General features: G+C 71.4%; 42 protein-coding genes and 1 pseudogene (1 of these 43 running past the window's edge). 24 read left to right on the top strand and 19 right to left on the bottom strand.

Annotation, left to right across the window (positions count from 1 at the left end):
• The 4 genes and pseudogenes from ACLZOT_RS47610 to ACLZOT_RS47595 all read right to left on the bottom strand — a co-directional run.
• Nucleotides 1–109, bottom strand: a pseudogene (locus ACLZOT_RS47610) (hypothetical protein) (its annotated part extends 731 nt beyond the left edge of the window); the annotation flags it as partial.
• A gap of 177 nt (nucleotides 110–286) precedes the next feature.
• Nucleotides 287–979: an LAETG motif-containing sortase-dependent surface protein gene (locus ACLZOT_RS47605; protein WP_416975549.1), complete on the bottom strand. Its 693-nt coding sequence runs from the start codon at nucleotides 977–979 to the stop codon at nucleotides 287–289.
• Nucleotides 980–1,143: 164 nt separating this feature from the next.
• On the bottom strand, nucleotides 1,144–2,034 hold the full coding sequence (locus ACLZOT_RS47600) for a hypothetical protein (RefSeq protein ID WP_416975548.1): 891 nt from the start codon (nucleotides 2,032–2,034) through the stop codon (nucleotides 1,144–1,146).
• 119 nt (nucleotides 2,035–2,153) lie between these two features.
• Nucleotides 2,154–3,311 carry a serine hydrolase domain-containing protein gene (locus ACLZOT_RS47595; protein WP_416975547.1) on the bottom strand — a complete coding sequence of 386 codons (1,158 nt, stop codon included), beginning with the start codon at nucleotides 3,309–3,311 and terminating at the stop codon, nucleotides 2,154–2,156.
• 332 nt (nucleotides 3,312–3,643) lie between these two features.
• On the opposite strand from ACLZOT_RS47595, the gene ACLZOT_RS47590 reads away from it, so the two are divergent.
• Nucleotides 3,644–5,344 carry an RNA polymerase sigma factor gene (locus ACLZOT_RS47590; RefSeq protein WP_416975551.1) on the top strand — a complete coding sequence of 567 codons (1,701 nt, stop codon included), beginning with the start codon at nucleotides 3,644–3,646 and terminating at the stop codon, nucleotides 5,342–5,344.
• Nucleotides 5,345–5,478: 134 nt separating this feature from the next.
• On the opposite strand, the gene ACLZOT_RS47585 is transcribed toward ACLZOT_RS47590, so the two are convergent.
• On the bottom strand, nucleotides 5,479–6,165 hold the full coding sequence (locus ACLZOT_RS47585) for a glycerophosphodiester phosphodiesterase (protein ID WP_416975546.1): 687 nt from the start codon (nucleotides 6,163–6,165) through the stop codon (nucleotides 5,479–5,481).
• A gap of 82 nt (nucleotides 6,166–6,247) precedes the next feature.
• Nucleotides 6,248–7,300, bottom strand: coding sequence for an adenosine deaminase (locus tag ACLZOT_RS47580; RefSeq protein ID WP_416975545.1), 1,053 nt, complete (start codon nucleotides 7,298–7,300; stop codon nucleotides 6,248–6,250).
• A 140-nt stretch (nucleotides 7,301–7,440) separates the two neighbouring features.
• On the opposite strand from ACLZOT_RS47580, the gene ACLZOT_RS47575 reads away from it, so the two are divergent.
• Entirely contained in the window at nucleotides 7,441–8,700 is a 1,260-nt protein-coding gene (locus ACLZOT_RS47575; protein ID WP_416975544.1) for a hypothetical protein, read from the top strand.
• Between the two features lie 95 nt (nucleotides 8,701–8,795).
• Here the strand turns inward: ACLZOT_RS47575 and ACLZOT_RS47570 are convergent, their stop codons facing one another.
• Nucleotides 8,796–9,386, bottom strand: coding sequence for an NADAR family protein (locus tag ACLZOT_RS47570; RefSeq protein WP_416975543.1), 591 nt, complete (start codon nucleotides 9,384–9,386; stop codon nucleotides 8,796–8,798).
• A 212-nt stretch (nucleotides 9,387–9,598) separates the two neighbouring features.
• Between ACLZOT_RS47570 and ACLZOT_RS47565 the strand changes: the two genes are divergently transcribed.
• The 6 genes from ACLZOT_RS47565 to ACLZOT_RS47540 all read left to right on the top strand — a co-directional run bounded on the left by ACLZOT_RS47565 (nucleotide 9,599) and on the right by ACLZOT_RS47540 (nucleotide 15,967).
• Complete coding sequence (locus ACLZOT_RS47565; protein WP_416975542.1) at nucleotides 9,599–11,116, top strand: gamma-aminobutyraldehyde dehydrogenase; 1,518 nt, start codon at nucleotides 9,599–9,601, stop codon at nucleotides 11,114–11,116.
• Nucleotides 11,117–11,131: 15 nt separating this feature from the next.
• Entirely contained in the window at nucleotides 11,132–12,382 is a 1,251-nt protein-coding gene (locus ACLZOT_RS47560; RefSeq protein ID WP_416975541.1) for a polyamine ABC transporter substrate-binding protein, read from the top strand.
• Nucleotides 12,383–12,387: 5 nt separating this feature from the next.
• The gene (locus ACLZOT_RS47555) at nucleotides 12,388–13,518 is read left to right on the top strand and encodes an ABC transporter ATP-binding protein (protein WP_416975550.1); all 1,131 of its coding nucleotides are present in this window, start codon (nucleotides 12,388–12,390) and stop codon (nucleotides 13,516–13,518) included.
• Nucleotides 13,518–14,432 (top strand): ABC transporter permease, encoded by a 915-nt coding sequence (locus ACLZOT_RS47550; protein WP_416975540.1) that lies wholly within the window; start codon nucleotides 13,518–13,520, stop codon nucleotides 14,430–14,432. Before ACLZOT_RS47555 ends, ACLZOT_RS47550 begins: the two co-directional genes overlap by 1 nt.
• Nucleotides 14,433–15,224, top strand: coding sequence for an ABC transporter permease (locus tag ACLZOT_RS47545; RefSeq protein ID WP_416975539.1), 792 nt, complete (start codon nucleotides 14,433–14,435; stop codon nucleotides 15,222–15,224). It abuts the gene before it with no gap.
• Nucleotides 15,225–15,514: 290 nt separating this feature from the next.
• Complete coding sequence (locus tag ACLZOT_RS47540; RefSeq protein WP_416975538.1) at nucleotides 15,515–15,967, top strand: hypothetical protein; 453 nt, start codon at nucleotides 15,515–15,517, stop codon at nucleotides 15,965–15,967.
• Nucleotides 15,968–16,090: 123 nt separating this feature from the next.
• On the opposite strand, the gene ACLZOT_RS47535 is transcribed toward ACLZOT_RS47540, so the two are convergent.
• From ACLZOT_RS47535 to ACLZOT_RS47505, 7 genes are all read right to left on the bottom strand, one after another.
• Nucleotides 16,091–17,689 (bottom strand): PucR family transcriptional regulator, encoded by a 1,599-nt coding sequence (locus ACLZOT_RS47535; protein WP_416975537.1) that lies wholly within the window; start codon nucleotides 17,687–17,689, stop codon nucleotides 16,091–16,093.
• A gap of 46 nt (nucleotides 17,690–17,735) precedes the next feature.
• Nucleotides 17,736–18,587: a class I SAM-dependent methyltransferase gene (locus ACLZOT_RS47530; RefSeq protein ID WP_416975536.1), complete on the bottom strand. Its 852-nt coding sequence runs from the start codon at nucleotides 18,585–18,587 to the stop codon at nucleotides 17,736–17,738.
• The gene (locus ACLZOT_RS47525) at nucleotides 18,584–20,182 is read right to left on the bottom strand and encodes an AMP-binding protein (protein WP_416975535.1); all 1,599 of its coding nucleotides are present in this window, start codon (nucleotides 20,180–20,182) and stop codon (nucleotides 18,584–18,586) included. Before ACLZOT_RS47525 ends, ACLZOT_RS47530 begins: the two co-directional genes overlap by 4 nt.
• Entirely contained in the window at nucleotides 20,179–20,448 is a 270-nt protein-coding gene (locus ACLZOT_RS47520) for an acyl carrier protein (protein WP_416975534.1), read from the bottom strand. The genes ACLZOT_RS47525 and ACLZOT_RS47520 overlap by 4 nt, the downstream gene beginning before the upstream one ends.
• Before the next feature lie 30 nt (nucleotides 20,449–20,478).
• A complete protein-coding gene (locus ACLZOT_RS47515; protein ID WP_416975533.1) occupies nucleotides 20,479–21,672 on the bottom strand; it encodes a ferritin-like domain-containing protein in 1,194 nt (397 codons plus the stop codon).
• Between the two features lie 32 nt (nucleotides 21,673–21,704).
• Nucleotides 21,705–23,744: a cytochrome P450 gene (locus tag ACLZOT_RS47510; RefSeq protein WP_416975532.1), complete on the bottom strand. Its 2,040-nt coding sequence runs from the start codon at nucleotides 23,742–23,744 to the stop codon at nucleotides 21,705–21,707.
• Nucleotides 23,745–23,831: 87 nt separating this feature from the next.
• The gene (locus ACLZOT_RS47505) at nucleotides 23,832–26,387 is read right to left on the bottom strand and encodes an ATP/GTP-binding protein (protein WP_416975531.1); all 2,556 of its coding nucleotides are present in this window, start codon (nucleotides 26,385–26,387) and stop codon (nucleotides 23,832–23,834) included.
• Between the two features lie 276 nt (nucleotides 26,388–26,663).
• Here ACLZOT_RS47505 and gabT point away from each other — a divergent pair, with 276 nt between their 5' ends.
• The 4 genes from gabT (at nucleotide 26,664) to ACLZOT_RS47485 (ending at nucleotide 31,440) form a co-directional block, all read left to right on the top strand.
• Nucleotides 26,664–27,998: a 4-aminobutyrate--2-oxoglutarate transaminase gene (gene gabT / locus ACLZOT_RS47500; protein ID WP_416975530.1), complete on the top strand. Its 1,335-nt coding sequence runs from the start codon at nucleotides 26,664–26,666 to the stop codon at nucleotides 27,996–27,998.
• A gap of 417 nt (nucleotides 27,999–28,415) precedes the next feature.
• The gene (locus tag ACLZOT_RS47495) at nucleotides 28,416–29,264 is read left to right on the top strand and encodes an alpha/beta fold hydrolase (protein WP_416975529.1); all 849 of its coding nucleotides are present in this window, start codon (nucleotides 28,416–28,418) and stop codon (nucleotides 29,262–29,264) included.
• A 13-nt stretch (nucleotides 29,265–29,277) separates the two neighbouring features.
• Entirely contained in the window at nucleotides 29,278–29,922 is a 645-nt protein-coding gene (locus ACLZOT_RS47490) for a phosphatase PAP2 family protein (protein ID WP_416975528.1), read from the top strand.
• Between the two features lie 72 nt (nucleotides 29,923–29,994).
• Complete coding sequence (locus ACLZOT_RS47485) at nucleotides 29,995–31,440, top strand: aldehyde dehydrogenase family protein (protein WP_416975527.1); 1,446 nt, start codon at nucleotides 29,995–29,997, stop codon at nucleotides 31,438–31,440.
• A gap of 52 nt (nucleotides 31,441–31,492) precedes the next feature.
• On the opposite strand, the gene ACLZOT_RS47480 is transcribed toward ACLZOT_RS47485, so the two are convergent.
• Nucleotides 31,493–32,116 carry a hypothetical protein gene (locus tag ACLZOT_RS47480; RefSeq protein WP_416975526.1) on the bottom strand — a complete coding sequence of 208 codons (624 nt, stop codon included), beginning with the start codon at nucleotides 32,114–32,116 and terminating at the stop codon, nucleotides 31,493–31,495.
• A gap of 34 nt (nucleotides 32,117–32,150) precedes the next feature.
• Nucleotides 32,151–35,006, bottom strand: coding sequence for a glycoside hydrolase family 3 C-terminal domain-containing protein (locus ACLZOT_RS47475; RefSeq protein WP_416975525.1), 2,856 nt, complete (start codon nucleotides 35,004–35,006; stop codon nucleotides 32,151–32,153).
• A gap of 336 nt (nucleotides 35,007–35,342) precedes the next feature.
• Between ACLZOT_RS47475 and ACLZOT_RS47470 the strand changes: the two genes are divergently transcribed.
• The 8 genes from ACLZOT_RS47470 (at nucleotide 35,343) to ACLZOT_RS47435 (ending at nucleotide 47,338) form a co-directional block, all read left to right on the top strand.
• Nucleotides 35,343–37,034 (top strand): extracellular solute-binding protein, encoded by a 1,692-nt coding sequence (locus tag ACLZOT_RS47470; RefSeq protein ID WP_416975524.1) that lies wholly within the window; start codon nucleotides 35,343–35,345, stop codon nucleotides 37,032–37,034.
• 21 nt (nucleotides 37,035–37,055) lie between these two features.
• A complete protein-coding gene (locus tag ACLZOT_RS47465) occupies nucleotides 37,056–38,111 on the top strand; it encodes an ABC transporter permease (protein WP_416975523.1) in 1,056 nt (351 codons plus the stop codon).
• Nucleotides 38,108–39,043 carry a carbohydrate ABC transporter permease gene (locus tag ACLZOT_RS47460; RefSeq protein WP_416975522.1) on the top strand — a complete coding sequence of 312 codons (936 nt, stop codon included), beginning with the start codon at nucleotides 38,108–38,110 and terminating at the stop codon, nucleotides 39,041–39,043. Before ACLZOT_RS47465 ends, ACLZOT_RS47460 begins: the two co-directional genes overlap by 4 nt.
• 453 nt (nucleotides 39,044–39,496) lie before the next feature.
• Nucleotides 39,497–41,686 carry a 1,4-beta-glucanase gene (locus ACLZOT_RS47455; RefSeq protein WP_416975521.1) on the top strand — a complete coding sequence of 730 codons (2,190 nt, stop codon included), beginning with the start codon at nucleotides 39,497–39,499 and terminating at the stop codon, nucleotides 41,684–41,686.
• Nucleotides 41,683–43,689, top strand: a complete 2,007-nt coding sequence (locus ACLZOT_RS47450) for a beta-galactosidase (RefSeq protein ID WP_416975520.1) — start codon at nucleotides 41,683–41,685, stop codon at nucleotides 43,687–43,689. The genes ACLZOT_RS47455 and ACLZOT_RS47450 overlap by 4 nt, the downstream gene beginning before the upstream one ends.
• A complete protein-coding gene (locus ACLZOT_RS47445) occupies nucleotides 43,686–45,902 on the top strand; it encodes a glycosyl hydrolase family 95 catalytic domain-containing protein (RefSeq protein WP_416975519.1) in 2,217 nt (738 codons plus the stop codon). The genes ACLZOT_RS47450 and ACLZOT_RS47445 overlap by 4 nt, the downstream gene beginning before the upstream one ends.
• A 46-nt stretch (nucleotides 45,903–45,948) precedes the next feature.
• Nucleotides 45,949–46,662, top strand: a complete 714-nt coding sequence (locus ACLZOT_RS47440; protein ID WP_416975518.1) for a glycoside hydrolase family 12 protein — start codon at nucleotides 45,949–45,951, stop codon at nucleotides 46,660–46,662.
• A 34-nt stretch (nucleotides 46,663–46,696) separates the two neighbouring features.
• Nucleotides 46,697–47,338: a chorismate mutase gene (locus tag ACLZOT_RS47435; RefSeq protein WP_416975517.1), complete on the top strand. Its 642-nt coding sequence runs from the start codon at nucleotides 46,697–46,699 to the stop codon at nucleotides 47,336–47,338.
• A 59-nt stretch (nucleotides 47,339–47,397) separates the two neighbouring features.
• On the opposite strand, the gene ACLZOT_RS47430 is transcribed toward ACLZOT_RS47435, so the two are convergent.
• Together ACLZOT_RS47430 and ACLZOT_RS47425 are read right to left on the bottom strand one after the other, a co-directional pair.
• Nucleotides 47,398–49,443, bottom strand: a complete 2,046-nt coding sequence (locus tag ACLZOT_RS47430) for a TIM-barrel domain-containing protein (RefSeq protein WP_416975516.1) — start codon at nucleotides 49,441–49,443, stop codon at nucleotides 47,398–47,400.
• Between the two features lie 99 nt (nucleotides 49,444–49,542).
• Entirely contained in the window at nucleotides 49,543–50,550 is a 1,008-nt protein-coding gene (locus tag ACLZOT_RS47425; RefSeq protein WP_416975515.1) for a LacI family DNA-binding transcriptional regulator, read from the bottom strand.
• 251 nt (nucleotides 50,551–50,801) lie between these two features.
• Here ACLZOT_RS47425 and ACLZOT_RS47420 point away from each other — a divergent pair, with 251 nt between their 5' ends.
• Nucleotides 50,802–52,742, top strand: coding sequence for an acyl-CoA dehydrogenase family protein (locus ACLZOT_RS47420; RefSeq protein WP_416975514.1), 1,941 nt, complete (start codon nucleotides 50,802–50,804; stop codon nucleotides 52,740–52,742).
• A gap of 50 nt (nucleotides 52,743–52,792) precedes the next feature.
• Here the strand turns inward: ACLZOT_RS47420 and ACLZOT_RS47415 are convergent, their stop codons facing one another.
• Complete coding sequence (locus tag ACLZOT_RS47415) at nucleotides 52,793–53,245, bottom strand: lamin tail domain-containing protein (protein ID WP_416975513.1); 453 nt, start codon at nucleotides 53,243–53,245, stop codon at nucleotides 52,793–52,795.
• A 141-nt stretch (nucleotides 53,246–53,386) separates the two neighbouring features.
• Between ACLZOT_RS47415 and dxr the strand changes: the two genes are divergently transcribed.
• The 3 genes from dxr to ispG all read left to right on the top strand — a co-directional run bounded on the left by dxr (nucleotide 53,387) and on the right by ispG (nucleotide 57,264).
• Complete coding sequence (dxr, locus tag ACLZOT_RS47410; protein ID WP_416975512.1) at nucleotides 53,387–54,634, top strand: 1-deoxy-D-xylulose-5-phosphate reductoisomerase; 1,248 nt, start codon at nucleotides 53,387–53,389, stop codon at nucleotides 54,632–54,634.
• The gene (locus tag ACLZOT_RS47405) at nucleotides 54,631–55,935 is read left to right on the top strand and encodes a M50 family metallopeptidase (protein WP_416975511.1); all 1,305 of its coding nucleotides are present in this window, start codon (nucleotides 54,631–54,633) and stop codon (nucleotides 55,933–55,935) included. The genes dxr and ACLZOT_RS47405 overlap by 4 nt, the downstream gene beginning before the upstream one ends.
• Nucleotides 55,936–56,106: 171 nt before the next feature.
• Complete coding sequence (gene ispG / locus ACLZOT_RS47400; protein WP_416975510.1) at nucleotides 56,107–57,264, top strand: flavodoxin-dependent (E)-4-hydroxy-3-methylbut-2-enyl-diphosphate synthase; 1,158 nt, start codon at nucleotides 56,107–56,109, stop codon at nucleotides 57,262–57,264.
• Nucleotides 57,265–57,671 lie beyond the last annotated feature (407 nt).

Here is a 57,671-nt window from a genome sequence, read left to right as displayed (position 1 = left end):
CGTCGCCGTAGTCGTACCCGGCCGCCGCGCTCAGCCCGGCGCCCGCCGCGACGAGCACCGCGTCCGCCTCGGCCAGCCAGCCGTGGAAGGTGTCCCGGAGAGTGTCCATCGCCGATGCTTCCTCGTTCCCGTGTGGTTCCCGAGCCCAGGAGGCTCCCGTTCCAACGTAGGGGGACGGGCCGGGAACGTCCCGGTGCACTTCGGACCGCCGCTGGTCAAAAACCGCCGGGAACGCGTGAAGGCCCGCAGGGAGCTGCGGGCCTTCTCCGTGCGGGTGCGGCGGGGGTCAGCCGGCGTTCGCCTTGCGGCGGCGCAGCGCGAAGACCGTGCCCGCGCCGACGACGATCATGCCCACGGCGATCCCGGCGGCCGGCGCGGTGTAGTCGCTCGCACCGGTCTCGGCGAGGTGGGTGGAACCGCCGGCCGGGGTGGGGGCGTTGCCCGCGGGGGCGGCCGGGGTGGAGGCGGAGGTGCTGGGCTCCGGGGAGGGCGAGGCCGCCTTCGAGGGAGCGGGCGAGGGCGAGTCCGACGCCGACGGGGTGGGGCTCGGCGACGGGTACCAGGCCGGGCACGCCTTCGACGGGGTCACCAGCGCCGGCGTGATGTCCTCGTCGACGAACCCGCCCGCCTTGACGTGGATCCGGTACGTCCACTCCGGCGTCCAGTCGACCGGGATGTCGACGCTCGCGCCCTGCGCGGAGGAGTGCTCGATCGTCCTGCTGCCGATGTCGCGGTACTGGTCGTCCGGCATCGACAGCTTGACCTGCACCGAGACGGTGGCCGGGGTGCCGGTCGGGTCCACGTCGGTGACGCGGATGAAGCCGTGGCCGTCCGCGCCGCACTCGGCCGAGGCGGAGAAGTCACGGATGTCGCACGCCGACGCGCTGCCCGCGACGGCCAGACACAGGGCCGCCGCAGCGGCCGGAACACCTATGAGACGTGTCGCGCGCAGCACGCGGACACGGGGAGAAAGGGACACGATCGTCCTTAGGAAAGACCTGTGGAAGAGCCTGACCCCCACGTCCTACAAGCCTGTCGAATCCCCTGTCAATCTACTGTCGTCGCAGGTCAGGAGGGGTTCAATGGCTCCCCATGGGTGGCCCGTCGCCCCCTCAAGCACCGGTCAAGACGGCCATGGCGCGGTCATCCGTGGGAGTGCTGGTCCGTACCTGCCGTGAACGCCGCCGTGCGCACCTTCCCGTCCACCTTGAAGTCCAGGAACAAGCGGTACGTCCCCGTGCTGGGGACGTCCGCCGTGAACGTCACCCCCGTCGCGCCGCTCTCGTCGTCGTGCGGATGCACATGCAGGTACGCGAGGTCCCCGGCCCGCAGCGCGACGAGGTGTCCGTTCGCCCCGAGGTACGGCTCCAGCTTCACCGGCCGCCCCTCCTCGCTGACCGCGAACCGCAGCTCGCTCTCCTTGCCGGCCGCGAGCTCACCCTCCAGCGCGACCGTGTACCCGTCGACGGTCACCTCGCTCGTCTGCGCCGGAACCTTCCGTGCCGCGTACTCCCCGCCGACCGTCAGATCCGACCCCAGCGTCAGGTTCTCCTTCCCCTCGCCCGGTGTGAAGTCCGCGAACACCCGGTAGCTCCCCGGCTCTGTCAGCGTCACCGGCGTGCTCCACGTCCCGTCCGCCGCCCGGGTCGGGTGCAGGTGCCGGTACTCGGTCAGGTCCCGCGAGGCCACGATCAGGTGCAGCTCCTTCTCGTGCTCGACCTTGTACGTCGTGACCGGCCTGCCGTCCGCCCCCTGTACGGCGAACCGGATCACCCCGGCCCGGCCCGCCTCCAGTGCCCCGCTCTCCAGGTCCAGCGTGTACCCGCCCTCGCTGACCTGGAGCCCGGCGGGGACGGGTGCGGCGCTCTGTCCACCGGACTCCTCGTGCGAGCCGCCCTCGTGGGAGTCGCTCTGGTGCGCGGCCTTCTCCGTGCCGCTGTCGAACGGGCCGGCCAGCGCACCCACTCCGTACGCGGCCCCGAACGACACGGCGAGCGCGGCTCCGAAAGCGCCGATCTTCTGGAGGGGGTTCATGGCGGGCTCCCTGTTCTGCCTCTCCGGTGATATACCCCAGGGGGGTACGGGGGTCTGACTCTATACCCCGGTGGGGTATAGGGAAAGCCGGGGTGCTCCGGAAGACGGGGCCTCGTGGTTCACCGCACCGCCGCCCGCACGACCCGCTCGGCCACCGCGTTCATGTCCTTCCCCTTCGCGTCGGTCGCGGTGATCGAGTAGACCAGCGTGCGGGAGAGGTCCCGGGTGGCTCCGGCTATCGCGTTGTAGCCGGGGCGGGAGCCGGTCTTGAGCCAGAAGACCTTGCCGTCGATCTCCCCGCGCTGGAGTCCGGCGGAGAAGGTGGCGCCCGGGATGCCCGCCGGAACCGTGAACATCTCCTCCAGCTGGGGCCGCGGGACGATACGGCCCCGGAACAGGGACGTGATCAGGCGCTCCAGGTCGGCGGCCGTGGAGATCATGTCGCCGGCCGCCGCGCGGTCCGCCTGGTTCCACTCCGTGACGTCCACCAGCTCCGTCGTGCCGTCGGCCTTCTTCACCGCCTGGTAGCCGCGGTTGTGCGGGCCGGCGATGCGCGGATCGGTGCCGGGGAAGTACGTGTCACGCATCCCGGCGGGGGCCAGGACCAGGCGGGTGGCCTCGGCGGCGTACGGGCGGCCGGTGACCTTCTCGATCAGCAGGGCCAGGATCGTGTAACCGATGTTGGAGTAGTGCTGCCCCGTGCCCGGATCGAACTCGGGCCCCTTCGCCACCGCCGAGGCCACGACCTGCCGGAGCGTCAGCGTGTCGTAGCGGTGGGCGTACTGCTCCTCGAACGTGTTCCCCAGCCCGTCCCCCGGCTGGATCCCCGAGGTGTGGTCGAGCAACTGCCGGACCGTGACCGGCTTGAACTCCCGGCTCAGCAGCCCCGGCAGATACCGCTGCACCGGCGTCCCCAGCCCCACCTTCCCCTCCGCCGCGAGCCGCAGCACCGTCGCCGCCGTCACCACCTTCGTCACCGAGCCGGCCCGGAACCGCGCGTCCGGATCGGCCGGGGCCCCGCTCACCACATCGCGCACCCCCGAACTGCCCCGCCACGCCCCGCCCGTCCCTCCGACCCGGACCAGCGCGGACGTCGCGTCGGCGTCCGGCAGCCCCGCTATCGCCGCGCGCAGCGCCTCCGCGTCCGGGGGCGAGGCGTGCCGGACGCCGGCCGACGTGCCCGCCGGCCTCGCGAAGACCGGCGCCGCGAGCGGACCGGCGGCCAGCGCGAGGGCGAGCGAGGCCGCGAGGACGGTCGTACGGCGACGAAGGCGCATGAACACTCCCGAGGGTGAGGTGACGAACGCGACGTGTTCATCGTCCGGCGTCGAGGGGTCCCTCCGTATCGGCCGAACGGCCGGTCCCGACCCGCACGGGACCCGGACCCGGCGGCCCCGGAAACCCGGTGTCCTCCTCGGGGATCGCCCCTGGGGTCCGGCCGGACAGGCCGCCGCACACCCGAACGAGCTAGGTCAAAAGGGCGAGAGCGAGGACGGCCGCCCCCGCTCAGCGCAAAAAGTGTTATCGCCGCAGCCCCCACCCCGTCCCCACCTGTGATCCCCGACATTGCCAACAGCCCGCCCCCGGCTGAAAAGGTGCTGGTATGAGAATGGAAGCGGACGGCCGAGCCCGGAGCGGCGGTACGGCCGGGCGGGCCGGCGGTGACTGGTCCGCCGTGATCGCCGCCGCGCAGGCCGGTGACCGGCGGGCGCTGGACGAGCTGGTCCAGGGCTGGCTGCCGCTCGTCTACAACATCGTCGGCAGGGCGCTGAACGGCCACGCGGACGTCGACGACGTCGTCCAGGAGACGATGCTCAGGGCCGTCGGCAACCTGGGCGCCCTGCGCGACCCGGACAGCTTCCGCTCCTGGCTCGTCGCGATCGCCATGCGCCAGATCCGCGACCGCGCCCGCCGCCGTGCCCCGTCCCAGCGCCTCGACGAGAACGACCCGCACGACAGCGCCGACTTCGCGGAACTCACCGTCCTCAGACTCCAGTTGGCGGGCCAGCGCAAGGAAGTCGCCGAGGCCGTCCCCTGGTTGGACCCCGAGGACCGCCAACTCCTGTCCCTGTGGTGGCTGGAGGTCTCAGGCGAACTCACCCGGCGCGAACTCGCCACCGCCGTCGGCATCAGCCGCCAGCACGCCGCCGTCCGCGTCCAGCGCGTCAAGGAGCGGCTGGAGGTCTCCCGGGGAATCGTCCGGGCGCTGGCCGGCGCCTGCCCCGACCTCCGTGATCTGACGGCCCGTTGGCACGGCCGCCCCGACTCCGTCTGGCGCAAGCGCCTCGCCCGGCACATCCGAGGCTGCGCCTACTGCGGCGACACCCGCGAACCCGTCGTCCCCGCCGAACGCCTCCTCGTCGGCATCGCCCTCGTCCCCGTCCCGGCCGCCTTCACCCTCTCCCTCGCCCTCGGCGGCAAGACGGCCGCCGCCGCGACCGGCGTCGGCTGGTCCGCGAAGGTCGTCGGCGCGCTCACCAAACCGGCCGTCGCGATGACAGCGGGCGCGACGCTGGTCGCGGGCGGCGCGTACGTCGTCGTCCAGCCCCCCGACGACCCGCCGAAGCGGACCGTCGTCCTCCCCACGGCCGACACCACCCCCGCCACCCCCACCCCGACCGCCCTCAACTCCCCTTCCCCGTCACCGAGTCCGAGCGCCACCCCCACGAAGAAGCCGGCGGTGTACGGCAGTGTCGTGGACGCCGTCGATACCGCCCCCGATCCCAACACCCCGCCGGGAAGCCTCCCCCGACGCCCGGCACCCGGCGTCACCAGCAGTGGTGGCGCCAAGGCCGTCATGCAACACCGGGGCGACCATGTGGACCTGACCGGTCAGGGGTACGTCCTCGTGCGCTGGCAGATCTCGCCCAAGTCCCGTCCGGGCGGCCTGGTCATGCCCGGTTGGACCGGCCTCGAAGGCAAGCTCTTCCACGTGGCCTCGGCCGGCGGACGCCGCATGGACGACGCGATGGCGGGCGCCCCGAACGGCTACGCGACCGGCATGGGCGGCCCCACCATCGGCTACGCCGTCCTGCCCGACGGCACCCAACAGATGTGGCAGAACGAGTACTTCTACCTCGACGGCTCCGTCACCCTCACCGTCAACGAACGCGGCGCCGACTACGGCCTCATCGTCTTCCCCTCGACCCGCGAGGACATCGAGAAGGACCTCGCGTACGGCCCGCCGCAGGGCGCCATCCGCTACGGCATCGTCCGCGACACCGGAGCCGACGACACCCCCGTCCCCCAATACGCCACCCGCACCACGCCAGTTGACCCGGCGACGGTCCCCCAGCGCTCCGCCCTGTAAGGCCGCTCACACGCCGAGGGCGTCAGTTCGTACGCGCCGGTGTCCTCGCCGGGCCCGGCCTCGCGTCGACGGCCTCGGGCGGCCCGCCCGTCGCCGTACCGGACCGCCAAGTCGCCACCCCCACCCGTGACTTGCTACTCCCCGCCCCTCAACCCGTGCAGTACGTCGATCCTGTTGGTGGTGATCGAGTCCACCCCCAGGTCGATCAGGCGGCGCAGGGAGCGGGGTGTGTCGGGGGTCCAGACCGAGAGGAGGTGGCCGTCCCGGTGGACGCGTTCCGCCAGGGAGCGATCGACCAGCGAGAAACGGTAGTTGAGCCAGCGGGGGCGGATCGCGGCGAGGAGGGTCGGGCGGATCGGGGCGAGGGAGGTGTGCGTGAGGGCGATCTCGGCGGACGCGTCGGCGCCGCGTACCGCGAGCATCGCGCGGGCGTCGGCACAGTAGTAGACGCGTTCGGCGGCACCCGCCTCACGCACGGCGTCCACGATCCGCCGGGCGACCCGCACATCCCGCGTACCCGGCAGATCGACCATCACCCGCGCGCCGTCCGTCGCGGCGAGCGCCTCCACCAGCGTCGGCACACCGCCCTCCGTCATGCCCCGCACCTCCGCCGCCGACAGCGACCCCAGCGGCCGGTCGATCTCCCAGAGCCGTTTCAGCGTCTCGTCGTGCAACAGGACCGGCACGCCGTCCCTGGTCAGCCGCACATCGATCTCGACCGCGTCCGCGCCACGGGTGAGCGCGGAACGCAACGAGTCGAGGGTGTTCTCCCGGAAGCGGTAGGGATCGCCGCGGTGGGCCACGGCCGTCAGGGTCTGCATACGGCCATTGTCACGGCAGACGGGGACGCGCGGCGCGCGGGAACGTTCCCGAGCCCGTTCACGGCACCGCTCACGTGAACGTTCACGGCGCCAGCCACTCCGCCGTGTACGTGTCGATCTCGTCCTTGATCAGCGACTTGCCGGCATCGTCGAGGAACGACGCGTCGACCGCGTTCTTCGCGAGGGCCGCGAGGCCGTGCTCGTCGAGGTCGAGGAGGCGGGCGGCGACGGCGTACTCGTTGTTGAGGTCGGTGCCGAACATCGGCGGGTCGTCCGAGTTGATCGTGACCAGGACGCCCGCGCGGACGAACTCCTTGACCGGGTGCTCGTCGAGGTTCGCGACCGCGCGCGTCGCGATGTTCGAGGTCGGGCAGACCTCCAGCGGGATCCGCTCGGCGGCGAGGTGGGCGAGGAGTTTCTCGTCCTGGGCGGAACTCGTGCCGTGGCCGATGCGTTCAGCACGCAGATAGGTCAGGGCGTCCCAGACCGTGCCCGGCCCGGTCGTCTCCCCGGCGTGCGGCACCGAGCGCAGGCCCGCGGCGATCGCGCGGTCGAAGTACGGCTTGAACTGCGGCCGGGGCACCCCGATCTCCGGCCCCCCGAGGCCGAACGAGACGAGGCCCTCCGGGCGCAGCCGGTCGTCCGTCGCGAGCCGTACGGTCTCCTCGGCCGATTCGAGCCCCGCCTCGCCCGGGATGTCGAAGCACCAGCGCAGGACGGTGCCGAGTTCCTTCTCCGCGGCCTTGCGGGCGTCCTCGATCGCGTCCATGAACGCCTTCGCGTCGATGCCGCGCCGGGTCGAGGAGTACGGCGTGATCGTCAGCTCCGCGTACCGCACCTGCTGGCGGGCCAGCTCCCGGGCGACCTCGTACGTCAGCAGGCGGACGTCCTCCGGGGTGCGGATGACGTCCACGACCGACAGGTACACCTCCACGAAGTGCGCGAAGTCAGTGAAGGTGAAGTAGTCGGCGAGCGCTTCCGGGTCCGTCGGCACCTTCGCGTCCGGGTGCCGCGCCGCCAGCTCCGCGACGATCCTCGGCGACGCGGACCCCACGTGGTGCACGTGGAGTTCGGCCTTCGGCAGGCCCGCGATGTAGGCGCGCAGGTCGTGGGGTGCGGGTACGGCGTTGCTCATGGGTCCCTCCGGGACAGCGCCTCCGGGGGCGGCCCCGGGCGCGGGTGATCGACTGATCGGTTCCGGATCATCCTAAGGCGGGGAGAGTGGGTGAGGAGGGTGGATCTAGCATGGGCGGGACGGGAAAGAGGGGCGGGCACATGACGGAGAACACGCAGGAAGGACCGGACGGTGGGGGGTCTTCGGCGGCGCGGACAGGGGATGCCGGGGCGCGCGGGGACGGGGCCCGTCCGGATGCGGTGAGCGGGGGCGGCGCGGCTGCGGACGGGACGCCGGAGGACGCGGTGCCTGCGGGGGCGGCCGGCGGGGACGTGGTGCCTGAGGACGCGGTGCCGGAGCGTGGGCCCGAGGACCAGCGGGCGGCGGGCGTGGACTCCGGTGAGCCGCCGGAGGCTGGGCCCGAGGGCCGGGGGACCTCAGGTGGGGTTCCCGAGGAGGGTGGGGTTCAGGACAGGGTGTCGGTGCTTGGCCCGTGGGCGCCTCCGGTGGTGGCCACGCGGACTTCGGGGGGTGGCACGGAGGTGGCTGCGGCCAAGGCGGACGGTGCGAAGACGGACGCCGGGGTGCCGGACGCCGTGGCGTCCTGGGTGAAGCCCGCCGACCCGAACACCGCGACGCCGGACGTGCCGACCGCGGAGCCGAACGGCTTCGCGCCCCCTGCGTACGGCGTTCCGACGGCCCCTGCGTACGGTGCGCCCGCGCCCCTTTCTCACGATGCCCCCGCGCGTCCTGGCCACGATGCGACGACGACTCCGCCCGCCACCCAGAGCCCGGCACCGTACTCCTCCCCGGCGCCCGCGACCCCCCAGTCCTGGCCCGACCCCTTCGCGGCCCCGCACCCCAGCACACCACCCCGAGCACCGGGCCCCTACCCGCCCCCCAACCTCTACGCCCCACCCGCACCGCAGCCCTTCCCCGGCCACATCCCCCCACCCCCCATCGCCCCGGACGGCCCCGGCCAGCCCCTCTACGGCTACTCGCCGGCGTACGCCCATCCCCTGCCCCCCGCCCCCGGTATGCCGGGCTACGGCCCTCAGGGCCCAGGGATGCCCTTCCCCGGAGCCCCGGCCCCTGGAGCGCCGGGCCCCGGCATGCCCACCCCCGGAACACCCGGCCCCGGCATACCGGCCCCCGCCTACTACGGCTGGCCCCCCACACCCCCCAGCAACGGCTTCGGCACCTCCGCGATGATCACCGGCATCCTCGCGGCCCTGGGCTTCTGCCTCTGGCCGGTCGCGTTCGTGCTCGGCGTCCTGGGGGTCGTCTTCGGCATCCTGGGCCGCCGCAAGGCCACGCGGGGCGAGGCGACGAACGGCGGCCATGCCCTGGCCGGCATCATCTGCGGCGTCGCGGGGATCCTGCTGTCGGCGGGCGTCGGGGTACTGATGATCACGACCTGAGGACACCGGGAAGGCCCCTGCTCACGCGCCGGAGAACGAACGCACCCGCCCCCCCGAGCCTCCCGACGCAGACCCCAGCGCCACCCTCCACCCCCTCACCCCTCCCGAACCCTCCCCCGAGCCTCCATCAACGCGAACCCCAGCAGGTTCGACCCCCGCCACCGCTCAGGATCCCCCGCGTCCCGAGCCACCACCCCGACCCCCCACACCCGGTCCACAGGACTGGCCTCCACGAGCACCCGCTCCCCCGTACCGACCAGGAACTCCCGCAACCCGGCGTCGGAGCGGAACTTGTGCACGCTCCCCTCGACGACGATCCGGAACCGCTCCCGCGCCCACACGCCCTCGTCGAACCCCCTGACAAGCCGGCCCGCCTTCTTGGCGACGGAGGGATGGCCGGCGGTGAGGACGGCGGCCTCGGCGTCGGTGTCCCCGAAGAGCCGCGCCTTCTCGGCCATCATCCAGTGCTCGGCGGTCGGGTAGCGCACGCCGGCCACGGTGAACGGAGACTCCCACCACTGGCTGAGACACTCGGCCCCGATCCGCCCGTCGGCGCGGGGCTGATGCCCCCAGAAGGCCAGGTACTTGACCTTCACCCCCGCCCGAACGGCCCGCACGAGCGCCTCCCGCGAATCGATCTTCCCCACGCCCGCCGCCCCCTCCACACCCGCCCCCTCGATCTCCATGCCCCCCAGCATCGCAGCCACCACCGACAATCCGCCCCCCTTTCCCCCCACCCCCAACCCCCAGCTCGACAGATTCCGTCGCGTAACCAAAAGGCAACAACGGAATCACTTGTTGGAGTACCACTCCTCTGCCAGGATCGGCACTCAAATCCGACCAGAGCCACGCCCGCCCGGCGAACGCCGAGAGCGGGGCGGATACGGAGGAGTACGGCATGCGCGACAACCTCCCCGAGGTGGAACGTTTCGCCCAGGGCGCGCAGGGTGCCCAGTACATCGCGGGCCGGCTCACCCCAGGCACCTCGCAGGACACCCACACGATCATCGACCCGGCGACGAACACGCCCGTCCTGACGTACACCCTGGCCTCGACGAAGGACGTGGACGAGGCCGTGGCCGCGGCCCGAGCCGCCCTCCCCGCCTGGGCCGGTGCCACGCCGGGCGACCGCGCGGACGCCCTGCACCGCCTCGCGGAGACCCTCGCCGACCAGGCGGAGCCCCTCGCGCGCACGGAGTCCCTCCAGTGCGGCAAGCCCCTGAGGCTGACGCGCCAGTTCGACGTACCCGGCACGATCGACAACACGGCGTACTTCGCCGGCGCGGCCCGCCAGCTTCAGGGCCGGTCCGCGGGGGAGTACTCGGCGGACCACACCTCGTACGTACGGCGCGAGCCGATCGGCGTGGTCGGCTCGATCGCCCCCTGGAACTACCCGCTCCAGATGGCCGCGTGGAAGATCCTCCCGGCCATCGCGGCGGGCAACACGATCGTGCTGAAGCCCTCGGAGCTGACGCCCCTGACGGCGCTGATGTTCGCGCGGGCGGCGACGGACGCGGGCATCCCGGACGGCGTCGTGAACGTCGTCAGCGGCACGGGCGCGGAGGCGGGGGAGCACCTCGTCGCACACCCGGACGTGGCGATGACGTCGTTCACGGGCTCCACGGCCGTGGGCAAGCACATCGCGCGGGTCGCGTCGGAGACGGTCAAGCGCGTGCACCTGGAACTCGGCGGGAAGGCCCCGTTCCTGGTGCACGACGACGCCGACCTGGAGGCCGCCGCGCAGGGCGCCGTCGCGGGCGCGCTGATCAACGGCGGCCAGGACTGCACGGCGGCCACGCGCGCGTACGTACAGAGGCCGCTGTACGAGGCGTTCGTGGCGCGGACGGCCGCCCTGATGGAGAGTGTCCGCCTCGGTGACCCCTTCGTGGACGGCACCGACCTCGGCCCGCTGATCACGCACGCGCACCGCGACCGGGTCGCGGGTTTCGTCGACCGCGCGCGTGCGTACGCGCGGGTGGTCACCGGAGGGGCCTGCCCGAAGGACAGGGACGGCGCGTACTATCTCCCCACCCTGATCGCGGACGCCCCGCAGGACAGCGAGATCGTCCGGTCCGAGATCTTCGGCCCCGTCCTGGTGGCCCTGCCCTTCGACGGCGACGACGAGGGCATCCGGCTCGCCAACGACACCCCGTACGGCCTCGCGGCGTCCGTGTGGACCCGGGACGTGTTCCGGGCGAACCGGGCGACGAGGGAGCTGCGCGCGGGGTGCGTGTGGGTCAACGACCACATCCCGATCGTCAGCGAGATGCCCCACGGGGGGTACGGGCAGTCCGGCTACGGCAAGGACATGTCACCGTACTCGTTCGAGGAGTACACCCAGATCAAGCACGTCATGTTCGACAACACGGCAGCCGTCCGCAAACCCTGGCACCGCACGGTGTTCACCGGCAACTGAAGGGGCAGCACGCGCATGGAGCAGTACGAGCCCGACGACCGCCTGTCACCGGCCCAGCTCGCGGCCATGAGGCGCAGCCTGCGCACCGGCCGGGCCGCGCTGACCCGGCGTTCGCTGCTGCGCGCCTCGACGGGCGGCGCGCTGGCGCTGGGCGGCCTCGGGGCGCTGAGCGCCTGCGGCATCCCGGCCGCGGGCAAGACCGAGGGCGGCACGTCCGCCGACGACCGCTCGGCGAAGGAGAAGACGGTGAACTTCTCCAACTGGACCGAGTACATGGACGTCGACGACAGCGGGAAACGCCATCCCACCCTCGACGCGTTCACCAAGCGGACCGGGATATCCGTCCGGTACACCGAGGACATCAACGACAACAGCGAGTTCTTCGGCAAGATCAAGCCGCAGCTCGCCGCGGGCCAGGACACCGGCCGCGACCTGATCGTCCTCACCGACTGGCTCGCCGGGCGCCTGATCCGCCTGGGCTGGGTGCAGAAGCTGGACGCGTCGAACCTGCCGCACGCCTTCGCCAACCTCTCCGGGCAGTTCCGCAGCCCCGACTGGGACCCGGGACGGGCGTACTCCTACCCCTGGCAGGGCATCTCGACGGTCATCGCGTTCAACAAGAAGGCGCTCGACGGCGCCGAGGTGAGGTCGGTGTCCGACCTCCTCGACAACCGCAAGCTCAAGGGCAAGGTCGGCTTCCTCACGGAGATGCGCGACAGCGTCGGCATGACCCTCCTCGACATGGGCAAGGACCCGGCGAAGTTCACCGCCGACGACTACGACGCGGCGATCGCGCGCCTCCAGAAGGGCGCCGACAACGGCCAGATCCGCCGCTTCACCGGCAACGACTACACCGCCGACCTCGCCAAGGGAGACCTCGCCGCCTGCATCGCCTGGGCGGGGGACGTCGTCCAGCTCAAGGCGGACAGCCCGGACATCGACTTCGTCATCCCCGACAGCGGCTACATGACGTCCAGCGACAACCTGCTGATCCCCAACAAGGCGCGGCACAAGACGAACGCGGAACGGCTCATCGACTACTACTACGAGCCCGAGCCGGCCGCCGAGCTCGCCGCCTACATCAACTACGTCTGTCCGGTGGACGGCGTGAAGGAAGCGCTGGCGAAGATCGACCCGGACGCGGCGGACAACCCGCTGATCATTCCCGACAAGGCGATGCAGGCCAAGTCGCACTCCTTCCGCTCGCTCAGCGCGAGCGAGGAGACCTCATTCGAAGCGAAGTTCGCGAAGCTCACCGGGGCGTGACGACGATGACAGACAACAGCGGCGACGTCCGCCTGCGCGGCATAGGCAAGACCTACGGCTCGTTCACCGCCGTGCACCCGCTCGACCTGACCGTCCCGCAGGGCTCGTTCTTCGCGCTCCTCGGGGCGTCCGGCTGCGGCAAGACGACGACCCTCAGGATGATCGCGGGCCTGGAGGAGCCGACCAGCGGCACCGTCCACCTCGGCGACCAGGACGTCACCCGGCTGCCGCCCTACAAGCGGCCCGTGAACACGGTCTTCCAGTCGTACGCCCTCTTCCCGCACCTCGACATCCACGAGAACGTCGCGTTCGGCCTCAGACGGCGCGGCATCAAGAGCGTGAGACAACAGGTCGACGACATGCTGGAACTCGTCCAGCTGGGCGAGCAGGCCCGTAAACGGCCCCACCAGCTCTCCGGCGGCCAGCAGCAGCGCGTCGCCGTCGCCCGCGCGCTCATCAACCACCCCAAGGTGCTCCTCCTCGACGAGCCCCTCGGCGCCCTGGACCTGAAGCTGCGCCGCCAGATGCAGCTGGAGCTCAAGCGCATCCAGACCGAGGTCGGCATCACCTTCGTGCACGTCACGCACGACCAGGAGGAGGCCATGACGATGGCCGACACGGTCGCCGTGATGAACGCGGGCCGCGTCGAGCAGCTCGGCGCCCCGGCCGACCTGTACGAGAACCCGCGCACGACGTTCGTCGCGAACTTCCTCGGCACCTCCAACCTCATCGAGGCCCAGGTCGCGAGCCGCAGCGGCGGCGAGGTCGTCCTCAAGGCCGGCGACGGCCGGATCGCCCTCCCCGAGGACCGCTGTCCGACGGGCGGCAAGGTCCTGATCGGCGTCCGCCCCGAAAAGGTCGCCCTCGCGCACGCGCACGAGGCGTCCACCGTCCCGGAGGGCCGCAACCGCCTGACAGGGACGATCGCCGACGCCAGCTTCATCGGCGTGTCGACGCAGTACGTGATCCGTACGGCCGTCTGCCCCGAGTTCGCGGTGTACGTCCAGAACGTCGACCGGGACGCACGCCTGATACCCGGCGCCGAGGTCGTCCTGCACTGGTCCCCGGCACACACCTTCGGCTTCGACGCGTCCCAGGACATCGACGCGGGCACCCAGGAAGAGGCGGCCGTCTGATGGCAGCCACCCTGACGGAACCCGAGAACGAGGCTCCCGCGCGCGGGCGCAGACGCGGCCGCTGGACGCCGTACTGGCTGCTGCTGCCCGGCATCCTGTGGCTGGTCGTGTTCTTCGCGCTGCCGATGATCTACCAGGCGTCGACGTCCGTGCAGACCGGCTCCCTCGAAGAGGGCTACAAGGTCACCTGGCACTTCGCGACCTACTGGGACGCCTTCCAGGAGTACTGGCCGCAGTTCCTGCGCTCGGTCCTGTACGCCGCCGCCGCGACCGTCCTGTGCCTGGTCCTCGGCTATCCGCTGGCCTACCTGATCGCGTTCCGCGCGGGACGCTGGCGCAACCTGATCATGGTCCTGGTGATCGCGCCGTTCTTCACCAGCTTCCTCATCCGCACCCTCGCCTGGAAGACGATCCTCGCGGACGGCGGCCCGGTCGTCGGCGCCCTCGACACCCTGCACGTCCTGGACGTCACGAACTGGCTCGGCTGGACGGCCGGCGACCGGGTCCTCGCGACGCCCCTCGCGGTGGTGTGCGGGCTGACGTACAACTTCCTGCCGTTCATGATCCTGCCGCTGTACACGTCCCTGGAGCGCATCGACGGGCGCCTCCACGAGGCCGCCGGGGATCTGTACGCGCGCCCGTGGACGACGTTCCGGAAGGTCACCTTCCCCTTGTCGATGCCGGGGGTCGTCTCCGGGACGCTCCTGACGTTCATCCCGGCGTCCGGTGACTACGTCAACGCCGAACTCCTCGGCTCGACCGACACCCGCATGATCGGGAACGTCATCCAGACGCAGTTCCTGCGCGTCCTGGACTATCCGACGGCCGCCGCGCTGAGTTTCCTCCTCATGGCCGCGATCCTGTTCATGGTCACGTTCTACATTCGCCGTTCCGGGACGGAGGACCTGGTCTAGATGTCCTGGCTCAAACGTCATCTCGTCGTCATCGCCGGATTGTGCACCCTCGCCTATCTGCTGCTGCCGAACGTCGTCGTCACGGTCTTCTCCTTCAACAAACCCAAAGGCCGCTTCAATTACGAGTGGCAGAACTTCTCCCTCGACGCGTGGAAAGACCCCTGCGGCGTCGCCGGAATGTGCGGATCACTCTCCACCAGCCTCCAGATCGCGTTCTGGGCGACCCTCGGCGCGACCGCGCTCGGCACGATGATCGCGTTCGCGCTGGTCCGCTACCGCTTCCGCGCCCGGGGCGCCGTCAACTCGCTGATCTTCCTGCCGATGGCGATGCCCGAGGTCGTCATGGCGGCCTCGCTCCTCACCCTTTTCCTCAACCTGGGCGCCCAGCTCGGTTTCTGGACGATTCTCATCGCGCACATCATGTTCTGCCTGAGTTTCGTCGTCACGGCCGTCAAAGCGCGCGTCATGTCGATGGACCCGCGCCTCGAAGAAGCCGCCCGCGATCTCTACGCCGGACCGGTCCAGACATTCCTGCGCGTCACCCTCCCCATCGCCGCCCCCGGAATCGCCGCGGGCGCGCTGCTCGCCTTCGCGCTCTCCTTCGACGATTTCATCATCACGAATTTCAACGCCGGTTCGACCGTCACGTTCCCCATGTTCGTCTGGGGCTCCGCACAGCGCGGCACACCCGTGCAGATCAACGTCATCGGCACCGCGATGTTCCTCGTCGCCGTCCTCCTCGTCCTGGTCTCCATGGCCGTCGGCAGACGCCGTAGCAGGCACCGGGTTTGACGTCCACGCGGTCCGGGTACAGCCTTTGCCGCTTCTGCGCCGACTGAGGTACGACCCACCCCGCGCGCGTGACGTACGGCGCCGGAACCGGCGGGTCCGTGCCCGGCCCTCCCGCCAGGGAGCGCGCCGAACAGGCCGGGGCCGTGCCCACCGGCGCGCGCGGGAGCGGAGAGCGGCGTGTGATCCGCTTCACTCAGGACGGCCCCCGAACTCGCGTAATGCTCACCGGAAAACCTCCCTCTCTTCCTCGTGACGCGACCGCGTCGACGACAGAAAGGGAGGTCTTCTCGATGACTGGGGCCAAGACAGCGGTCGAATGGCTGGCATCCGTCGCGCCCGACCCCGACGCCTGCCGGTGGGAATGGGAGCGCAACCCCCTCGGGGTCGCGCTGCTGCCCGCCGGACGCGCCTGGGACGTGCTCATCCTGCCGGGTGACCTCGGCCGTCCGACCCTCGACATCCTCACCCGCATCCTCGACCGGCCCGGCCCGGTCCTGGTCGACTTCGGCGACAACCGCATGGGCTTCTTCGTGCCGCCGGGCACCGCCGCGCGCTGGCTCGGCACCGGGATCCGCAGCGCCGGCAACGGCACCTGGATCGTCGTCCCGTACCCGGGCCGCTCCACCGGAAACGTCCGCTGGCTCGTGCCGCCGGACGGCACCGGCACGCTCAACGACCCGGCGCTCCTCGAACTCGCCATGCACGAGGCCGCCGCCGGGATCGCGGCCGGGGAGGACGGGTGATCACCGGCTGACCCGCCCGCGCGCACACCTCCGCGTCCCCCATTCCGGGGAGGGTGCCCGCACAGGAACGCACACGTCGGCCGCCCGTGCGGCCGACACGTCCGTACGGCTGGGTCCGTACGGCTACGAGGTGCTCGTCGCCTTGAGCGCGAGCCACAGCTCCATCCGCACGTCCGGGTCGTCCAGGGAGCGGCCCAGGATCTCCTCCACGCGGCGCATCCGGTAGCGCAGCGTGTGCCGGTGCACTCCGAGATCGGCGGCGGCCGCGTCCCACTGGCCGTGCCGGGAGAGCCACGCGCGCAGCGAGGCCACCAGGTCCCCCCGGCCCGTCGCGTCGTGCTCGTGCAGCGCCCGCAGGAGACCGTCCGAGAACGCCCGCACCGCGTCGTCCGCCAGGAGCGGCAGCACCGAGCCGGACGCCAGCTGGTCGTGCTCCACGAAGACCCTGCCCCGGCGCCGGGCCACCGACAGGGACTGCTCGGCCTGCGTGCGGCCGGTCGCGGCCGTACTGGGGCCCGCCGGGCCCGACAGGCCGATCACCAGGTCGTTCCCCTGAGCCGACCCGTCCGCCTCCACCTCCGCCGCGTACTCCACCGTCTCCGCCAGCGCCGCGCCGCCGTCCACCGCCACGGCCACCAGCCGCTCGCCCTCCGGGACCACCAGGACCGGTTCGCCCGCGCGGGCCGCCGCCGACTCCAGGACCTCCGCGAACTCCTCCAACGGGCCCTCGTCGTCCCCCGCGCGCACGCGCGAGGGCGCCGCCTCGGGGGCGGGCACCCGCGCGCCGGGACCCCGCTGCGCGACGACCACCCGGAACGGCGCGTCCAGCAGACCGGCGTACAGATCGCCCGCCACCGCGCGCGCGTGGTCCGGTTCGCCCGCCAGGAGCATCCGCAGGACCGCCGCGCCGATGCGCTGCTCGGCCGCGCGCAGGGAGCGGGAGCGTTCCGTCGTCAGGGTGAGGAGGGCGATCGCCGAGTGGACGGCGTACCGCTCGGCCGTGCCCGGGGCGGCGGCCGTGCCGACGGCGAGCGCCGCGCGCGGGCGGCGGCCCGTGCCCAGGGAGTGCAGCTCCACCCGGTCCTCGCCGTCGATCACCGAGGACGCCGGGGCGGGGCGCTCGCGCAGGCGCGCGACGTCCACCGTGAGGCGGGCCGCCCGGCGCCACGCCCACTCCGGGGCCGCCGCGACGACCGCGCCCGCCGCGTCGTACAGCGCCGCCCAGCCGTCCACCTGGGCCGCCAGCGCCGTCAGCAGGCCCTCCGGGCCCGCGGCGAGGGTCTGGCGGGTCAGCTCCCGCTGGGCCGCGAAGCCGTCCGTCACCGCGCGGTACTGGTCCGCCGCGATCGCCGCGGACACGGCCTTGCTGATCGCGATGAACGGCGTCCTGCGCGGCACCTCCAGCAGCGGCAGCCCCTCGTCGCGGGCCGCCTGGACGAGCGCCTCCGGGACGTCCTCGTAGTTGACGCCCACCGCGAACCCCAGCCCCACCACGCCCGCCTCCGCCAGCCGCCGCACGTACCGGCGCATCGCCGCCGGATCCTCCGCGTCCAGCTTCAGGGCCGTCACCAGCAGGAGTTCCCCGCCCTCCAGGTACTCCACCGGGTCCGGCAGCTCGCTCACATGCGCCCACCGCACCTGCACCCCGAGCTTGTCCTCCCCGGCGCGCACGACGAGCTTCAGCGCCGAGTGGTGGACGAGGGAGGCGAGGGTGGGGGGCATGGCGCCTTCACGGGGACGGGGAGGGGGTGGCAGTGCCGATTGTGCCTCAGCGGCACACCCTCCCGGCGCCGCGAGGCCGGACGTGGGCCCCGTACTGCGTCGGCCCGCTGACCCGCACCCCGCCCGCCAGGACGAGGTCCGTCAGGCGCCGCGGCAGGGCGTCGTCGAAGCGGATGCCGTCCGGCACCGGGACTCCGGCGGCCCGCAGCGGCCACTCGATCTCGCGGCAGGTGGTGGCGAGCCAGTCGAGGACCGCCGCCGAGCCGCCCCGGCCCGCCACCGGCACCCAGGTGGCCACCTCCGGCTCCGGGAGGCCCGCGTCGAGGAACGTCCGGGCGAGGCGGGGGCCGAAGTCGGGGACCGCGCCGCTCGCCAGGAACGGCCCGGGCCACAGCGCGTAGTACCGGTCCCACTCCGCCAGCGGCGGATCGGACGGCGCCGTGTTGGTGAAGTCCATCTCGTGCAGGACGACGACACCGCCCGGCTCCAGCAGCGAGGCCAGCCGGCGCAGCGCCGCCGCCGGATCGGGCAGGTACATGAGGATGTACCGGCCGACCACGACGTCGAACCTCTCCGGCCAGGTGAAGTCGCCGACGTCCGCGACCTCGTACCGCACCGACTCCGCGAACCCCGCCTCCCGCGCGCGCACGCGTGCGGCGCGCACGCTCCCCGGGTCGCGCTCGATCCCCACCACACGCCCGCCGGGCCCGACCAGACCGGCCGCCAGCAGAGCGACGTCGCCCGGCCCGGAGCCGAGGTCCAGGACGCTCATCCCGGGCCGCACCCCGGCCACGCGCAGGGTCCGTTCCGTGAACGGCGAGACCGCCGCGTCCTGGAGGGCGAGCCGCCGCCGCTCGCTCTGCGAGTGGCCCAGCAGATAGGCGCCGCCGCCTGTCACGAGGTGGCTCCCAGCCCGGTGCGGCGGCGTATCGCCTTGCCGCTCGACGTACGGGCGATACCGCCCCGCCGGACGAACACGATCTCGTCCGGCGTAATACCCAGCTCGGCCATCACGCGCGCGCGGATACGGCCGGACGCGGCCCGGCGGCCCTCCGCGTCACGCCGCGTCGTCTCGACGACGAGCCCGAGCCTGCCGCCGTCCTCGCTCCAGATCTGCTCGGCCAGCACCCCGTGCACCGGCAGTCCGGGCGTGTCCCGTACGACGGTCTCGATGTCGCTCGCCCAGTGGTTCGCGCCGAACACGATGATCACCTCCTTCGTACGCCCCACGACATACAGCTCACCGTCGTGCCACAGCCCCAGGTCACCGGTCGCCACCCAGCCGCCCGGCAGCAGAAGCCGGCGGCTCTCCCGCGGGTCCCGGTCGTACCCGCTGCCCGTGACGGACGCCCCCCGGACCTCGATGTCCCCGACCTCGCCGTCCGCGGCGGTGACCCGGACCTCGGTCCGCGCCACCGGCCGCCCCACGCTGACCAGTTCGCGGTACGGCCCGCCGCCGGGCGCCACCGGCACGTACCGCCCCCGGTTCAGCTCGTCCCGGTCCGCGCGCAGCACCTTCGTCGGCCGGCCGGCCGGCGGGAAGGCGACGGCCAAGGTCGCCTCCGCCAGCCCGTACGCCGGCAGGAAGACGTCCCGCGCCAGTCCGGCCGGCGCGAACCGCGCCACGAAGGCGTCCTGGAGCCGCCGGTCGACCGGCTCGGCGCCGTTCACCGCGATCCGCCACCGGGACAGGTCGAGCCCGGCCGACGGCCCCGTGCCGCGCCGCAGGACGTACCGGTAACCGGAGTCCGGGGCCATCGTGAACGTCGCCCCCAGCCGCCCCATCGCCTCGATCCACCCCCGCGGATCCCGCAAGTAGTCCTCGGGCGTCAGCAGATGGACGGCCACGTCGTGCAGCAGCGGCGTCAGGAAGGAACCGATCAGCCCCATGTCGTGGAAGAGCGGCAGCCAGGTGCAGCCCACGTCGTCCGAGGTGAGCCGGGTCCCCCGGGCGATGGCCTCCACCCCGGCCGCCACGTTCCCGTGACTGAGCACGACCCCCCGCGGCTCACTGCTGGTCCCCGACGTGTACTGCACCACCGCCGGATCGGACGCCTCCCGTACGACGTACGCCGTCCCCGCCTCGGCCACCTCCGGCACCAGCAGGACGTCGGCGTCCACGCCGAGCGCCGGGCGCGTCGCCGGAGCCGCCAGCACCGTCCGCACCCGCGAACGGCGCAGCGCCGCCGCCGTACGCCGCAGATAGGCGTCGGACGACCCGAACGGCGTCGGACCCGGCAGCGGCACCGCGACCGCGCCCGCCGCCAGCACCCCGAAGAACGCGCGCGCGAAGTCCACCGACGTCGGCAGGACGAGCCCGACCCGCTCACCCGGCTCCACCCCGCGCGCCAGCAGCCCCGCCGCCACCCGCCCCGCCTCGGTGAAGAGGTCGGCGTACGACAGGGACTCGCCGTCCCGGCCCCGGCGCAGCACGTGCAGCCCCCGCCCGGACCGCCGCGCGGCGACCTCGCCGAGCGCCGCGAACAGGGTCACGAGAGCGGGCCCGCTTCCGTGATCAGCCCGGAGACCGCGCCCACGAACTCCCGCACGGTGTTCGTCTCGAAGACGACGTGGTCCTCCACCTCGATGCCGTAGTGCTGCTCGATCTCCAGCACGATCTGCAGGGCGTGGATCGAGTCGAAACGGGGCAGGGAGCGCAGGTCGGCGTCCACGTCCACCTCCTCGACCGGGACGCGCAGTTGCTCGGCGACGATGCGGCTGACGGTGTGCTCGATGTCGGGGACAGGCAGCGGTGACATGGCGTGGAGGGTCCTGTTCTGTGGGCGGGGTCAGCGGGTCAGGTCGCGCAGCTTGGCCTTGATGTCGCGCGGCGCCTCCAGCGAGTCGTCGTCCGCCAGGAGCCGCACGATCGACATCACCTTGGCGTCCGCCGAGTCCACCGAGTCGCGCTGGATCGTCTCGATACGGCGGATGCCCGCCGAGGACGTGGAGTGCGGGTAGAACAGGCCCGCCGGATGCTTGACGCCCCCGCGCCGGTCCGCCAGCCAGATGTACGCCATGCGCAGCGCGGCCGTCCGGTGCGCCGGGTCGCCGTCGCACAGCTCCCGCAGGAACACCGAGAACGCCCGGCAGTGCCGGGCCTCGTCCCGCGCCAGCAGCCGCCAGATCTTCCGGATCACCGGCTCCGGCGCATGGGCCGCGAGCGCCTTGTACAGGGCGGACGCCCGCGACTCCGAGATCACGTTCATCATCAGGGTCGCCGAGCGCACATCGCCCTGCGGGTACGGCTCCCGCTTGTACAGCGCGTGCTTCGACCGCAGCTTCACCCCGATCCGGTCCAGGTAGCGGGCCTGGACCAGCGAGTGCCGGGACTCCTCCGCACCCCACTGCAACGCCCACGACGAGAAACTCGCCTCGCCCTGCCACTCCCGCAGGAAGTTGTGGGCGCCGGGCAGGGTGCCGAACTCGATCACGGCCGCCTCGGTGAGGAAGTCCACGGTCCGCTCGTCCAGCAGGCCGTGCTCGATCCGGTCCAGGTCGACCTCGGTCCAGTCCCAGCGGGTCGTCTCGAACCAGTCGAAGATCCGGTTGAACGTCATGTCGAGGTAGTAGTCGGTGTACAGGTCGTCCGTCATCAGCGCGCGGTGCGCCCGCAGCGCCAGTTCGGCCGAGGCGGTGAGCCCGGCGGGCGCCACCGCGGCGGACGGCACGATGTCCTCGACGTCCAGCGCCTCCGCCCAGGCCGGCACCGGGCCCGCCTGGACGGCCCCGACGACGTACACGCGGGTCCGGTCGAACCGCGCGTGCGCGCGTAAGGCCCGTACGGCGGGCAGCGGCTCGGCGTCCGCGTCGATCCACACCGCCGCGAGGTCGGCGGCCGGGTCGAACTCGTGCAGGTAGCGCTGCCAGCCGGCGTGCGCGGGCCGGTCCACGGCGACCTCGCCGAACGCGGGGACGGCCAGCGCCTCGGCGGGAGAGGCGGCCGCGGTGGGGGAGAGCAGGGCGATTCTGGACGTGGTCACGAGGAGCGGTCCTCTCTGGTGGGTCTGCCGCGTCAGCGCGTCCCCGTACTCGCGGCGGGGCCGAGGAGTACGGGCAGTTCCTCGACGCTGTTGCTGACGAACGAGGGCACGGGCCGGGCGGTCCACGTGCCGTCCTGTGCCGGCCGTACCCCGGGGAACCGGGTGAAGAACCCGGCCAGCGCCGTTTCGAGCTGGAGCCGCGCCAGGTGGATCCCGACGCAGAAGTGCGGGCCGTGCCCGAAGCCGAGGTGACCGGCCTGCCTGCGGCGTACGTCGAACCGGTCCGCGTCCGCCCCGTGGTGCGCCGGGTCGCGGCCCGCCGAACCGAACGACGCGAGGATGGCCTCACCCTGACGGATCGTTTCCCCTCCTACGACGACGTCCTCGACGGGATAGCGCATCGGGAACTGGTTCACCGCGCCGTTCCACCGCATCGTCTCCTCGACCACGGCACTCCACGCGACCTCCCCCGCGCGGGCGGCGGCGAGCTGCTCCGGGTGGGCGAGCAGGGCGCGGCAGGCGTTGACGAGGACGTTGATGACGCTCTGGTGGCCCGCGAAGAACATCAGCAGGATCATCCCGTGCAGCTCGCTGTCGCCGATCCGGTCGTGCGCCGCCAGCAGCACGCTGATCAGGTCGTCCCCGGGGTCCTCACGGCGCTCCGCGACGATCTCCCGCAGCAGCGCCTCGATCCGCCCGTCGAGCTCCACGACCTGTTCGGGGGTGTTGTTCGTCCGGGTCTGCATGCCCGTGAGCACATGCAGCAGACGCCGCTTCGGCCGCGGGACGCCCAGCAGGTCCGAGATGACGGCGGTGGGGATCGGGTAGGCGAACGCCTTGCGGAAGTCCACCGGCCGGTCCGCGGGCCGTACGGCGAGCCGGTCGAGGAGCGTGCCGACGAGCCGCTCCACCCCCGGGCGCATGGCCTCCACCCGGGCCGGGGTCAGCGCCTGGTCGACCAGCCCGCGCAGCCGCCGGTGGTCCGCGCCGTGCGCGTTGATGACACTGTCCGTCGAGACGAACCCGATCAGTGGCCATCCGTCCGGCACTTCACCCCGCTGCGCCGCTCCCCAGTGCTTCATCCCCTTCGCGATCCGGGGATCCGTCAGCACCCGGCGCAGGTCGTCGTGGTGCGGAATCGCCCACGCGCGTACGCCGCCGGGGAGCAGGACCGGTACGGCTCTGCCGGCCGCCCGCAGTCGGGCGTTCTCCGCGTGCTGGTCCGAACCGTCGACGTCCAGTGCGAACGGGCAGCGGGGCGCGTCGTCCAGGAAACGGGCCACGTCGGCGGCGAATTCCTCGTGTTCCTGGAACAGGAATCCGTGCCCGGCGTCGGGATATGTCCTCAGCGTGGAATGCGGTAGGTGTTCCGCGAGCAGGGCGCTTTTCCCGGCGGCGACCATGATGTCTTTTTCGCCGTGCGCTATGAAGGTCGGCTGGGTGATCGACGCGAGTTCCCGGACGGCCGACGGATCGTGCGCCCCCCAGGCCGCCGCCGCTTTCAGCTGGGCTCGCCAGGAGGGTTCGGCGACGCCCGCGCTCCGGCCCACCCGGCGGACGTACTCCACACCCTGTGCCCGGCCCTCCGGGGTCGGCGGGAAGAACAGGTGGACGAGGTCCTTGGGGCTGACCCGCTCTTTGGTGATGACCTCCCTGACCCGGCCCTGAGCGGCGAGATCCTCGCCGGACCCGCGCGCAGAGGTGCCCGCCAGGACCAGGCGGCGTACGAGGCCCGGCCGTGTGCGTGCCAGTGTCTGGGCCACGTAGCCGCCCAGGGAGAAGCCGAGGACGTCGACCTCGGTCAGCCCCAGCGACGCCGTGAACCCGGCGATTCCCTCCGCCATGGCCGCGACCGTGTCCGGGGTCGTTCCGCCCGACAGGCCGATTCCCCGGTTGTCGGGGACGATCACCTCGCGGTCCGCCGCGAGCCTTTCGAGGAGAGCCGGGTCCCACAGGTCGATATCGGCGCGGAAATGGGACAGGAGCAGCAGGGGCGGTGTTTCTCCGGTGCTGCCGAGTCGGACGTACGCGTAACGAAATCCGTCGGAGGAAAGGGCGAAGAGTTTTTCCATGAAAACCTTCGTCGCTGCGACACGGGTGGCGGTAAATGCACGAGTGATAACGAAACGGTAACCCTGGCTGTGATCGCGTGTCAACGATCAGTATTGGCCAGCGACCTGACCCCGCCGCAGGTCCACCAGCATCGGCGGCGCGTGCTCGCCGGACACGCTCGTCAGGGACAGCACCGCGTGCCCCGGCGGGATCTCGTGGGCCAGCTGGGAGGCCGACCAGCGTTCGCGCTCGACCTGGCGGACGGTGACCGCGTCGGTGGTGACGGCCTTGCCGGTGACGAGTTTGCGCAGGGCGTGGATCGCGCGGGTCATCGGCTGGTCGGCGAAGACCGTGTGCTTGGCGACCTCGGTCGTCTCGACCCACTCCGTGCCCCAGGTCTGGGCGAACCGGTTGCCGTCCCACGTGGTGACACCCGCGTACGCCATCCGGCAGCCCACGGCGCCGTACAGCGGCCCGTGCAGGGCCTCCGGGACGTCACCGACGCTCCGCAGCGCCAGCACCACGCCCGCGTCCCGCGAACGCAGCCGCTGGATGTGCCGCACCGACTCCGCGGTGACCGTCCCGGTCGCGTCGTCCAGCACGAGGCAGGCGAAGTGGGCTCGGCGGCTTTCCCGGGCGACCGCGTTGAACTGGGCGAGCACCAGGCGGGTGAGGACGCGGCCGGCCTCTTCGTGCCCGCGCGCGGGGAGGTCGATACGGACGCGGAGGGGGTGATCGGCGAGGGCGCGGAGGGAGAAGGCGCGGTGGGGGGTGGGGTTCGCGGGCGCGTGCTGGGGGGTGCCTCCCGCGCGGTACGCGTCTGTGGGCCGGCCGCCCTCCCCGCGCGGGTGGGCGCCGGGGGCGCCGTACGCGTCCCCGCTCCCCCCGAGGAACTCCGCGAACACCGGGCGGCTCAGCAGCGCCAGCCGGTCCGCCAGCGCGCGTCCCGCGTCGCCGGGGGCGCCGGTCTGGCGGATCCGTGCGTCCAGTTCGCGGCGCATGACCTCGTCCCCGGCGAGAGCGTCGCGCAGGGCCGCCACCGCCTCGGGGCTCTCCAACAGCTCGCGCAGGGCGGGGAGGGTCGGGAAACGGCCGTGTACGGCCCGGTAGGGGCCCAGGAGCTGGGCGAGGGCCGTCGTGGCCTGCGGGGCGCCCAGGTCGCCCACGAGGGCCTCGGAGAGGATCGCGGCGGCCTCGTCGGGGTCGTCGGAGCCGGCGTACGGGTCGAGGTCGTGGACGGAGGACGGGTCGCCGAGGCGGACGACGACGTCGAAGTGGTCGTCGGAGCCGAGGGGGGCGCCCGCCGAGGACACGGCGACGACCGCGCACGCGCCCGTGAGCGCGCGCAGGGCCAGCGCCTCGGTCACCGGCTCGATCAGCGTGCGCGTCTTCCCGGAACCGGACGGGCCGACCGCCAGCAACGAGGTCCCCAGCACGTCCGCCCCGAGCGCGGCCCCCGCGTCCCGGTAGGGCAGCGGCGCCCGCTCGGCCGACACCCACCGCCCGATCCGGACCTGCCCGGCGAGCAGGTCGTGCGCCGCGCCGCGCCTCGGCAGGTCCCGCGCGCCCGAGGGATGCGTCCAGGCCGCGCCCCCCTGCCGCAGCACCGTCTCCCGGAACGCCCCCAGCGAGGCGCCCGCGCGCGCGAGGCCGAACGCGTGCTCCACGCGCGCGCAGTCGACGTCGTTCATCCGCCCCGCCGCGACCTCCCCGCTCAGCAGATCGGCCGCCTCGCCCTGCCCGGCGTCCCGCAGAGCGGGCCACTGCGCGCGCGGGCGCTCAACGACGACCTGCGCCGGAGCCTCACCCCTGCGCGCGGCCAGCAGCTCCTTCGCGTACGGCCACCAGCCCCCGACCTTCGCGAACGGCCACACCACCAGGGCGGTGATCACCGCGTACAGCGAGTCGGTGAACAGGGCCGACGTGAACAGCTCGTAGCTCCCGGAGATCAGCACGATCAGCGAGAACAGCGGGTCGACGACCGGCAGCGAGTCCCAGCCGACCAGCGGGAACGCGTCCGGGAACACGAAGCTGAGCACCACCAGGGCCGCGATCAGCGCGTACACCGCGCGCGCGGGCTGCGGACGGCGCCCGATGAAGTGCCGTACGGCGTCCGGCCAGCTCCCCAGCCGGCCCATCGTGTACATGAGGACGGCGAAGAACAGCCCGTCGTACACGACCCGCGCCTCCGCGCCCTCCATGGTCTTCGCGGAGGCCATCGTCCCGCCCCACCACCAGTCGCCCGGCGTGAACAGCCGCAACACGGTGAACTGGTACGGGAACGAGCCGCGCCGCCACAGCGACCACAGGACGAGCGCGACGACCAGCGGGATCAGCAGGCCGACGACGGTGACGGGGGAGAGGCGCTCGCCGTCCTTCGAGGTGTCCTCGGGGGGCCGGAAGCCGAAGCGCCAGATGCCGGGGCGGGCTTCGGGGCGGGGGGTGTCGAGCCACTCGGCGACGGGGCTGGGGGCGGGGGGCTGCTTGTCGTACGAAGCGCCGGGCTCGTACGCGCTGTACGCGCCGGGCGCGCTGGGTGTGCCCGACACGCCGGGCGCGTGGGTCGGCCGGGGCGGCATCCCCGCACCCTCCGGGGGCCCCGCCGGGCGCGGCACAGGGCTCGCATGCGTACCGCGCGCGTCCTGCGTCCCGTCGCTGTTCATCGCCCTGCCCCCTGACCAGCCGCTCCAAGCACCATCAGTCGTCAATCTAACGCGCCCGCAAAGGGAGTTCACCGCTCCCGCGCCAGGCCGCGCCGACAGTGCCGTCCGCTGTCACTGTCCACGGCGGACAACGTGCCGCCCGGAAGGCGCCCACATGGAGCATGCCCAGCTTGTCGCGCCCGTCCTAACCTGCGAGAAAACGGGCGCGGGTACGCGTCACCCCCGGTGGGACCCGCCCCGTACGCATCACCCGGTTCGCAACCCCTAGGAGCCCCCATGACCGACCTCCCGCAGGAGCGCCGGATCGTCACCGCGATTCCCGGCCCCAAGTCGCAGGAGCTTCAGGCCCGTCGCCTCGCCGCCGTCGCGCAGGGCGTCGGTTCGGTGCTGCCGGTGTTCACCGCGCGCGCGGGAGGCGGGATCGTCGAGGACGTCGACGGCAACCGGCTGATCGACTTCGGCTCCGGGATCGCGGTGACCAGCGTCGGCGCGTCCGCCGAGGCCGTCGTCCGGCGCGCGAGCGCGCAGCTCGCCGACTTCACCCACACCTGCTTCATGGTCACGCCGTACGAGGGGTACGTCGAGGTCGCGGAGGCGCTCGCGGAGCTGACGCCGGGGGAGCACGCGAAGAAGAGCGCGCTGTTCAACTCGGGCGCGGAGGCGGTCGAGAACGCCGTCAAGATCGCGCGGGCGTACACGAAGCGGCAGGCGGTCGTCGTCTTCGACCACGGCTACCACGGCCGGACCAACCTGACGATGGCCCTGACGGCCAAGAACATGCCCTACAAGCACGGTTTCGGGCCCTTCGCGCCCGAGGTCTACCGGGTGCCCGTCGCGTACGGCTACCGCTGGCCCACCGGCCCCCAGAACGCGGGCCCCGAGGCCGCCGCGCAGGCCATCGACCAGATCTCCAAGCAGGTCGGCGCCGACAACGTGGCCGCGATCATCATCGAGCCGGTGCTCGGCGAGGGCGGCTTCATCGAGCCCGCGAAGGGCTTCCTGCCGGCGCTGAGCAAGTTCGCGGCCGACAACGGGATCGTGTTCGTCGCGGACGAGATCCAGTCCGGGTTCTGCCGCACCGGCCAGTGGTTCGCCTGCGAGGACGAGGGCATCGTCCCCGACCTGATCACCACCGCGAAGGGCATCGCGGGCGGGCTGCCGCTCGCCGCCGTCACCGGCCGCGCCGAGATCATGGACGCCGCCCACGCGGGGGGCCTCGGCGGCACCTACGGCGGCAACCCCGTCGCCTGCGCGGGCGCGCTGGGCTCCATCGAGACCATGAAGGCCCTCGACCTCAACGCCCGCGCGAAGGCGATCGAGGCGACGATGAAGGCCCGGCTGCTCGCCATGGCCGACAAGTTCGACGTCATCGGCGACGTACGCGGGCGCGGCGCGATGATCGCCATCGAGCTGGTCAAGGACCGGGCCACCAAGGAGCCGAACCCGGAGGCCACGGGGGCTCTCGCCCGGGCCTGCCACCAGGAGGGGCTGCTGGTCCTGACCTGTGGAACGTACGGAAACGTCCTGAGGTTCCTGCCTCCGCTCGTCATCGGCGACGACCTGCTCAGCGAGGGCCTCGACATCATCGAGGGCGCCCTCGCGGCCATCTGACGGGCGTGTGAAGAAGGTGTGCGGGGAGGATGGCGGCTCCGGGTTCGGCCTGTTCCCGGGGCGGGAGCTGCCGTAGTTTCTCTCGTGATGAGAGATACACCCGCCCACGGGAGACCGCGGACGGTGCCGGGCCGGGGCCTCCCCAGCTTCGACCTGGTCGTGCCTCGCGCACACATCCGGTGCCACTGGCTCCGGAATCTCCTCACCGATCGGACCGTCGCCCGCCCCAAACCCCCCGGGGCGGCGGCACCCCGATCCGGACGGCCGTCCCGGAACCACCCCCCCCTGTTCCGGGATGGCCGACCTCCTTCAGAGGTGCGAACCACTTGCAGGGCCCCGGTTCTCGAATCGGGGCTTCTTTTTCGGGCGGGTGACGATACGATACGTCTCGTCTCGTCAACCGATTCTGGAGATCCCATGGAACGTTCCGTCGACGTCGCCCCCGAAACCCGCCTCTGGGCCGAGGAACGCGGCGACCCCCACGCGCCCCCGCTCCTGCTCGTCATGGGCGCCCAGGCGTCCGGCCTCGGCTGGCCCGAGCCCTTCGTGGACCTCCTCGCCGCCCGCCACCGCGTCATCCGCTACGACCATCGCGACACCGGCCGCTCCACCTGGGGGTTCGACGAGCGGCCGTACCCGATCACCGCGCTCGCGCGGGACGCCGTCGCCGTGCTGGACGCGTTCGGGGTCTCGCGCGCGCACGTGGTGGGACTGTCGCTCGGCGGGATGCTGACGCAGCTCCTGCTCGCCGACCACCCCGAACGGCTGCTCAGCGCGACGCTCATGGGCACGAGCGCGCTCAGCGAGACGCCGTACGCGGGCGGGGAGCTGCCCGGCATCGAACCCGAGGTGCTCGCGCTGTGGGCGAAGGCCGTGCCGGACGACCTGACGCTCGACCAGGAGCTGGACCGGCGCGTCGAGCACTGGCGCGCGTTGCACGGGGGGCTGCTGCCGTTCGACCCGGCGTACTACCGCGCGCTGGAGGGGGCGATCATCGCGCACACCGGCCACCACCGGGTGAACACCGCGCACGGGCGCGCGGACAGCGACGGGATGCTCCGTACGGACGCGCTCGCGCGCAACACCGTGCCGACGCTGGTGATCGAGGCGCCGGCCGAGCCGGTGTTCCCGCCGCCGCACGCCCGGCATCTCGTGCAGGTGGTCGGGGGCGCGCGGCCGGTGGAGGTGCCCGGCATGGGGCACGCGCTGCCGCCGGAGGTGTGGGGGGCGTTGGCGAAGGCGGTCCTGGAGCACACGGCTTCTTGAGAAGCTTGAACCCATGTCGATCAGTGCCCGTCTCCTCGCCGTACCCGCCCTCCTGCTGGCCCTGTTCACCTGGCAGGTGGCCGACGGCGGGCCGCTGCTGCGGTGGGACGAGCGGCTGAGTTCGGCGCTGCGGCATCCCGACCGGTTCTCCGAACTTCTCTCGGATCTCGGGAACGTCCCGGTGGCGCTGCCCGTTCTGCTGGTAGTGGCGGGATACGTGGCCTGGCTGGGGCGCCGGGCGGGCGAACCGCGGTGGTGGGGACCCGCCGCGGCGGCCCTGACGGCGATGGCGCTGGTGCCGCTGATCGTCGTACCGCTGAAGATCTGGACCGACCGTCCGGGCACCCCGGCGGTACCCCCGGCGACGGGGTACTTCCCCTCGGGGCACACGGCGACGGCGATGATCGCCTACGGCGGCGCGGTGCTGGTGCTGCTGCCGTGGCTGACGCCGGGGCGGGCGCGGCGTACGGCGGTCGGCGTCGCGGTCGTGCTGGTGGCGGCCGTGTCGTACGGGCTGGTGCGGCGCGGGTACCACTGGCCGCTGGACGTGGCCGCGAGCTGGTGCCTCGGGGCGGTGCTGCTCGGGGCGTTGCGGCTGGCCGTCGTCCGGATCGGTGCGCCGAAGCGGAGTGTGGGCGTCTCGCACTCGGACGCGTAGGACAAACGCCTGACCGGGCGCCCGGCTCTACGGTGGAGAGTGACTGTCGACTTTGCGGAAGGGCGCCCGACGATGACTTCCACCCACGCCTTCTGGCTGGCCGGCCGCGCGGCCACCGGCGAGGACACCTTCGACGTGACGTCCCCCTGGGACGGGCGGCTCGTCGGCAAGGTGAGCGTGCCGACCGACGCGCAGGTCGAAGAGGCCGTGGCCGCCGCGTACGCCGTACAGGGCGAGTTCGCCGCGACCCCGGCGCACGTCAGGGCCGCCGCGCTCGACCACGTCAGCAAGCGGCTCGCCGAGCGTGCCGAGGAGATCGCCCAGCTGATCTCCGCCGAGAACGGCAAGCCGGTCAAGTGGGCGCGCGGCGAGGTCGGGCGCGCGGTGTCGGTGTTCCGGTTCGCCGCCGAGGAGGCCCGCCGGTTCAACGGCGGCGAGGCGCAGCGGCTCGACACGGACGCGGGCGGGCAGGGGCGGCTGGCGCTGACGCGTCGCTTCCCCAAGGGCGTGGTGCTGGGCATCGCGCCGTTCAACTTCCCGCTGAACCTGTGCGCGCACAAGGTAGCCCCCGCCATCGCGGCCGGTGCGCCGATCATCCTGAAGCCCGCCCCGGCCACCCCGCTCTCCGGTCTGATCATCGGCGATCTCCTCGCCGAGACCGACCTCCCCGCCGGCTCCTGGTCGATCCTGCCGGTCTCCAACGACCGCATGCCCGCCCTCGTCCAGGACGAGCGGCTCCCCGTCATCTCCTTCACCGGCTCCGAGAAGGTCGGCTACGCGATCATGGACAGCGTGCCGCGCAAGCACTGCACGCTGGAGCTGGGCGGCAACGGCGCGGCGGTCGTCCTCGCGGACTGGTCCTCCGACGAGGACCTCGACTGGGCCGCGACCCGCATCGCGACCTTCTCCAACTACCAGGGCGGCCAGTCCTGCATCTCCGTCCAGCGGGTCATCGTCGACGCGGCCGTGTACGACCGGCTGCTCCCGCGCGTCATCGCGGCCGTCGAGGCCCAGGTGACCGGCGACCCCGCCGACGCGTCCACCGACGTCGGCCCGCTGGTCAGCGAGGACGCGGCCAAGCGGGTCGAGTCCTGGGTCGACGAGGCGGTCGCGGCGGGCGCTTCGCTGCTGGCGGGCGGCAAGCGGGACGCGGCGTCCTACGCGCCGACGGTCCTGGCGGGCGTCCCCGCCGATACGACCCTCGCGCGCGAGGAGGTCTTCGGGCCGGTCCTGTCGATCCAGAAGGTCGACGGCGAGGAGGCCGCCTTCGACGCCGTCAACTCCTCCAAGTACGGCCTCCAGGCGGGCGTCTTCACCCACGACGTCCAGGCCGCGTTCCGCGCGCACCGGGCCCTTGAGGTCGGCGGCGTGATCATCGGCGACGTGCCGTCGTACCGGGCGGACCAGATGCCGTACGGCGGGGCGAAGTTGTCCGGGGTGGGCCGGGAGGGCGTGAAGTTCGCGATGGAGGACTACACGTACGAGCGGGTGCTGGTGCTGACGGGGCTGGCGCTCTGAGGAACGCGGATGTTCTGCCGGCCGGGGTCTTGCTAATGGGAACCATTTTCACCTAAAGTCGTTCCTGGCGCTGACCCGCCGTCCTATGAAGAGGCCCGGCACCGATGCCTTCCGGTGCCGGGCCCTTCTGTTCGATGGCCTCGCGCGCAGGGAAGACGAGCGCCGCAGCCTTGCTCCCGGCTGCCGGCGAGAGACCGAACCACCTCGCGAACTGGTCCGGAAAGACCTGGACCTTGAGCTCCTTGCCGTCCTCCCGCAGAAGCTCGCGGCGGTCGGCGAGCAGGGCGGCGGTGACGCGTGCGTCCTGCGTCGGATGCAGGGCCTCGCCGTCCCGGAGCCCATCCCGCGCGGTGTCGAACCACCCCAACGCGTTGAGCAGTCCGAGCCCGATCGCCGCCGAGGGCCAAGGCAGGACGTCCACGCCACCGTTGCCGTCGGAGCGGACGAACACACGGTCGTTGGCGAGGAGTCGGAACCCGCTTCGGCTCGCCAGAGCCAGTGCGGTGGCCGTCTTGCCCGCCCCCTTGTGCCCGAACGCCAGCACCGACCGCCCGAGTTGATCCGTCACAGCCGAGGCATGCGGCACCGACCAGCCCGCCCGCAACAGAACACCCCGCATCACCTCACGGGCCAGGCGGGCGGTGGCGAGGGCGACGGGCTCGACTGCCGACGACATCCGGCTCGACGACCTCGCCGAGTACGTCGCGTACTCAGCCGGAGAAGCCGACGTGCGCGAGCCGCAGTGAGCCGCGCAGCCTCACGTGGACGTCGTGGATGCTGGCGAGGGCGAGAGGGGCCGTCAACTCGGTGTAGGCGTACGGGGATTCGGTGGGCGAGGAGAGACGGAGGACGGTCTGGGTGCCGCCCGCCTCCAGGGTCAGTTCTCCCTCGCCGGACACCTCCGCCGTCACCCGCGTCGCCCCCGAGCCGAAGTCGCAGTTCCGGTAGACCAGTTGGGCCGCTCCTGAGGCGCCCGGAGTCACCGAGTCCCCGGACCGTTTCGTGCGGTCCACGATCTCCGCGCCGCTCTGCTCGTCGAAGTCGGCGGCGGACAGGCCGTGCTGGAGGACGGGACGGGGCGCGGCGGGCTCGCCGTCGAGGGTGAGGGTCGTACGCAGGCGGATGTCGGCGCTGGACGTACCGGCGAGGAGGTCGTACTCGCCGGGGTCGAGGCGCCAGGACCCGCGGGCGACGTCCCAGAACTCGAAGGCGGACAGGGGGACTTCGAAGGAGACGGAAGTGCGGGCCCCCGGTGCGAGGGTGATGCGCGTGTGGGCCAGCAGCTCCCGCCGGGGGCGGGGGACCGTCGGGTCGACGGCGCGGGTGTAGAGCTGGGGGACCTCGTCGGCCGTGACGTCGCCGGTGTTGGTGACGGAGAAGGCGACCTGGACGGCCGTGTCCGTCGCCTCGGCCTTCAAGTCGCCGTAGGAGAAGGACGTGTAGGACAGGCCGTGCCCGAAGGGGTAGAGGGGGGTGCCCTCGAAGTAGAGGTATGTCTGACGGCTGCCGACGATGTCGTAGTCGAGGAGGTCGGGGAGGTCCGCGTCGGACGCGTACCAGGTCTGGGGGAGCCGCCCGGCGGGGGAGACGTCGCCGGCGAGGACACGGGCGAGGGCGGTGCCGGCCGCCTGGCCGCCGTGGGCGGTCCACAGCACCGCGGGCAGCGGGCCGGGTTCGAGGGCGTACGGGTAGGACGAGGTGAGGACGAGGACCGTACGCGGGTTCGCGGTGCGCGCGACGGTCAGCAGGCGGGCCTGCTGCTCGGGGAGGGCGAGGGTCGAACGGTCCTCCGTCTCACGGCCGTTGATGTGCGGGTCGTTGCCCGCGATCACCAGCGTGACGTCCGCCTCGGCGCAGACCCGGGCCACCGCGTCCTCGCCGCGCTCCACGACCACGAGTTCGAAGACTTCCGGATCTTCGTCGGCAACCTTCAGTCCGTCGGCGGAGACTCGGACGTGCAGACCTGTGCCGATGTGACGGAGGAGGTGGCCGTTCCCGTGCTCCTTCCCGTGATCCTTCTCGTGGGGTTCGAGGCGGAACGTCTCCTGAACGACCCACCCGCCCGGCTGATCGGCGGACGCGCGCAGGTACCCGTCCTCGGCGACGGACAGGTACCGCCCGTCGGGCGCGCGCAGCGTGAGGACGCCGTCGCCCCAGTCGACGAGGGCGAGTTCGGTGCCGCCGTCGGAGGACACCGTCAACGGGGGGATATCCGTACGCCCCTTGAGGAGCGCCGGGTCCAACGCCCCCTCTGCGCCGCGCACTTCGTCGTCCGACTCGGTCGCCGGGACGGTCAGGTACGCCCCCGTCGACGTCTTCAGCAGGACCCGGTCGACGCCCTCCACGAACTGCACGCGGTCCGCCCCGAACCGCTCGTACAGCCCCTCCAGCGGAGTCGAGCGGTGGATCAACGTGCCGCTGTACCAGTCGAGTTTGCACTCGTCGGCGAGCAGGCCGACGACCGCGATCCGGGTGTCGGGGGCCAGCGGCAGCATGCCGTCGTTGCGCAGCAGGACGACCGCCTGCTCGGCCGCCTCCTGCGCGAGGGCGCGGTGCTCCGGGGTGTCGAAGGCGGCGCCGGACGCGTACGGGTCGGCCTCGGGGTCGAACTCGCCGAGCCGGAACCGGACGGAGAGCTGGCGCCGTACCGCCTCGTCGACGTCCTTCTCCGTCAACAGGCCCTGTTCCAGCGCCCCGTTGACGCGCTCGACGGTCTTCGTGGCGTCCGTGCCGTGGTCGGTGAAGCTGTCCACGCCCGCGAGGATCGCCGCCGCCGTGGACTCCTCGTACGTGTCGAAGTAGTGCTCAGGATCGACCAGGTTGGAGGGCGCGCAGGCGTCCGAGCAGACGAACAGCTCGTCGTCCGTCCAGGTGCGCAGGTGGTCGTCGATGTACGGGGAGACGTGGTTGGGGCGGCCGTTGACCAGGTTGTACGCGGGCATCACCCCGGCCACCGCACCCGCCTCGACCGTGGCGCGGAAGGCGCGGAAGTCGTACTCGTGCAGGACGCGCGGACGTACCGAGGACGACGAGACGTCGCGCCGCGTCTCGTTGTTGTGGGCCAGCCAGTGCTTGAGGACCGGCGCCGTGCGCCAGTACACGGGGTGGTCGCCGCGCAGGCCGTGCGTGAACGCCGTGGCGATCGCCGAGGTGAGGCGCGGATCCTCCGAGTAGCCCTCCTCGTTGCGGCCCCACAGCGGGTGGCGCAGCAAGTTCACCACCGGCGCCCACACGTTGAGGCCCACCCGGTCGTCGTGCGCGCTCATCGCCCGCGTCTCCTCGGCGACCGCCTCGGCCACCCGGCGCACCAGCTCCGGGTTCCAGGTCGCGCCGAGGCCCACCGCCTGCGGGAAGACGGTCGCCGGGCCCATCCAGGCGACGCCGTGCAGCCCCTCCTGCCCGGTGCGGAACGCGGCGATGCCCAGCCGCTCGACGGCCGGGGCGTACTGGTGCAGGAACGCCACCTTCTCGTCCCGCGTCAGACGCGCGAGCAGGTCGTCGATGCGCTTCGCGAACGGCAGGCGCGGATCGCGGAACGGCGGCGTGGCGGGCGTGGATGCGGTCACGTGGAGTTCCCTTTGCGGTGGACCGGAGCGGCTCTTTCGAAGCGCTTCGATGCTCAGTGGGCGGCGGTGCGGGTGTCAAGGGACCTGGCCGTTATTTCAAGCGGCGTATACAGGCAGCTCTGATCTCCACTGTCAAAGGAATATTGGAAGCGACCCTTGTGCGCCCCCAGGGCTTCACTTAACCTCACAGCAACATCGAAGCGCTTCGACTAAGGATCCGTCAGGAGTTCCACGGCGTTGGTCGGACGTCCGCTTCGGCTCAGCCAGTTCCACCGATGACACCGCAGCCGACGAGCCACCGCCGGGTGTCCTGGTGCGCCACGAAGGGTTGACGCAATGACGCCGAACGCCGCTTCCGCCTCCTCCGGTCCCAGCCGGAGAAGCTTCCTCGCCTCCACGGCGGTCGCCACCGCCGCGGTCGCGGGCGGGATGCCCCTGCTGAGCGCCTGCGGCGGCTCCGACAGCGGCTCACGCGACGGCACCACCTCGGGCAAGAACGCCAAGGGCATCCTCCCGGCCTACGTCGCCAGCAACGTGGTGAAGCCCGACCTCCCCTCGAAGAACGGCTCCGCGGTCGGCTTCATCGGCAAGGTCGACACCGCGACCCTCAAGACGTCGGTGCCGAAGAAGCTCGGCAAGGGCGGCAAGCTCACCGTCATGGCGCCGTTCTGGGGCTCCCCGCCCAAGAGCGACAACGCCTACTACAAGGCGATGAACGACCTGATCGGCGTCGACGTCACCTGGCAGAACCAGGACGGCAACACCTACGACCAGAAGCTCGGCGCGGTGCTCGCCTCCAGCGACGTACCGGACGTGGTCGTCGTCCCCGGCTGGAACATGGGCGGCAAGATACCCAGCGCCATCATCGGCAAGTTCGCCGACCTCGGGCCCTACCTGTCCGGCGACGCCGTCAAGGAGTTCCCGAACCTCGCGGCGATCCCCACCGACGCCTGGCAACGGTCCATCTTCGGCGGCAAGTTGCGCGGGCTGCCGATGCCGTCCTCGTACGTCGTGAACATCGTCCCCTTCTACCGCAAGGACCTCTTCGACAAGGAGGGGTACCAAGTCCCCACCTCCACCGACGAGTTCCTCGCGCTCGCCAAGGAGATCACCAACGCCAAGGCCAAGCGGTGGGCCTGCGGCGACATGAAGTGGACCGCGTTCAACGCGTTCGGGGCGCTCTCCGGCGGCGAGAAGGCGCTCGGCTGGAACCAGGTCGACGGCAAGCTGATCTACCGCGTGGAGACCGAGGAGTACCTCGAAGCCCTGGAGTGGACACGGAAGCTGTTCGCCGCCGGCGTCGTCCACCCGGACGCCCGGCTCGGCAAGAGCCAGGCCGTCGACCCCAGCGCCAAGTTCGCGGCCGGCGAGTTCCTCATGTACAACAACGACCTCTCCAGCTGGTGGGCCCAGCAGGCCATCCAGCAGTCCCACAACCCGGGTTTCCAGATCTGGGGCATGGACATCTTCGGCCACGGCGACGGCGCCCCGAAGCTCTGGGCCACCCAGCCCGCCAACATCTTCGCCTTCGTCAACCGCGGCGCCTCCGAGGCGGTGGTCCGCGACGCGCTCGCCGTCGCCAACGTGACCGCCGCGCCGTACGGGACGAAGGAGTACATGCTCACCCAGTACGGCGTCGAGGGCACCCACTACACGATCAAGGACGGCGTGCCCGTCAAGACCGACAAGGGCAACATCGACGTCGCCAACGCCGCCACGATCGCGAGCCCCGCCGCGACCATCGCCCGCCCCGACTTCCCCGACATCGGCCGCGCCGCCGTCGAATGGCAGCAGCGGATGGGAGCGCTCACCAAGAAGTCGACGTTCTACGGGATGCAGATCACCGAGCCCGCCCGGTTCACCAACCTCTCCAACGACATGGAGCAGTTGGAGGACGACATCGTGCGCGGGCGCAAGAAGATCAGCGACATGCAGGCGTGGGTCACCGACTGGAGGAAGAAGGGCGGCGACGGGCTGCGCGACTGGTACCAGAAGCTGCTGGACACGAACGGCACGGCGACGAGCTGACCCGAGACGAGGAGAACGGGCGTGTCCCACAGCACGGTGCCTCGGAGCAAGACCGAGGCCGACGAGACGGGGAAGCGGAGCACGGCGACGTCCGGTGCGACCGCCAACTCCCCGAAGAAGAAACGCCCGAAGGGGAAGAGGGAGTCAGGAAAACTGAGCCTACGGCTGCGCTTCAGACGCGACCGGATGCTCATCCTCATGACCCTGCCGGCCGTGCTGCTGGTCCTGCTCTTCAACTACGTACCGATCCTCGGCAACGTGGTCGCCTTCCAGGAGTACGACCCCTACATCAGCTCCAACGGCGTCGTCTCCATCCTGCACAGCCCCTGGGTCGGGCTGGAGAACTTCCAACGCCTCTTCGAGGACTCGGCGTTCTGGGACGCCGTCACCAACACGCTGGTCCTGTTCTTCCTCCAGCTCGTCCTGTACTTCCCGATCCCGATCCTCCTCGCGCTGCTCATCAACAGCGTCGTACGGCCCCGGATCCGGGCCATCTCGCAGGCGATCCTCTACCTGCCGCACTTCTTCTCGTGGGTCCTCGTCATCGCCGTCTTCCAGCAACTCTTCGGCGGCGCCGGGCTGTTGTCGCAGCTCCTGCGGCAACACGGCTACGACGGCATCGACATCATGACCGACCCCGACACGTTCAAGTTCCTCGTCACCGCCGAGAGCGTCTGGAAGGACGCCGGCTGGGGCATCATCGTCTTCCTCGCGGCCCTCGCCTCCGTCAACCACGACCTGTACGAGGCCGCCGCGATGGACGGCGCCGGACGGTGGCGGCGCATCTGGCACGTCACGCTGCCCGCGCTGCGGCCCGTCATCGCCCTGCTGCTGGTCCTGCGCGTCGGGGACGCGCTCACCGTCGGGTTCGAACAGATCCTTCTCCAACGTGATGCCGTCGGCCCAGGAGCCTCCGAAGTCCTCGACACGTTCGTCTGGTGGAACGGCGTCCGCAACCAGGACTTCGGGTACGCGGCGGCCGCCGGGCTCGTCAAGGGCGTCGTCAGTCTCGGTCTCGTCCTCATCGCGAACAAGGTGGCCCATCTCATGGGCGAGCAGGGGGTGTACAAGAAATGAGCGCCGTGCTCGACAAGTCCGTGCCGAAACCCGGACGTTGGGCCGCACCGCCGCGGCCCGTCTGGGAAGAGGAACCCACCAGGGCGGGGATCGCGGGCAAAGGGCTCGTGCTCGCCCTCGCCTGCCTCTCCATCCTCTTCCCGCTGTGGATCGTCATCGTCACCAGCCTGTCGTCCCGCGCGACCATCGACAGAGCCGGCGGGCTCGTCATGATCCCCAAGGGGATCACCTTCGTCGCCTACCGCGAACTCCTCAGCGGGGGACAGGTGACCCGGGCCGCCGTCATCAGCGTCCTCATCACCGTCGTCGGTACGTTGTTCTCGATGACCGTGTCCGTGCTGTGCGCGTACGGGCTGTCCCGCAGCGGGTCCCTCGGGCACCGGTGGATGCTGATGCTGCTCCTCGCCACCATGTTCTTCAGCGCCGGGCTCATCCCCACGTACCTGCTCGTCCAGTCCCTCGGCCTCACCGACACCTACCTCGCGCTGATCCTGCCGAGCGCGATCAGCGTCTTCAACATCCTCGTCCTGCGCGGCTTCTTCATGGGCATCTCGCAGGAACTCATCGACAGCGCCCGCATCGACGGGGCCGGTGACTTCCGCATCCTCCGCCAGATCGTCATCCCCCTGTCGAGGGCCGTGCTGGCCGTCATCACCCTGTTCTACGCGGTCGGTTACTGGAGCGCCTGGTTCAACGCGTCCCTGTACCTCAACGACCAGAACATGATGCCCCTCCAGAACGTCATGATCCAACTGGTCCAGAAACAAGAGGCCCCGGTCGGCATGAGCCAGGCCATCCGCACAGGTGAGCTGTCGGGCCTCGCGGTCCAAATGGCCGTGATGGTCATGGCGTTGCTGCCGGTCGCGGTCCTGTCCCCGTTCGTCCAGAAGCACTTCAAGAAGGGGATGCTGACGGGGGCGGTGAAGGGGTGAGGGGGAATGGCTGCCGGGTGCGGTGAAGGGGTGAGAAGGACGGCTGCCGGGTGCTGGTACGCGGTGGCTGGTCGCGCAGTTCCCCGCGCCCCTGAGGTGCGTACAGCCCCGCCACTTGAACGGCGCCGGAGCCACGTACCTGCCAACAGCCACCTTTGCGCCCCGCCCTAACAGCGGCCACCCGCACCTGCGGGCCCCAGCCCCCCACCCCGCCGCACCCAACTGCGGACAATCCCGCCACCCCCGCTGACCTACACCCACTCCACCCAGCCCACCCAGCTGCGGGCAGTCGTGCCTCCCCCAGTGCCCGAAGGGCCTGGGAGGTACCCCCATGGGGCGGCACGGGTGGGCGCAGCGGCACCCCGCAAGCGCGGGCAAGCGACACCCCCCAACCTCAGCCCCCACCCAGCCGCACCCGACCCCCCAGCCCACCCCACACCCGAGGTACCCCCGATGCACCCCACCCGCCGAACCGTCCTCGCCGGTACCGCAGCAGCCGCGGCCCTCACCACCCTCCCCCTCCCACAGACCGAGACCCAGGCCCAGGCGGCAACACCTCCCACCCCCTACCGCTGGCGCAACGCGGTCATCGGCGGCACCGGCTTCGTCACCGGCGTCCTCTTCCACCCCGGGGTCCGGGGCCTGGCGTACGCGAGGACGGACATCGGCGGAGCCTACCGCTGGGACGAACCGGCGGCCCGCTGGACCCCGCTGACGGACCACCTCGGCTGGGACGACTGGAACCTCCTCGGCGTGGAGGCGATGGCGATCGACCCGGCGCACAGGAACCGGGTGTACCTGGCGCTGGGCACATACGCCCAACCCTGGGCGGGCAACGGCGCGATCCTCGCCTCGGACGACCGCGGCACCACCTGGACCCGCACGGACCTCCCCGTGAAACTCGGCGCGAACGAGGACGGCAGAGGCACGGGCGAACGCCTGCTCGTGGACCCGAGGAACAGCGACACCCTCTGGCTGGGCACCCGCCACGACGGCCTGCTCAAGTCGACGGACAGGGGCGGAAGTTGGACGACGACCCCCTTCCCCCGCACCCCCAGCCCCACAGGCCAGGGCATCACCCTCCTCCTGGCGGCCGGCCGCACGGTGTACGCGGGCTGGGGAGACGGCGACGGCACGACCCCCACCCTCTACCGCACGACGAACGGCACGGACTGGGAACCGGTCCCCGCCCAGCCGACCGGCACCCCCGCGAGGGTCCCGATCAGAGCCGCGTACGACCCCCACACCCACGAGCTGTACGTGACCTACGCGAACGCCCCCGGCCCGAACGGCCAGTCGGACGGCAGCGTCCACAAACTCACGACGACGAGCGGGAGTTGGACGGAGATCACCCCGGCGAAGCCGAACGGCTCGACGGACACCTTCGGCTACGGCGGCGTCGCCGTGGCCACCAGCCGCCCCGGCACGGCGGTCGTCTCGACGAACAACCGCTGGTCGGCGGTGGACACCCTGTACCGCACGACGGACGGCGGCCGCACCTGGACGTCCCTCAAGGAGACCGCGCGGTTCGACGTCTCCCAGACCCCGTACCTCAAGTGGGGCGCGGCGGAGCCGAAGTTCGGCTGGTGGATCCAGGCCGTGGCGATCGACCCGTACGACGCCCGGAACGTGGTGTACGGCACGGGCGCCACCCTGTACGGCACGCGGGACCTCACGCACTGGTCACCGCGGATCAGGGGCCTGGAGGAGGCGTCGGTGGTCCAGCTGGTGTCACCCCCGGCCGGGGAGGCGCACCTGCTGAGCGGCTCACGGGACATCGGCGTCATGTACCACGAGCGGCTGACGACGTCTCCGGCGCGCGGCATGGCCACGAACCCGGTGTTCGGATCGGCGACGGGGCTCGCGCAGGCCGCGACCAGACCGGCGTACGTCGTCCGCAGCGGCTGGGGCGACAACGGCAACGGCGCGTACTCCGGCGACGGCGGCCGGAGCTGGACGCCCTTCGCTGCCCAGCCCGCCCTCGCCAAGGACGCCCCGGGGCCGATCGCCACGAACGCCGACGGGACCGTGGTGCTGTGGACGTTCGTCCACTGGGACGGCACCAAGTACCCCGCCCACCGCTCGACGGACAACGGCACCACCTGGTCCGAGATCCCCTCCTTCCCGAAGGGCGCCACACCGGTCGCCGACCCGGCCGATCCGACGCTCCTCTACGCGTTCGACTCCGTTACAGGAACAGTACGGGCCACCACTGACAGTGGCCTCTCCTTCACGGACCGTGCGACGGGTCTGCCGTCCGGCGACAGCCAGTTCAAGCTGGTCGCGGCCCCGGGACGCACCGGCGACCTGTGGCTCAGCACGAAGACGAACGGCCTCTTCCGCTCCACGGACGGCGGCGCGAGCTTCACGAAGGTCGCGAGCTGCACGGCGGCGCACACGGTCGGCTTCGGCAAGGCCGCGCCCGGCGCCCGCTACCCGGCGGTCTACCTGGTCGGCACCGTCGACACCGGCACGGCCGTCTACCGCTCGGACGACGAGGCGAAGACCTGGGTACGGATCAACGACGACCGCCACCAGTGGGGCTGGACCGGCGAGATGATCATCGGCGACCCGAGGGTGTACGGCCGCGTCTACCTCGCGACGAACGGCCGGGGCATCCAGTACGGAGAGCCGGTGCGATGATCACACCCCGGCGGCCCGCGTCCGCTCCTGACCCCGCCCCGAGGCCCACCCTCGCCGACGCCACCAAGGGCCGCATCCTCTTCGGCGGCGACTACAACCCCGAACAATGGCCCGAGGAGACCTGGCACGAGGACGCCCGCCTCATGCGGGAAGCCGGCGTCAACTCCGTCACCCTCGGCGTCTTCTCCTGGTCCACCCTCGAACCCCGGCCGGGCGAACGGAACTTCGCCTGGCTGGACACCCTGATGGACCTGATGCACGCGAACGGCATCGGCGTCGTCCTCGCCACCCCCACCTCCTCGCCCCCGCCCTGGCTCGGCCGCCTCCACCCCGACACCCTCCCCGTCACGGAGGACGGCCGCACCGAATGGTGGGGCGGACGCCAGCACTTCTCCCACTCCAGCGCCACCTACCGCCACCACGCGGCCGCGATCACCGAGGCCCTGGCCGCCCGTTACGCCGCCCACCCGGCGCTGACGATGTGGCACATCAACAACGAGTACTGCACCTTCGACCACGGCGACGAGGCGGCCGCCGCCTTCAGGCTCTGGCTCCGCAACCGCTACGGCACCCTCGACGCCCTCAACTCCGCCTGGGGGACGGCGTTCTGGAGCCAGGGCTACGACACCTGGGACGGCATCCTGCCCCCACGCACCCCGCACTACCTCAAGAACCCCACGCAGGTACTGGACTTCAGGCGCTTCACCTCGGACGCCCTCCTGGAGTGCTACCTCGCCGAACGCGACATCGTCACCCGCCACACCCCGCACATCCCGGTGACGACCAACTTCATGCCCCTGTGGATCGGCCAGGACGCGTGGCGCTGGGCCCAGGAGGAGGACGTCGTCTCCGTCGACCTCTACCCGGACCCCCGCGACCCCCTCGGCGCCCAACAGGCGGCCCTGGTCCAGGACTTGACCCGCTCCCAGGCCAAAGGCCCCTGGATGCTGATGGAACAGGCGGCGGGCCCGGTCAACTGGCGTGGCGTGAACCACCCCAAGCCGCGCGGCCTCAACCGCCTCTGGTCCCTCCAGGCCGTCGCCCGGGGCGCCGACGCGGTCTGCTACTTCCAGTGGCGCCAGTCCCGCCAGGGCGCCGAGAAGTTCCACTCCGGAATGGTCAGCCACGCGGGTGAACAGGGCCGCACGTACGCCGAGGTCAGACAGCTCGGCGCCGAACTCCCCGCACTGGCCCCCCACCTGGCGCCACCGCAGCCAGCGCAGGTCGCCGTCCTGCACGACTGGCACTCCTGGTGGGCCGGAGCCCAGGACGCCCGCCCCTCCGCCCGCGTCGACCTCCCCGACGTCCTGCGCGCCTGGCACCGCGCCCTGTGGGAGGAGCACCTCACCACCGACTTCGCCCACCCCGAACACGACCTGTCCGCCTACCCCTTGGTGGTAGCGCCTCAGCTCTACCTCCTCACCGACGCCGCGATCGACAACCTCCTCGCGTACGTTCGCGGCGGCGGCACCCTCGTCTGCGGCTTCTTCACCGGAGCCGCGGACGAGGACGACCGCATCCGGCCCGGCGGCATGGACGCGCGCCTGCGCGCGTTGTTCGGCATCCGCACCCTGCACGAGTGGTGGCCCCTCGACGCGGGGGAGACCGTCGAGTGCGAGGGCTTCAAGGGCACCCTCTGGTCGGAGGAGCTGGAACCCGAACCCGGCACCGACCACATCCCCTACAAGGGCGGCGAGTTGGACACCCTCCCGGCGATCCTGCACCGCGACCGCGCCTGGTACGTCTCCACCCTCCCCGAACCCCCCGCCCTGCGCGCCCTCCTCGCCCGCATCGCCACCGAAGCGGGCGTCCGCCCACCGCTCGACGGCCTCCCGGACGGCGTGGAAGCGGTACGCCGGGGCGAGTTGCTCTTCCTCCTCAACCACAACCGCGACAGCGTCACTGTCCACGTCCCGCCGGACCACCACGACGTGCTGACCGGCACCCCCACGACCGGCGAACTCACCCTCGCCCGGCACGGAGTGGCGGTGCTCAAGCCATGACTCCCACCGAACCCGCCCACGGCACCTGGGAACCCGCCCCCGCCGACCGCTGGGAGGACGGCTACCTCAGCGGCAACGGCCACCACGGCGCCCTCGTGCACGGCGACCCCGGCGACGACCGGGTGATCGTCACCCACCACACCCTGGTCCGCCCCAACGGCTCCGAGGACGCCCGAGCTCCCGAACTCGCCGCCCGACTGGCTGAGACCCAGGACCGGTTGCTCGCCGGAGACCTCACCGCCGCCGAGGACTTCACCGACCACCGCCCCCTCCAGTGGGTCCAGCCCTTCCACCCCGCCTTCCAGACCCGCGTACGACGCGACACCACCGGCCCGACCCACCGCTACCGCCGCGCCCTCGACTTCACGACCGGCGAGGCCATCGCGACCGACGCGGACTGGACGAGCCGCGTGTTCGTCTCCCGCGCCGACGACGTGATCGTCCAGCACATCACCGCCCCCGCGCTGACCGCCGGCATCGCCCTCGACCACGAACTCCCGGGCACCCCCGACGACCTGTCGGTCACCCGCACCGCCTCCCTCACCCCCGACGGCGCCCTTCTCGCCCTGCGCGCCCGCTACCCCGGCAGCACCAAGGCGTACACCGGCCTCACCCGGGTGATCGTCACCGGCGGCACAACCACCCTCAGCACGACCGGCGTTCGCATCCAGAACGCCGGATCCGTCCTGCTTCTCACCCGGGTCCACCGCTACGACACCAGGGAACAACGGCACCCGGCCGACCCCGCCCTGCCCCACCCGGACGACTACACGGCCTTCCGCGCCCGCCACCTCCCCCTGCACCGCGACGCCTACCGCCGCGTCACCCTCGACCTCCACGCCGACCCCGACCAACGCGCCCTCCCCGGCTCGGAGTTGCTCAAGCACCCGACGAGCCCGGCCCTCCTGGAACGCCTCTTCGCCGCCGGCCGCTACCACCTCCTCTCCGCGAGCGGCCTCCGCCCGCCCCGCCTCACCGGCCTGTGGACCGGTGACTGGGACACCGCCTGGTCCGGCGCCTTCACCCTCGACGCCAACCTCAACCTCCAGACCTCCTCGGCGGCTTCGGCGGACCTCCCCGAAGTCACCCAGGCACTGCGCCAGTTGATCGAGGCCCAGCTCGACGACTGGCGGGCCAACGCCCGAGCCGTCTTCGGCGCCCGGGGCATCGTCACCCCCGCCCACACCGACGGCGAGTCCGGCCACTCCTTCCACTTCAGCCGTGAATACCCCCTCCACCTCTGGACGTCCGGCGCGGACTGGCTCCTCAAGCCCCTCGCCGACCACGACGAGACGACCGGCGCCAGGGACCCTCGTACCGCCGCCGCGCTGGCCGAACTCGCCGAGTTCCACGAGGACTTCCTGACCCGGACGGACGCCGACGGCCAACTCGTGCTCCTCCCTTCGTATTCACCCGAGAACCGTCCGGCGAACGGGAGTTGGGGAGCGATCAACGCGGCGATGGACCTCTCGGCGGCCCGCCACGCCCTCCTCGCGGCAGCCGCGTACCAAGCGGAGAGCGCGGAAAACCCCGAAGCCCTCGCCCGCGCCGCCCGCTGGACCGCCCTCGCCCACCGCCTCCCACCCCACCGCGTCAACCCCGACGGCGCCCTCGCCGAATGGGCCTGGCCCGGTCTCGAAGACACCTACGACCACCGCCACCTGAGCCACCTCTACGCCGTCTGGCCCCTCGACGAGATCACCCCCTACGACACCCCCGACCTCGCCGAAGCCGCCCACCGGGCCCTCCAACTCCGGGGCGCCGAGAACGACTCGGCCCACGGCCACCTCCACCACGCCCTGATCGCCGCGCGGTTGAGGGACGGGACCCGCGTCGCGGACGCGCTCGCCGCCGTCCTGGACGGCGACTTCTTCCACGCCTCCCTGATGAGCGCGCACTACCCCCACCGCCACGTCTACAACGCGGACGCCGCGCACACCCTCCCCACCGTCCTGATCGAGGCGCTGATCCAGTCGACCCCCGACCGGCTGGTCCTCCTCCCCGCGCGGGTCCCCGCGCTCGCGCGAGGCGAACTCCGGGGAATCCGGACGAGGTTCGGCGCGCGGATCGACCTCGCCTGGGACGAGGCGGGCGCCAGGGCCGTCGTCCACCCCACACGCACGCTCCGTGTCGAGCTGCGGACTTCCACCGGCGCGGGACAGCTCGACCTCGTCGCCGGAGAAGACCACGTCCTCACCCTGGGGACGTGGTAACTCCCCTGCCCAACAAGGCACTTCCCCCCACCCATGGAAGGACACCATGGCATCCCGCACACTCACCAGGACCGTCAAGGCCCTGCTCGCCCCCGCACTGGCGCTCGGCGCCACCGTCGGACTCGCCTCCGCCCCCGCCTCCGCGGCCGTCTGGAACACCTGCGACCAGTGGGGCAACACGAACCTCAACGGCTACACGCTCTACAACAACATCTGGGGCTCCGGCGCCGGCAGCCAGTGCATCTGGGCCAACTCCGGCACCAACTGGGGCGTCAACGCCAACCACCCCAACACCGGCGGCATCAAGTCGTACCCGAACCAGAAGAAGGTGGTCAACAAGACGATCACCTCGCTCGGTTCGCTCAACAGCAGCTACAACGTCTCGGTCCCGTCGTCCGGCGCGTACAACACGTCGTACGACATCTGGCTCAAGAACAACGCGTACGAAGTGATGCTCTGGGTCAACAAGACCGGGGCCGTCGGGCCGCTCGGGACCTCGCAGGGCACCGCGACGCTCGGCGGGCACACCTGGACCGTCTACAAGGGCAGCAACGGATCCAACGAGGTCTTCTCGTTCATCCGGACCTCGAACTCGTCCTCCGGCTCCGTCCAGATCCTCCCGATCCTCAAGTGGATCAAGGACACGAAGGGCTGGTTCGGTAACGAGACCATCGGGGACGTGCAGTTCGGCTTCGAGATCACCAGCTCGTCCGGCGGCCTGAACTTTACGACAAACAACCTGACCGTCAGCAGTAGTTGACCAAAGCATGGCCCGGGCGGGGTTTGATGGGGATATGCACAACACCACCCCCACACGCCGCGCCCTGACCACGCTCGCCGTGGCCGCGGCCGTCGCCCTCGGGGCGACCGGAGCCGCGGCCGCGGCACCCCAGGCGCCCACCGCATCCGTGACCGCCAAGACCGCCACGACAGCGGCCGATCAGGCGGCCGACACCTACACGCTGCACACCATCGCCGACCTCGCCGCCCAGCGCCTGGCCACCGCCGACCTGGTCGCCGCCGCCAAGTTCGGCACCAGCAGCCCCATCGACGACCCGGCCCGCGAGCAGCAGGTCCTGGACACCGTCGCCGCGCAGGCCGAGCAGCTCGGCGTCGACCCCGACGCGGTCCGCAAGGTCTTCCGCGACCAGATCGAGGCCAACAAGCTGGTCCAGCGCGCCCTGTTCCAGCGCTGGACCGACCACCCCGACCAGGCCCCCACCAGCCGCCCCGACCTCAGCGTCGTCCGCGTCGAGATCAACCGCATCAACACGGAGCTGGTCAAGGCCCTCGCCGCGACCACCACCGACCGCTCCACCTTCGCCTGCTACCCGGAGCTGTACTTCGGCGCCGCCCAGGTCCGCCACGAACGCCACCTGGACCGCCTGCACACGAAGGCCCTGATCCGCGCACTGCCGTCGGTCTGCGAGAGCTGACCCGACACGACCGTGAGGCCGGCCCCCGCACCCCGGGGACCGGCCTCACGCACACCCGCTCACCTGACGATCGGCAACTCCGCCCCGTCCCGCAGGAACAGCGGGATCCGCTCCAACGGCGCCTCGACCGTGACCGCCGCACCCCCCTCGTACGACACCCCCGTCCACGCGTCCGTCCACCGCGCCCCCGCCGGCAGGTACGCCGTACGGACCGTCGCCCCCGCCGTCAGGACCGGCGCGACCAGCAGGTCCCGGCCGAACAGGTACGCGTCGTCGACGCCCCAACTCGCCTGGTCCTCGGGGAACTCCAGGAACAGCGGACGCATCGGCGGCAGCCCCTCCTCGTGGGCCTCGCGCATGACCTTCAGGACGTACGGCCGCAGCCGCTCCCGCAGCCGGACGTAGTCCTCCATGATCGCGCCGGCCGAATCCCCGTACGACCAGACCTCGTTGGGCCCGCCGGTCATGTCGGGGCCCAGCGGCATCCCCGGGTCACGGAACCCGTGCAGCCGCATCAGCGGCGAGAAGGCCCCGAACTGGATCCAGCGGACCATGACTTCGCGGTACGCGGGGTCGTCGGGGTCGCCGCCGTGGAAGCCGCCGATGTCCGTGTTCCACCAAGGGATGCCGGACAGCGCGGTGTTGAGGCCGGCGGCGATCTGGCGGCGCAGGGTCGGGAAGTCGGTGCCGATGTCCCCGGACCACAGCGCGGCCCCGTACCGCTGACTGCCCGCCCACGCCGAGCGGTTGAGGGTGATGACCTCCTCGCCCTCCGCGCCGAGCCCCTCCGCGAAGGCGCGCGCGTTCTCCACCGGGTAGAGGTTGCCGACCTCCAGGCCGGGCCCCGCCCAGTAGCGCAGGTTCTCCGGGAACCCCGGCTTCAGCTCCGGCTCGCACGCGTCCAGCCAGAACGCCGTGATCCCGTACGGGGCAAGGTAGTTGTCGCGGATCCGCGACCACACGAAGTCCCGGGCCTCGGGGTTCGTCGCGTCGTAGAAGGCGACCTGGACGGTCGAGGCGACCCCCTTGTCCGGCCAGTCCGCGTGCGCCATCGGACCGTACTGCGTGCCGATGAGGTAGCCGCGCTGCTCCATGAGCTGGTGGTTCTCGGAGAGCGGCGACACGGACGGCCACACGCTCACCACCAACTTGGTGCCCATCTCGGCGAGTTCACGGACCATGCCGGCCGGGTCGGGCCACTCGGCGGGGTCGAACTTCCACTCCCCGAGGTGCGTCCAGTGGAAGAAGTCGCACACGATCGCCGCCAGCGGCAGTCCCCGGCGCTTGTACTCCCGCGCCACGTCCATGAGTTCGTCCTGCGTGCGGTAGCGCAGTTTGCACTGCCAGAACCCCGCCGCCCACGCGGGCAGCATCGGCGTACGGCCGGTCACCGCGCTGTAGCGGCGCTGGCCGTCGGCCGGGCCGCCCGCGGTGATCCAGTAGTCGATCTGGCGTGCCGAGTCCGCGACCCACCGTGTCCCGTTGTGCGCCAACTCCACACGCCCCACAGCGGGGTTGTTCCACAGCAGCGTGTAGCCCCGGCTCGACGTCAGCACCGGGATGTTGACCTCGGCGTTGCGCTGCACCAGGTCGAGGACCAGCCCCTTCTGGTCGAACTTCCCGTGCTGGTGCTGCCCGAGCCCGTACAGCTTCTCGTCGTCGTAGGCCGCGAACCGCTGCTCCAGCCGGTGGTAGCCGTTGCCCACGGCGGTGTAGAGGCGCGAGCCCGGCCACCAGAAGTGGGCGCGCTCCTCGGCGAGGATCTCCTCCCCGGAGTCCGTCGACAGGAAGCGGACCAGACCCTCGGCGCTCACCTCGACGGTCAGTGTGCCGACCGTCAACCGCCCTACACCGTCGGCGAGTTTGACGACGGACTCGGTCGCCGGGGGAGTGTCGAGCAGGGCGCCCGGCAGCTCGGCGAGGACCGGCCCGCCGAGCCGGGCCCGCACCCGGACCGCGTCCGGACCCCACGGCTCGACGCGTACGGTCTCCTGGCGCCCGCTCCACTCCAGCGCGCCGCCACGCTCACGGAACGTGCCGACGGTGGGGGAGGACTGGGCGAGACTGACCTTGGGCTGGGGTGGGGTTTCGGCAGGCAGAGTCATGAGGCGTGCTCCTGAGGGGAGGCGTGCGGACCTGAAGGCACCCCGAAGCAACAGGGCGCCCCACAAAGAGAAATGACCGTCTGTCAGGTACTGCGTCTGTCAGTTGCCGCCCGGGCCCGTGCTCGCCCGGACCGTCAACTCGGGGGAGATCAGCGCCACTTCGGCACCACCTCGCCCCTCCAGCTTCGCGACGAGCTGTTCCATCGCCCGCCGCCCCATCTCGGCCGCCGGGATCGCCACCGACGTCAGCCGCACCGGCGCCTGCGTCGCGACCTGGTCCGGGCAGATCGCGACCACCGACACGTCCTCCGGCACCGCCCGCCCCTGCTGGCGCAGCAGCGCGAGCAGCGGTTCGACCGCCGACTCGTTCTGCACGACGAACCCCGTCGTCGCCGGGCGCTCGTCGAAGACCCGCGCCAGCGTCGCGGCCATCGCGTCGTACCCGCCCTCGCACGGCCGGTGCAGTGCGCGCACCCCCAACTCCCTTGCCCGCGCCCGCAGTCCGTCCAGGGTGCGGACCGCGAAACCGGTGTGCCGCTCGTACACGCCCGGCGCCTCGCCGATCACGGCGATGTCCTGGTGTCCGAGGCCCACGAGATGCTCGACGCACAGCGCGCCCGTCGCGCTCCAGTCGAGGTCGACGCAGGTCAGCCCCGAGGGGTCGGCGGGCAGCCCGATCAGCACCGAGGGCCGGTCGGTGGAGCGCAGCAACGGCAGCCGCTCGTCGTCGAGTTCGACGTCCATGAGGATCATTCCGTCGGCCAGCCCGCTGCCGGTCACCCGGCGTACCGCGTCCGGGCCCTCCTGGCCGGTCAGCAGCAGGATGTCGTAGCCGTAGCCGCGCGCGGCCGTGGCCACCGCGATGGAGATCTCCATCATCACCGGCATATACATGTCGGTGCGCAGCGGGATCATCAGCGCGATGATGTTCGAACGGCTGCTCGCCAGCGCCCGCGCGCCCGCGTTCGGGTGGTACCCCAGCTCCCGGATGCTCTGCTCGACCCGCTGCCGGGTGGTCGCGGAGATCGACCGCTTTCCGCTGAGGACATAGCTCACCGTGCTCGCCGAGACTCCGGCGTGCTGGGCGACCTCGGCGAGGGTGACCATCCAGCTCTCCAAGCTTTGTGAAGCGCTTCGACAGTGCGCGTTGCGAACAGGGCGGGTGAGTGGGTGGTTCGACAGTAGCTTCAGTGGAGGTAGGTGTCCATAGGTTGTCGAAGCGCTTCGATAATCACTCCGGAGCGGCCGGGGCGGGCGCGCGAGGGGTGGTCGAGACGGCCGTAATCGGGTACACGATCCAGTAGAACCGACCGGTAACCGGCCGTCCCGGACACCCGATACGCGGCGAGGTGAGCCTCATGTCCGCACCACACGCACAGCCGTCCGTCCCCTCCGTCTCGGAACGTGAGGCCAGGCGCGTCGCCGAGGCGGCCCGTGAGCAGGACTGGCGCAAACCCAGCTTCGCCAAGGAACTCTTCCTCGGCCGCTTCCGCCTCGACCTGATCCACCCGCACCCCGTCCCGCCCGATGACGACGTCCGGCGCGGTGAGGAGTTCCTCGCGGCCCTGCGCGCCTTCTGCGAGACGAAGGTCGACTCCGCCCGCATCGAACGCGAGGCGCGCATCCCCGACGAGACGATCAACGGTCTCAAGGATCTCGGCGCGCTCGGCATGAAGATCGATACGCAGTACGGCGGCCTCGGACTCACCCAGGTCTACTACAACAAGGCGCTCGCGCTGGTCGGTTCGGCGAACCCGGCGCTCGGCGCGCTGCTCTCCGCGCACCAGTCGATCGGGGTGCCGCAGCCGCTGAAGATCTTCGGCACGCAGGCGCAGAAGGACGCGTTCCTGCCGCGCTGCGCCACGACCGACATCAGCGCCTTCCTGCTGACCGAGCCGGACGTCGGCTCCGACCCGGCACGGCTCGCGACCACGGCGGTGCCCGACGGCGACGACTACGTCCTGGACGGGGTCAAGCTGTGGACCACCAACGGGGTCGTCGCCGATCTGCTGGTCGTCATGGCCCGCGTGCCGGTGTCCGAGGGGCACAAGGGCGGGATCACCGCGTTCGTCGTCGAGGCCGCGTCCGAGGGCATCACCGTCGAGCACCGCAACGCGTTCATGGGGCTGCGGGGCCTGGAGAACGGCGTCACCCGCTTCCACCGGGTCCGGGTGCCGGCCGCGAACCGGATCGGGCCCGAGGGCGCCGGGCTGAAGATCGCCCTCACCACCCTCAACACCGGGCGCCTCTCCCTGCCCGCGATGTGCGTCGGCGCCGGGAAATGGGCGCTGAAGATCGCCCGCGAGTGGTCCGGGGTCCGCGAACAGTGGGGAAAACCCGTCGCGTTGCACGAAGCCGTCGGCGCGAAGATCAGCTTCATCGCGGCAACGACCTTCGCCCTGGAGGCCGTTGTCGACCTCTCCTCGCAGATGGCCGACGAGGACCGCAACGACATCCGCATCGAGGCCGCCCTCGCGAAGCTCTACGGCTCCGAGATGGGCTGCCTCATCGCCGACGAGCTGGTCCAGATCCGGGGCGGACGCGGCTTCGAGACCGCCGAGTCGCTCAAGGCGCGGGGCGAACGGGCCGTGCCCGCCGAGCAGTTGGTCCGCGACCTGCGCATCAACCGCATCTTCGAGGGCTCCACCGAGATCATGCACCTCCTCATCGCCCGCGAGGCCGTGGACGCGCACCTCTCCGTCGCCGGGGACCTCATCGACCCCGACAAGTCCCTCGGCGACAAGGCGAGGGCGGGCGCCCAGGCCGGCGCCTTCTACGCCCGCTGGCTGCCGAAGCTCGTCGTAGGCGCCGGCCAACTCCCCACGGCGTACGACGACTTCAAGAACGGCATGGACCTCTCCGGGCATCTTCGGTACGTCGAACGCCACTCCCGCAAGCTCGCGCGGTCCACCTTCTACGCCATGTCCCGCTGGCAGGGCCGGATGGAGACCAAGCAGGGTTTCCTGGGCCGGATCGTCGACATCGGGGCGGAGCTGTTCGCGATGAGCGCGGCGTGCGTCCGCGCCGAGCACCTGCGCTCACGCGGTGAACACGGGCGCGAGGCTTACCAGTTGGCGGACGCGTTCTGCCAACAGGCCCGGGTGCGGGTCGACGAGCTGTTCGGCCGCCTGTGGTCCAACACGGACGACGTCGACCGCAAGGTGGTCAAGGGCGTGCTGGGCGGGGCGTACGAATGGCTGGAGGAGGGCGTCGTGGACCCGTCGGGGGAGGGGCCGTGGATCGCGGACGCCACGCCCGGCCCGTCCGCGAAGGAGAACGTGCACCGGCCGGTCCACTGAACGGAGAAGGGGCACGGCGTTCCTGCCGTGCCCCTTCAACTCTCAATACCTCAGCACCACTTGTGGTCCTTCGTCTTCTTCGTCCACGAGCACGTGTCCACCTTCGCCCCCGTCGAGCGGGTCAGGGTGGCCGTGTCGCCGTCGTTGTTCCAGACGTACGCCTTGCGGTTCTGGAACGTGTCGGCCGCGGTGTCCTTGCCGGAGCCGGTGTGGACCTTGACGGTCTTGCCGGCGCCGACGGTGATGTTCTTGAAGACGTACCTGTGGTTGGAGGTGTCCTTGAGGATCCAGCCCTTGATGTTGACGGGCTTCTTGCTCGTGTTCTTGATCTGCACCCACTCGGCGTTGAGGCTCGCGTTGGTGCGGGTGTCCTTGCCGGGGCTGTCGAACCAGACGTGGTAGAGCTCGACGCCCCCGCCGGCCGCCTGGGCCGGGGTCGAGAGGGCGGTGCCGAAGAGCAGTGCGGCGCCGCCGAGGGCAGCACAAAGGTGCTTCACGCGCATGGAAGAGATCCCCCCTGGATGTCGTATGCGAGAAGAAGTCCTATCACACGATCTTCACCAGAAACTCATAAACGGTCATATGAATCACGTCGCGGAGGTGGGGCGGTCCGTCCGCACAGTGGATGCGGCAACAATGGGGGGATGACCGACAGTCCAGCCCCACTCGCCGACCCGCACCTGGTCTTCGCCCCCCTCGCGGGCGACGGCCCCAAGGACGTGGTGATCCTCGGCTCCACCGGCTCCATCGGCACGCAGGCCATCGACCTCGTCCTGCGCAACCCGGACCGCTTCAGGGTCACCGCCCTGTCCGCGAACGGCGCCCGGGTCGCCCTGCTCGCCGAACAGGCCCACCGGCTGCGGGTCCGGACCGTCGCGGTCGCCCGTGAGGACGCCGCCGCGCCCCTGCGCGAAGCCCTCGCGGCCGAGTACGGCGCCGGCGAGCCGCTCCCCGAGATCCTCGCGGGCCCCGGCGCGGCCGCCGAGGTCGCCGCCTCCGACTGCCACACCGTCCTCAACGGCATCACCGGCTCGATCGGCCTCGCCCCCACGCTGGCCGCCCTGGAGGCGGGCCGCACCCTCGCGCTCGCCAACAAGGAGTCGCTGATCGTCGGCGGCCCCCTGGTGAAGGCGCTGGCCGGACCCGGTCAGATCATCCCCGTCGACTCCGAGCACGCGGCCCTCTTCCAGGCGCTCGCCTCCGGCACCCGCGCCGACGTCCGCAAGCTCGTCGTCACCGCGTCCGGCGGTCCCTTCCGGGGCCGTACGAAGGAGCAGCTCGCCGGCGTCACGGTCGAGGAGGCGCTCGCGCACCCCACCTGGGCGATGGGCCCGGTCATCACCATCAACTCGGCGACCCTGGTCAACAAGGGGCTCGAAGTCATCGAGGCGCACCTCCTCTACGACATTCCCTTCGACCGCATTGAGGTGGTCGTGCATCCCCAGTCGTATGTCCACTCGATGGTTGAGTTCACGGACGGATCGACGATGGCCCAGGCGACGCCCCCCGACATGCGCGGGCCGATCGCCATCGGGCTCGGCTGGCCGCGTCGGGTCCCCGACGCGGCGCCCACTTTCGACTGGAGCAAGGCTTCCACCTGGGAGTTCTTCCCCCTGGACAACGAGGCGTTCCCCTCGGTGAACCTCGCCCGGCACGTGGGCGAGCTCGCGGGAACGGCTCCGGCGGTGTTCAATGCCGCCAACGAGGAGAGCGTGGAGGCGTTCCGCCGGGGCACGCTGCCGTTCAACGGGATCATGGAGACCGTCACCCGTGTGGTGGAAGAACACACTGTGGCGGGAACTTCACTCAGCGTGTCGGACGTCCTCGAAGCAGACGCCTGGGCACGAGCCCGGGCCCGGGAACTGACGGCGACCGCGGAGGCGCGCGCATGACCGCTCTGATGATGATCCTCGGCATAGTCGTCTTCGTGCTCGGGCTGCTGTTCTCGATCGCGTGGCACGAGCTGGGGCACTTCACCTTCGCCAAGCTCTTCGGCATCCGGGTGCCGCAGTTCATGGTCGGCTTCGGCCCCACCGTCTTCTCCCGCAAGAAGGGCGAGACGGAGTACGGCGTCAAGGCCATCCCCATGGGCGGCTACATCCGCATGATCGGCATGTTCCCGCCCGGTGAGGACGGCCGGATCTCCACCCGGTCCACCTCCCCCTGGCGCACGATGATCGAGGACGCCCGCTCGGCCTCCATGGAGGAGATCCAGCCCGGGGACGAGACGCGGATGATGTACACCCGCAAGCCCTGGAAGCGCGTCATCATCATGGCCGCCGGACCCGTCCAGAACCTGATCCTCGCGGTCGTCCTCTTCCTCACCGTCCTCATGGGCTTCGGGATCTCCCAGCAGACCACCACGGTCAGCTCCGTCTCCCAGTGCGTCATCAACCAGAGCGAGAACCGCGACACCTGCAAGACCGGTGACGCGCCCTCGCCGGCCGCCGCCGCGGGCCTCAAGGCCGGCGACAAGATCGTCTCCTTCGACGGCGTCAAGACCGAGAAGTGGGACTCCCTCTCCGACCTCATCCGCGCCAGCGCCGACAAGACCGTCCCCATCGTCGTCCAGCGCGACGGCAAGGACGTCACCCTCCAGGCGAAGATCGCCGAGAACCAGGTCGCCAAGAAGGACTCCAGCGGCCAGATCGTCCAGGGCCAGTACGTCAAGGCCGGCTTCCTCGGCTTCAGCGCCGCCACCGGCATCGTCCAGCAGGACTTCGGCGACTCCGTCACCTGGATGACCGACCGCGTCGGCGAGGCCGCCGACTCCATCGTCGCCCTCCCCGGCAAGATCCCCGCCCTGTGGGACGCCGCCTTCGACGGAGGCGAGCGCGCGGCCGACTCCCCGATGGGCGTCGTCGGCGCGGCGCGTGTCGGCGGTGAGATCTTCACCCTCGACATCCCCGCGTCCCAGCAGCTCGCCATGGCGCTCATGCTCGTCGCCGGCTTCAACCTCTCCCTGTTCCTCTTCAACATGCTCCCGCTGCTCCCCCTCGACGGCGGACACATCGCGGGCGCGCTCTGGGAATCCCTGCGGCGAGGTCTCGCGAAACTGCTGCGCCGCCCCGACCCCGGCCCCTTCGACGTCGCCAAGCTCATGCCACTCGCCTACGTCGTCGCCGGGGTGTTCATCTGCTTCACGATCCTCGTCCTCATCGCGGACGTCGTGAACCCGGTCAAAATCTCGTAGCCACCCGCTGTTCACGATGGCCGGGCACCCCAGGGTGTCCGGCCATCCTTCGTCCAGCGGGTTTGACAAGGGAAATGTGCCCGGTGGGGGTCGCGTGTCGTAACCTCGGACCCCGGTGGCCCGCGCGCTCACGGGACCGGTCTTGATCCACGACATGGGGTTGCACAGCAGATGACTGCGATTTCTCTCGGCATGCCGTCCGTTCCGACCAAGGTCGCCGAGCGACGCAAGAGCAGGCAGATCCAGGTCGGGTCGGTCGCGGTGGGCGGGGACGCGCCCGTGTCCGTGCAGTCGATGACGACGACGCGTACGTCCGACATCGGGGCCACGCTCCAGCAGATCGCCGAGCTCACCGCGTCCGGGTGCCAGATCGTGCGCGTCGCCTGTCCGACGCAGGACGACGCCGACGCGCTCTCCACCATCGCCCGCAAGTCGCAGATCCCCGTCATCGCCGACATCCACTTCCAGCCGAAGTACGTCTTCGCCGCGATCGAGGCCGGGTGTGCCGCCGTGCGCGTCAACCCCGGCAACATCAAGCAGTTCGACGACAAGGTCCGGGAGATCGCCAAGGCGGCGAACGATCACGGGACGCCCATCCGGATCGGCGTCAACGCCGGGTCCCTCGACCGGCGGCTGCTCCAGAAGTACGGCAAGGCCACGCCCGAGGCGCTCGTCGAGTCCGCGCTGTGGGAGGCGTCGCTGTTCGAGGAGCACGACTTCCGGGACATCAAGATCTCCGTCAAGCACAACGATCCCGTCGTGATGATCGAGGCGTACCGGCAGCTTGCCGCGCAGTGCGAGTACCCCCTCCACCTCGGGGTCACCGAGGCGGGCCCCGCGTTCCAGGGCACCATCAAGTCGGCCGTCGCCTTCGGCGCGCTCCTCTCCCAGGGCATCGGTGACACGATCCGAGTGTCCCTCTCCGCGCCGCCCGTCGAAGAGGTCAAGGTCGGCAACCAGATCCTCGAATCCCTCAACCTCAAGCAGCGTGGCCTGGAGATCGTCTCCTGCCCGTCCTGCGGGCGTGCCCAGGTCGACGTCTACAAACTCGCCGAGGAAGTCACCGCCGGCCTCACCGGCATGGAAGTGCCCCTCCGCGTCGCCGTCATGGGCTGCGTCGTGAACGGTCCCGGCGAGGCCCGGGAGGCCGACCTCGGCGTCGCCTCCGGCAACGGCAAGGGCCAGATCTTCGTCAAGGGCGAGGTCATCAAGACGGTCCCGGAGTCGAAGATCGTGGAGACCCTCATCGAAGAAGCCATGAAACTGGCGGAGAAGATGCAGGACGAGGGCATCACTTCCGGCGAACCCTCCGTCTCGGTAGCAGGCTGACTCTCCTCGCCCCATCCTCAAGGGGCTCCGCCCCTTGGACCCCGACGGGTCGATGGGCGGGTGCGGGTCCGCTGTGGCCGATCGCGCAGTTCCCCGCGCCCCTGAACAACGTGGTGGCTGCGCGTTGTCCAGCGCGGATCCGTCGCGGCTCCCACCGCGCGGGCGCGACAAGCCGCACCTGGACAATGCGCAGCAACCACATCCTTCAGGGGCGCGGGGCTGTGTCTATGTGCGGCTGTCGCAGCCGCACTCGACAACGCGCGGCAACCACGTCTCTTCAGGGGCGCGGGGCTGTATTGGTCTGCGGCTACCGCCGCGTGGGCGCGATCGGCCGCACTCGACAACGCGCGGCAACCACGTCTCTTCAGGGGCGCGGGGCTGTATTGGTCTGCGGCTACCGCCGCGTG

This window comes from Streptomyces sp. 4F14 (assembly GCF_048159485.1).
Lineage (GTDB): Bacteria > Actinomycetota > Actinomycetes > Streptomycetales > Streptomycetaceae > Streptomyces.
This window is presented reverse-complemented; position numbering and strand designations above follow the sequence as displayed.

Bases quoted from the DNA above. Each gene is read 5' to 3' on its own strand.
- ACLZOT_RS47450 (WP_416975520.1), top strand. From the start codon at position 41,683: ATGATCACACCCCGGCGGCCCGCGTCCGCTCCTGACCCCGCCCCGAGG.
- ACLZOT_RS47540 (WP_416975538.1), top strand. From the start codon at position 15,515: ATGACTGGGGCCAAGACAGCGGTCGAATGGCTGGCATCCGTCGCGCCC.
- ACLZOT_RS47575 (WP_416975544.1), top strand. From the start codon at position 7,441: ATGACGGAGAACACGCAGGAAGGACCGGACGGTGGGGGGTCTTCGGCG.
- ACLZOT_RS47405 (WP_416975511.1), top strand. From the start codon at position 54,631: ATGACCGCTCTGATGATGATCCTCGGCATAGTCGTCTTCGTGCTCGGG.
- gabT (WP_416975530.1), top strand. From the start codon at position 26,664: ATGACCGACCTCCCGCAGGAGCGCCGGATCGTCACCGCGATTCCCGGC.
- ACLZOT_RS47545 (WP_416975539.1), top strand. From the start codon at position 14,433: ATGTCCTGGCTCAAACGTCATCTCGTCGTCATCGCCGGATTGTGCACC.
- ACLZOT_RS47430 (WP_416975516.1), bottom strand. From the start codon at position 49,443: ATGACTCTGCCTGCCGAAACCCCACCCCAGCCCAAGGTCAGTCTCGCC.
- ACLZOT_RS47520 (WP_416975534.1), bottom strand. From the start codon at position 20,448: ATGTCACCGCTGCCTGTCCCCGACATCGAGCACACCGTCAGCCGCATC.
- ACLZOT_RS47600 (WP_416975548.1), bottom strand. From the start codon at position 2,034: ATGAACCCCCTCCAGAAGATCGGCGCTTTCGGAGCCGCGCTCGCCGTG.
- ACLZOT_RS47560 (WP_416975541.1), top strand. From the start codon at position 11,132: ATGGAGCAGTACGAGCCCGACGACCGCCTGTCACCGGCCCAGCTCGCG.
- ACLZOT_RS47565 (WP_416975542.1), top strand. From the start codon at position 9,599: ATGCGCGACAACCTCCCCGAGGTGGAACGTTTCGCCCAGGGCGCGCAG.
- ACLZOT_RS47590 (WP_416975551.1), top strand. From the start codon at position 3,644: ATGGAAGCGGACGGCCGAGCCCGGAGCGGCGGTACGGCCGGGCGGGCC.
- ACLZOT_RS47555 (WP_416975550.1), top strand. From the start codon at position 12,388: ATGACAGACAACAGCGGCGACGTCCGCCTGCGCGGCATAGGCAAGACC.
- ACLZOT_RS47455 (WP_416975521.1), top strand. From the start codon at position 39,497: ATGCACCCCACCCGCCGAACCGTCCTCGCCGGTACCGCAGCAGCCGCG.
- ACLZOT_RS47470 (WP_416975524.1), top strand. From the start codon at position 35,343: ATGACGCCGAACGCCGCTTCCGCCTCCTCCGGTCCCAGCCGGAGAAGC.
- ACLZOT_RS47485 (WP_416975527.1), top strand. From the start codon at position 29,995: ATGACTTCCACCCACGCCTTCTGGCTGGCCGGCCGCGCGGCCACCGGC.
- ACLZOT_RS47440 (WP_416975518.1), top strand. From the start codon at position 45,949: ATGGCATCCCGCACACTCACCAGGACCGTCAAGGCCCTGCTCGCCCCC.
- ACLZOT_RS47595 (WP_416975547.1), bottom strand. From the start codon at position 3,311: ATGCGCCTTCGTCGCCGTACGACCGTCCTCGCGGCCTCGCTCGCCCTC.
- ACLZOT_RS47505 (WP_416975531.1), bottom strand. From the start codon at position 26,387: ATGAACAGCGACGGGACGCAGGACGCGCGCGGTACGCATGCGAGCCCT.
- ACLZOT_RS47425 (WP_416975515.1), bottom strand. From the start codon at position 50,550: ATGGTCACCCTCGCCGAGGTCGCCCAGCACGCCGGAGTCTCGGCGAGC.
- ACLZOT_RS47435 (WP_416975517.1), top strand. From the start codon at position 46,697: ATGCACAACACCACCCCCACACGCCGCGCCCTGACCACGCTCGCCGTG.
- ACLZOT_RS47480 (WP_416975526.1), bottom strand. From the start codon at position 32,116: ATGTCGTCGGCAGTCGAGCCCGTCGCCCTCGCCACCGCCCGCCTGGCC.
- ACLZOT_RS47585 (WP_416975546.1), bottom strand. From the start codon at position 6,165: ATGCAGACCCTGACGGCCGTGGCCCACCGCGGCGATCCCTACCGCTTC.
- dxr (WP_416975512.1), top strand. From the start codon at position 53,387: ATGACCGACAGTCCAGCCCCACTCGCCGACCCGCACCTGGTCTTCGCC.
- ACLZOT_RS47570 (WP_416975543.1), bottom strand. From the start codon at position 9,386: ATGGAGATCGAGGGGGCGGGTGTGGAGGGGGCGGCGGGCGTGGGGAAG.
- ACLZOT_RS47490 (WP_416975528.1), top strand. From the start codon at position 29,278: ATGTCGATCAGTGCCCGTCTCCTCGCCGTACCCGCCCTCCTGCTGGCC.
- ACLZOT_RS47460 (WP_416975522.1), top strand. From the start codon at position 38,108: ATGAGCGCCGTGCTCGACAAGTCCGTGCCGAAACCCGGACGTTGGGCC.
- ispG (WP_416975510.1), top strand. From the start codon at position 56,107: ATGACTGCGATTTCTCTCGGCATGCCGTCCGTTCCGACCAAGGTCGCC.
- ACLZOT_RS47550 (WP_416975540.1), top strand. From the start codon at position 13,518: ATGGCAGCCACCCTGACGGAACCCGAGAACGAGGCTCCCGCGCGCGGG.
- ACLZOT_RS47580 (WP_416975545.1), bottom strand. From the start codon at position 7,300: ATGAGCAACGCCGTACCCGCACCCCACGACCTGCGCGCCTACATCGCG.
- ACLZOT_RS47420 (WP_416975514.1), top strand. From the start codon at position 50,802: ATGTCCGCACCACACGCACAGCCGTCCGTCCCCTCCGTCTCGGAACGT.
- ACLZOT_RS47510 (WP_416975532.1), bottom strand. From the start codon at position 23,744: ATGGAAAAACTCTTCGCCCTTTCCTCCGACGGATTTCGTTACGCGTAC.
- ACLZOT_RS47445 (WP_416975519.1), top strand. From the start codon at position 43,686: ATGACTCCCACCGAACCCGCCCACGGCACCTGGGAACCCGCCCCCGCC.
- ACLZOT_RS47495 (WP_416975529.1), top strand. From the start codon at position 28,416: ATGGAACGTTCCGTCGACGTCGCCCCCGAAACCCGCCTCTGGGCCGAG.
- ACLZOT_RS47535 (WP_416975537.1), bottom strand. From the start codon at position 17,689: ATGCCCCCCACCCTCGCCTCCCTCGTCCACCACTCGGCGCTGAAGCTC.
- ACLZOT_RS47415 (WP_416975513.1), bottom strand. From the start codon at position 53,245: ATGCGCGTGAAGCACCTTTGTGCTGCCCTCGGCGGCGCCGCACTGCTC.